The 57,671-nt window shown below is 41.6% G+C and carries 45 protein-coding genes (2 of these 45 only partly in view); 26 read left to right on the plus strand and 19 right to left on the minus strand.

Going from position 1 to position 57,671, the window contains the following annotated elements; all coding sequences use genetic code 11:
• Positions 1–209, minus strand: partial view of a fumarylacetoacetate hydrolase family protein gene (locus QWZ01_RS04340; protein ID WP_290322009.1) — the start only. The gene continues 403 nt to the left of window position 1, outside the view; 209 of the gene's 612 nt are visible here — the first part of the coding sequence; its start codon is at positions 207–209; its stop codon lies beyond the left edge, outside the window.
• A gap of 397 nt (positions 210–606) precedes the next feature.
• Positions 607–1,119 carry a T9SS type A sorting domain-containing protein gene (locus tag QWZ01_RS04345; RefSeq protein ID WP_290322010.1) on the minus strand — a complete coding sequence of 171 codons (513 nt, stop codon included), beginning with the start codon at positions 1,117–1,119 and terminating at the stop codon, positions 607–609.
• Between the two features lie 195 nt (positions 1,120–1,314).
• On the opposite strand from QWZ01_RS04345, the gene QWZ01_RS04350 reads away from it, so the two are divergent.
• Positions 1,315–3,282, plus strand: a complete 1,968-nt coding sequence (locus QWZ01_RS04350) for a KUP/HAK/KT family potassium transporter (protein ID WP_290322011.1) — start codon at positions 1,315–1,317, stop codon at positions 3,280–3,282.
• Between the two features lie 299 nt (positions 3,283–3,581).
• On the opposite strand, the gene QWZ01_RS04355 is transcribed toward QWZ01_RS04350, so the two are convergent.
• Both QWZ01_RS04355 and QWZ01_RS04360 read right to left on the minus strand, forming a co-directional pair.
• On the minus strand, positions 3,582–4,772 hold the full coding sequence (locus tag QWZ01_RS04355; protein WP_290322012.1) for an aspartate aminotransferase family protein: 1,191 nt from the start codon (positions 4,770–4,772) through the stop codon (positions 3,582–3,584).
• A 1,054-nt stretch (positions 4,773–5,826) separates the two neighbouring features.
• Positions 5,827–7,314: a glycoside hydrolase family 130 protein gene (locus QWZ01_RS04360; RefSeq protein WP_290322013.1), complete on the minus strand. Its 1,488-nt coding sequence runs from the start codon at positions 7,312–7,314 to the stop codon at positions 5,827–5,829.
• Between the two features lie 149 nt (positions 7,315–7,463).
• Between QWZ01_RS04360 and QWZ01_RS04365 the strand changes: the two genes are divergently transcribed.
• A complete protein-coding gene (locus QWZ01_RS04365) occupies positions 7,464–8,141 on the plus strand; it encodes a response regulator transcription factor (RefSeq protein ID WP_290322014.1) in 678 nt (225 codons plus the stop codon).
• 18 nt (positions 8,142–8,159) lie between these two features.
• Positions 8,160–9,479 (plus strand): ATP-binding protein, encoded by a 1,320-nt coding sequence (locus QWZ01_RS04370; RefSeq protein ID WP_290322015.1) that lies wholly within the window; start codon positions 8,160–8,162, stop codon positions 9,477–9,479.
• A 102-nt stretch (positions 9,480–9,581) separates the two neighbouring features.
• On the opposite strand, the gene QWZ01_RS04375 is transcribed toward QWZ01_RS04370, so the two are convergent.
• From QWZ01_RS04375 to QWZ01_RS04390, 4 genes are all read right to left on the minus strand, one after another.
• A complete protein-coding gene (locus tag QWZ01_RS04375) occupies positions 9,582–10,502 on the minus strand; it encodes a DUF58 domain-containing protein (protein ID WP_290322016.1) in 921 nt (306 codons plus the stop codon).
• 105 nt (positions 10,503–10,607) lie between these two features.
• Complete coding sequence (gene trxA, locus QWZ01_RS04380) at positions 10,608–10,928, minus strand: thioredoxin (RefSeq protein ID WP_290307704.1); 321 nt, start codon at positions 10,926–10,928, stop codon at positions 10,608–10,610.
• 313 nt (positions 10,929–11,241) lie between these two features.
• Positions 11,242–12,264: an LLM class flavin-dependent oxidoreductase gene (locus QWZ01_RS04385; RefSeq protein WP_290322017.1), complete on the minus strand. Its 1,023-nt coding sequence runs from the start codon at positions 12,262–12,264 to the stop codon at positions 11,242–11,244.
• Positions 12,265–12,435: 171 nt separating this feature from the next.
• Positions 12,436–13,200 (minus strand): SDR family oxidoreductase, encoded by a 765-nt coding sequence (locus QWZ01_RS04390; RefSeq protein ID WP_290322018.1) that lies wholly within the window; start codon positions 13,198–13,200, stop codon positions 12,436–12,438.
• A gap of 131 nt (positions 13,201–13,331) precedes the next feature.
• Here QWZ01_RS04390 and QWZ01_RS04395 point away from each other — a divergent pair, with 131 nt between their 5' ends.
• Positions 13,332–13,739, plus strand: coding sequence for a winged helix-turn-helix transcriptional regulator (locus QWZ01_RS04395; RefSeq protein WP_290322019.1), 408 nt, complete (start codon positions 13,332–13,334; stop codon positions 13,737–13,739).
• A gap of 51 nt (positions 13,740–13,790) precedes the next feature.
• On the opposite strand, the gene dnaE is transcribed toward QWZ01_RS04395, so the two are convergent.
• Positions 13,791–17,375, minus strand: coding sequence for a DNA polymerase III subunit alpha (gene dnaE / locus QWZ01_RS04400; protein ID WP_290322020.1), 3,585 nt, complete (start codon positions 17,373–17,375; stop codon positions 13,791–13,793).
• A gap of 237 nt (positions 17,376–17,612) precedes the next feature.
• Between dnaE and QWZ01_RS04405 the strand changes: the two genes are divergently transcribed.
• From QWZ01_RS04405 to QWZ01_RS04415, 3 genes are all read left to right on the plus strand, one after another.
• Positions 17,613–22,817 (plus strand): translocation/assembly module TamB domain-containing protein, encoded by a 5,205-nt coding sequence (locus QWZ01_RS04405; protein ID WP_290322021.1) that lies wholly within the window; start codon positions 17,613–17,615, stop codon positions 22,815–22,817.
• Positions 22,818–22,821: 4 nt separating this feature from the next.
• A complete protein-coding gene (gene tamL, locus QWZ01_RS04410) occupies positions 22,822–25,098 on the plus strand; it encodes a translocation and assembly module lipoprotein TamL (protein ID WP_290322022.1) in 2,277 nt (758 codons plus the stop codon).
• Positions 25,099–25,194: 96 nt separating this feature from the next.
• Positions 25,195–25,659 (plus strand): retropepsin-like aspartic protease, encoded by a 465-nt coding sequence (locus tag QWZ01_RS04415; protein WP_290322024.1) that lies wholly within the window; start codon positions 25,195–25,197, stop codon positions 25,657–25,659.
• A gap of 4 nt (positions 25,660–25,663) precedes the next feature.
• Here the strand turns inward: QWZ01_RS04415 and QWZ01_RS04420 are convergent, their stop codons facing one another.
• The 3 genes from QWZ01_RS04420 to gyrB all read right to left on the minus strand — a co-directional run bounded on the left by QWZ01_RS04420 (position 25,664) and on the right by gyrB (position 29,714).
• On the minus strand, positions 25,664–26,641 hold the full coding sequence (locus QWZ01_RS04420) for a hypothetical protein (protein WP_290322025.1): 978 nt from the start codon (positions 26,639–26,641) through the stop codon (positions 25,664–25,666).
• A 173-nt stretch (positions 26,642–26,814) separates the two neighbouring features.
• On the minus strand, positions 26,815–27,564 hold the full coding sequence (locus QWZ01_RS04425; protein ID WP_290322026.1) for an FkbM family methyltransferase: 750 nt from the start codon (positions 27,562–27,564) through the stop codon (positions 26,815–26,817).
• Positions 27,565–27,755: 191 nt separating this feature from the next.
• Positions 27,756–29,714 (minus strand): DNA topoisomerase (ATP-hydrolyzing) subunit B, encoded by a 1,959-nt coding sequence (gyrB, locus tag QWZ01_RS04430; protein ID WP_290322027.1) that lies wholly within the window; start codon positions 29,712–29,714, stop codon positions 27,756–27,758.
• Between the two features lie 348 nt (positions 29,715–30,062).
• Here gyrB and QWZ01_RS04435 point away from each other — a divergent pair, with 348 nt between their 5' ends.
• Both QWZ01_RS04435 and QWZ01_RS04440 read left to right on the plus strand, forming a co-directional pair.
• Complete coding sequence (locus QWZ01_RS04435; RefSeq protein WP_290322028.1) at positions 30,063–30,659, plus strand: OmpH/Skp family outer membrane protein; 597 nt, start codon at positions 30,063–30,065, stop codon at positions 30,657–30,659.
• Positions 30,660–30,741: 82 nt separating this feature from the next.
• Positions 30,742–31,221: a nucleoside deaminase gene (locus QWZ01_RS04440; protein ID WP_290322029.1), complete on the plus strand. Its 480-nt coding sequence runs from the start codon at positions 30,742–30,744 to the stop codon at positions 31,219–31,221.
• Between the two features lie 55 nt (positions 31,222–31,276).
• Here the strand turns inward: QWZ01_RS04440 and QWZ01_RS04445 are convergent, their stop codons facing one another.
• A complete protein-coding gene (locus QWZ01_RS04445) occupies positions 31,277–31,696 on the minus strand; it encodes an RNA-binding S4 domain-containing protein (protein WP_290322030.1) in 420 nt (139 codons plus the stop codon).
• A gap of 213 nt (positions 31,697–31,909) precedes the next feature.
• On the opposite strand from QWZ01_RS04445, the gene QWZ01_RS04450 reads away from it, so the two are divergent.
• A complete protein-coding gene (locus tag QWZ01_RS04450) occupies positions 31,910–33,346 on the plus strand; it encodes an N-acetylneuraminate synthase family protein (protein WP_290322031.1) in 1,437 nt (478 codons plus the stop codon).
• Between the two features lie 63 nt (positions 33,347–33,409).
• On the opposite strand, the gene QWZ01_RS04455 is transcribed toward QWZ01_RS04450, so the two are convergent.
• Complete coding sequence (locus tag QWZ01_RS04455; protein WP_290322032.1) at positions 33,410–33,811, minus strand: helix-turn-helix domain-containing protein; 402 nt, start codon at positions 33,809–33,811, stop codon at positions 33,410–33,412.
• A 69-nt stretch (positions 33,812–33,880) separates the two neighbouring features.
• Positions 33,881–34,402: a UpxY family transcription antiterminator gene (locus QWZ01_RS04460; protein WP_290322033.1), complete on the minus strand. Its 522-nt coding sequence runs from the start codon at positions 34,400–34,402 to the stop codon at positions 33,881–33,883.
• Positions 34,403–34,881: 479 nt separating this feature from the next.
• Here QWZ01_RS04460 and QWZ01_RS04465 point away from each other — a divergent pair, with 479 nt between their 5' ends.
• The 8 genes from QWZ01_RS04465 (at position 34,882) to cysN (ending at position 43,014) form a co-directional block, all read left to right on the plus strand.
• Positions 34,882–35,697 (plus strand): 2,3,4,5-tetrahydropyridine-2,6-dicarboxylate N-succinyltransferase, encoded by an 816-nt coding sequence (locus QWZ01_RS04465; RefSeq protein WP_290322034.1) that lies wholly within the window; start codon positions 34,882–34,884, stop codon positions 35,695–35,697.
• 85 nt (positions 35,698–35,782) lie between these two features.
• Entirely contained in the window at positions 35,783–36,772 is a 990-nt protein-coding gene (locus QWZ01_RS04470) for a glycosyltransferase family 9 protein (RefSeq protein WP_290322035.1), read from the plus strand.
• Positions 36,765–37,331, plus strand: a complete 567-nt coding sequence (locus QWZ01_RS04475; protein ID WP_290322036.1) for an L-threonylcarbamoyladenylate synthase — start codon at positions 36,765–36,767, stop codon at positions 37,329–37,331. The genes QWZ01_RS04470 and QWZ01_RS04475 overlap by 8 nt, the downstream gene beginning before the upstream one ends.
• Before the next feature lie 176 nt (positions 37,332–37,507).
• Positions 37,508–38,926, plus strand: coding sequence for a CCA tRNA nucleotidyltransferase (locus QWZ01_RS04480; protein ID WP_290322037.1), 1,419 nt, complete (start codon positions 37,508–37,510; stop codon positions 38,924–38,926).
• A gap of 34 nt (positions 38,927–38,960) precedes the next feature.
• Entirely contained in the window at positions 38,961–39,620 is a 660-nt protein-coding gene (locus QWZ01_RS04485; protein ID WP_290322038.1) for an IS1096 element passenger TnpR family protein, read from the plus strand.
• Between the two features lie 69 nt (positions 39,621–39,689).
• Complete coding sequence (miaA, locus tag QWZ01_RS04490; protein ID WP_290322039.1) at positions 39,690–40,613, plus strand: tRNA (adenosine(37)-N6)-dimethylallyltransferase MiaA; 924 nt, start codon at positions 39,690–39,692, stop codon at positions 40,611–40,613.
• A 129-nt stretch (positions 40,614–40,742) separates the two neighbouring features.
• Positions 40,743–41,648, plus strand: coding sequence for a sulfate adenylyltransferase subunit CysD (gene cysD, locus QWZ01_RS04495; protein WP_290322040.1), 906 nt, complete (start codon positions 40,743–40,745; stop codon positions 41,646–41,648).
• Positions 41,649–41,769: 121 nt separating this feature from the next.
• Positions 41,770–43,014, plus strand: a complete 1,245-nt coding sequence (gene cysN, locus QWZ01_RS04500; protein WP_290322041.1) for a sulfate adenylyltransferase subunit CysN — start codon at positions 41,770–41,772, stop codon at positions 43,012–43,014.
• Positions 43,015–43,151: 137 nt separating this feature from the next.
• Here the strand turns inward: cysN and QWZ01_RS04505 are convergent, their stop codons facing one another.
• Positions 43,152–44,237, minus strand: coding sequence for a mannose-1-phosphate guanylyltransferase (locus QWZ01_RS04505; RefSeq protein WP_290322042.1), 1,086 nt, complete (start codon positions 44,235–44,237; stop codon positions 43,152–43,154).
• Between the two features lie 250 nt (positions 44,238–44,487).
• On the opposite strand from QWZ01_RS04505, the gene QWZ01_RS04510 reads away from it, so the two are divergent.
• The 5 genes from QWZ01_RS04510 to QWZ01_RS04530 all read left to right on the plus strand — a co-directional run bounded on the left by QWZ01_RS04510 (position 44,488) and on the right by QWZ01_RS04530 (position 49,916).
• Entirely contained in the window at positions 44,488–45,750 is a 1,263-nt protein-coding gene (locus tag QWZ01_RS04510) for an oligosaccharide flippase family protein (protein WP_290322043.1), read from the plus strand.
• Positions 45,743–46,675, plus strand: a complete 933-nt coding sequence (locus tag QWZ01_RS04515; protein WP_290322044.1) for a glycosyltransferase family 2 protein — start codon at positions 45,743–45,745, stop codon at positions 46,673–46,675. The genes QWZ01_RS04510 and QWZ01_RS04515 overlap by 8 nt, the downstream gene beginning before the upstream one ends.
• 138 nt (positions 46,676–46,813) lie before the next feature.
• Positions 46,814–48,082, plus strand: coding sequence for an O-antigen ligase family protein (locus QWZ01_RS04520; protein ID WP_290322045.1), 1,269 nt, complete (start codon positions 46,814–46,816; stop codon positions 48,080–48,082).
• Positions 48,072–48,770, plus strand: a complete 699-nt coding sequence (locus tag QWZ01_RS04525) for an acyltransferase (protein ID WP_290322046.1) — start codon at positions 48,072–48,074, stop codon at positions 48,768–48,770. Before QWZ01_RS04520 ends, QWZ01_RS04525 begins: the two co-directional genes overlap by 11 nt.
• A gap of 3 nt (positions 48,771–48,773) precedes the next feature.
• Entirely contained in the window at positions 48,774–49,916 is a 1,143-nt protein-coding gene (locus tag QWZ01_RS04530; RefSeq protein ID WP_290322047.1) for a glycosyltransferase family 4 protein, read from the plus strand.
• Positions 49,917–49,958: 42 nt separating this feature from the next.
• Here QWZ01_RS04530 and QWZ01_RS04535 read toward each other — a convergent pair whose 3' ends face one another.
• On the minus strand, positions 49,959–51,059 hold the full coding sequence (locus QWZ01_RS04535; protein ID WP_290322048.1) for a glycosyltransferase: 1,101 nt from the start codon (positions 51,057–51,059) through the stop codon (positions 49,959–49,961).
• A gap of 13 nt (positions 51,060–51,072) precedes the next feature.
• On the minus strand, positions 51,073–52,017 hold the full coding sequence (locus QWZ01_RS04540) for an SDR family oxidoreductase (RefSeq protein ID WP_290322049.1): 945 nt from the start codon (positions 52,015–52,017) through the stop codon (positions 51,073–51,075).
• Between the two features lie 830 nt (positions 52,018–52,847).
• Here QWZ01_RS04540 and QWZ01_RS04545 point away from each other — a divergent pair.
• The 3 genes from QWZ01_RS04545 (at position 52,848) to QWZ01_RS04555 (ending at position 57,505) form a co-directional block, all read left to right on the plus strand.
• On the plus strand, positions 52,848–53,933 hold the full coding sequence (locus QWZ01_RS04545; RefSeq protein WP_290322050.1) for a glycosyltransferase family 4 protein: 1,086 nt from the start codon (positions 52,848–52,850) through the stop codon (positions 53,931–53,933).
• 222 nt (positions 53,934–54,155) lie between these two features.
• The gene (locus tag QWZ01_RS04550) at positions 54,156–56,432 is read left to right on the plus strand and encodes an SLBB domain-containing protein (protein WP_290322051.1); all 2,277 of its coding nucleotides are present in this window, start codon (positions 54,156–54,158) and stop codon (positions 56,430–56,432) included.
• A gap of 2 nt (positions 56,433–56,434) precedes the next feature.
• Entirely contained in the window at positions 56,435–57,505 is a 1,071-nt protein-coding gene (locus QWZ01_RS04555) for a hypothetical protein (RefSeq protein WP_290322052.1), read from the plus strand.
• On the opposite strand, the gene QWZ01_RS04560 is transcribed toward QWZ01_RS04555, so the two are convergent.
• Positions 57,495–57,671: the end of a capsule assembly Wzi family protein gene (locus tag QWZ01_RS04560; protein ID WP_290322053.1), read on the minus strand. It continues 1,524 nt past the right edge of the window; only the last 177 of its 1,701 coding nucleotides appear in the window; the start codon falls outside the window, past its right edge; its stop codon occupies positions 57,495–57,497. The genes QWZ01_RS04555 and QWZ01_RS04560 overlap by 11 nt on opposite strands.

Below are 57,671 nucleotides of genomic sequence, written 5' to 3' on the forward strand. Positions count from 1 at the left end.
TGGTTGATGTGCTTGCCTTCTTTACTTACTTTTAAAACGAGCTCAATTTCGTGATGCACATCTTCAGAAAAATCGGGATGATAAAAAGGTTTATTATCCTTGATGATGGCAGTATCGGGTTTCATAAAAATAACCGGAACAGTGGGTACGGGGTTATTCAATTCTTTAGCGTGCTCGGCGTAGTTGCGGCCAATGGCAATAATCTTCATAAGTAAAGCTATAAACGCCAAATCTAAAAAAATAGCGTGGTAAGTGGTAGTATGATTTGGGTTTTCTACTCACCCGACCATCGCTGCGCTTGGTCACCCTCTTCGCCTACGGCGGAAAGAGGGAATCACTTTTCTTCACCCTCTTTCCAGCAAAGCTGAAGAGAGGGCCGACGAGCGTAGCGTAGTCGGGGTGAGTAAATTGCACAATTTCATTTCCAACATAAGCAGCCGCTAAATTTTGACCTTAGCTTCATACTTGGGCCAAGGGGTGGGATTCAAAACTTGTCATTGCGAGGAGGAACGACGAAGCAATCGCGAACATTGCAAGTCCAATACAAAAGCACACGATTACCGCGCTACGCTCGCAATGACATCTTTGTAAAAAAAGATTTGTTACCTACAACACTGATATACGCTTAATAACTGATTCGGTGCCGGCTACTACACGTACGAAATAAAAACCGCTGGTGAGCTTGTTGTTAATAGGATAGTTGATGCTGTGATCGCCGGAGTCAACCCTTGACGAAAACATGGTGGTGATATCGTTACCCAACACATCCATAATTTTGATGGTTACGTTGGTATTGCGCGATATGGTGTATTTTAAATTGATTTGGTCGGTTACCGGGTTTGGGTACAGCTGCACATCGTTCAGCAATTTATCGTCTGAACGTTGTACGCTTACTTTTACGCTTGATGTTACGGCCGGTTTCAGCGGCGGCAGCACCAAATGCAGTCCGTTTTTTAAGTAAGATGCTTTTTTACCTTTTGAAACGCGCAGGTAGGTGGTATCGTTTTTAAACTTTAAAGGCTTAGTTTCGGCAGCAAAGGCACAGCACATAAAAACCGCCAAAGCAGTTAGCATGATACGTGTGTTGTAAATAAAGAGATAAGTAATGTTTCGCCTCATTTTTAAGTCTTGCCTACAAAAGTATAAATAAAGCCCTGATCAATTCAAAAAATGATGTTTTTATAAAACTTTTTAACAAAATTTAACAAAAACTGTTCAGTTTACGGTTTAGACTTCTTTTTTATTTATACGTTTAATGAATATTTAAGTTTAACCAAAAAAAATGATATTTTTGCACCTTTTAGAAATATAATAGTGTCAAACCATAAAGATCTGCAAAAACTGACGGCAGCAGGCCTGCTTATCAGTTTAGGAATAATTTACGGTGATATTGGTACCTCCCCATTATACGTATTTAAGGCTATTGTAGGAACCGAGCACTCCTCGATTTCGCAAACCATTACCGAAACTTTAGTTTTAGGAGGTGTTTCCCTAATTTTCTGGACATTAACGCTGCAAACCACACTCAAGTATGTGGTGATCACGTTGCGTGCGGATAACAAGGGTGAAGGTGGCATATTCTCACTATTTTCGCTGGTGCGCCGCAAGGCAAAGTGGCTTATAGTGCCTGCTGTAGTAGGGGGCTGCGCATTGCTTGCTGATGGTATCATTACACCGCCTATCACCATATCATCGGCCATTGAGGGGCTGCAAACCTACTACCCTACCTTGCCAACCATGCAAATTGTGATGGCCATTATTACGGCTTTATTCATTATTCAGCAGTTTGGTACTTCATTGGTGGGTAAGGCTTTTGGGCCTATCATGTTTATCTGGTTTACCATGATGGGTGTGTTGGGTATCAGCTACATTGTTCATGATCCATCAATAATAAGGGCATTAAACCCGTATTATGCTTATAAACTACTCAGCACCAGTACCGGCGGCGAAGCTTTTATAGTGCTTGGAGCAGTGTTTCTGTGTACCACCGGAGCCGAGGCCTTATACTCTGATCTGGGCCATTGCGGTAAGGATAACATCCGCATCAGCTGGATATATGTTAAAACCTGCCTTATCCTTAACTATCTTGGGCAAGCGGTATGGTTGCTTCAATTTGCCAATCACACTATCGATCTTAACTTAAATAATCCTTTCTATAAAATAATGCCACCCTGGTTCCTGATATTTGGTATCGGTATAGCAACAGTGGCGGCAGTAATTGCCAGTCAGGCGCTTATTTCAGGTTCATTTACACTTATAGCCGAGGCTGTAAGGCTTAACCTATGGCCAAAGGTAAGGATCAATTATCCGTCTGAACAAAAGGGGCAATTATATGTGCCAAGCGTTAACTGGCTGCTTTGGGCAGGTTGTTTAGGCGTGGTGCTCATATTTAAACATTCCAGCAAAATGGAATCGGCATACGGTTTAAGTATTACCGTAGCCATGCTCATGACCACCATCCTGGTATCAAAATTCTTAAAGCGCAAAAAGGTACCTACGTATATTATTGCCGTATTTTTAACGGTTTACCTGCTTATTGAAGGAACCTTCCTGGCCGGTAACCTGGTTAAATTTGTTCACGGGGGCTGGTTTACCTTATCAATCGGATTCCTGCTGTTCACCGTAATGTGGACATGGCATACCGCCCGCAAGATCAGGAACCGCTACGTGAAATTTGTTGGTATTGAGGATTACTTTGAGATTTTAAAGGAGCTTAGTGCTGATGAAACCGTGCCTAAATATGCGTCGCAGCTGGTGTATTTAACCAGTGCCAACTTTAACTCAGAAATTGAATCGAAAATAGTTTACTCCATACTGCAAAAGCAACCTAAACGGGCCGACGTATACTGGCTGGTACACGTTGACGTGGTTGATGAGCCTTACAAACGCGAATACGAGGTAGAATCGCTGGTGCCTAACAAGGTGATCAGGATCGACTTTAAACTTGGTTTTAGGGTTGAGCAGCAGATTAACCTGTTGTTCCGAAAAGTAGTGGAAGACCTTGTTAAAAAAGGTGAGGTTGATATTACCAGCAACTACAAATCATTAAATAAGCACAAGATAGTAGGTGATTTCAGGTTTGTGGTGATCGAGAAGGTATTGTCACGCTCGCACAGTCTGTCGTTCTTCGAGCGCTTTATTATGGATTATTACGTGCAGCTTAAAAAGGTGAGCTTATCTGAAGAGCGTGGCTTTGGTCTCGACCTGAGCTTTGTTACAGTAGAAAAAGTGCCACTCATGCTCTCGATTCCTGAAGCTATAGAGATACACCGGGTTAATTAAAAGACCTTTTCTAAATCCTCTCCAATGGAGAGGATTTTTCTTTTTCAGGGGATTGTTTTTCCTCGGATACTTAATTTTATTTATGATCAATTACCCCCGCTCCTTTGGAGAGTAATAGCCCATAGCAAAGAATCACCCGGTCTACGCTTCGCTGGACCACCCTCTTCGCCTTCGGCGGAAAGAGGGATTTGAAAAGGGATAAAAGACAAAGGACAAAAGAAATTATTTCTTTACCCTCTTTGCGGCGAAGCCGAAGAGAGGATCGACAAGCGTAGCCATGTCGGGGGTGAGCTTAATAGCTATGCGGTGTAAAACTCAATAGCCTCCAGTATCACGCCGCATGCATGTTCTATTTGTTCATGAGTGATGATGAGTGGCGGGGCAATGCGCATGGAGTTGCTGCAATGTAAAAACCAATCGGTGATAACACCGTTTTCGATACAGCGGTCGATTATTTTTTTGTTGAGATCGAAATTGTCCAGTTCAATAGCCAGGATCAAACCTTTGCCACGCACTTCCTTAATTGCCGGGTGAACCAGCAGCTTGCGGAAGAGCGCCTCTTTTTCTGCAACGGCGGGTGTCAGGTTTTCGTCAAGCAGCACCTCGAGTGCGGCCAGTCCGGCGGCACAGCATACGGGGTGACCGCCAAAGGTAGTGATGTGGCCTAAAATAGGATTCTCTTTGAGCGCGCCCATGATTTGGTTTGATGATATGAATGCGCCAATGGGCATACCTCCGCCCAGAGCCTTAGCCAATAGCAATATATCGGGCACAATATCATAATGCTCAAACGCGAACAGCTTACCGGTGCGACCAAAGGCTGCCTGTATCTCGTCTAATATCAACAAGGTGCCGGTTTCATTACAGCGTTTGCGCAGGGCCTGCATATAGGTGAGGTCGGGCACTCGGATACCTGCTTCGCCCTGTATGGTTTCTATGATAACGCAGGCGGTTTGTTCGGTGATCAGCTGCAGATCGGCAGGTTCATTAAAGCGGATAAAATTAATGCCGGGTAACAATGGGCGATAGGCTTGTTTAAACTCCTCATTGCCCATCACACTCAGCGCACCCTGGGTACTGCCGTGGTAAGAGTTGCGGCAAGCCACGATCTGCTGCCTGCCTGTGAAACGTTTGGCCAGCTTCAGAGCGCCCTCAACAGCCTCGGCACCTGAATTGGTAAAATATACCGATTGCAGGTTTTGCGGCAATACAGAAGCCAGTTTTTCGGCGAAGCGTACCTGCGGTGTTTGTACATATTCGCCGTAAACCATCAGGTGCATGTATTTTTCTACCTGTTGCTTTACGGCCTCAATAACTTTGGGATTGCCATGCCCTAAGCTGCTTACACCTATACCCGAAATAAGGTCGGTATAAGCCCTACCTTCTTCGTTGTACATATAAATACCTTCGGCACGTTCAAATTCAAGCAAAAGCGGAAAATCGGTAGTTTGCGCGTTATTGGCTAAAAAAAGCTGGCGAAGGGTGGGCATGGGATGTAATTGTAAGTATTGTGTTCTGAGTTGTTATTTATCGGCGCAAAGATAAGGGTAATGCCGGAGAAGGTTGGATTAAAAATTTCATGTCTGTGTGTAATTGCTTTGAGGATAAGCCCATCAGTTTGTATGGCGAAGTCCCGCTCTTGGCCGCGGGAGGGCCAGTTACTTTGTAGCCACAAAGTAACCAAAAGGCTTTCAGCAGAAAGGCTTCTTTGCCGCACAAAGCTTTTGCCCTGCAAAGCAGGCAGAACCACGGGCTGCTAAACCTTACCCCTACTTCGTTCGCGCAGTACCTCTCCTTCGGCAAGGTTCGCTAATGCCCCATCCAACACACAGGCCAATATGTTCTGCCTGCTTTTTGCCCGAAGCTGATCTGCTGAATGTCTGAATCAGAATTTACGGAATTAAAAATATATGGGACAGAACTCTTTCTAACTTGTTATCCTGAGTAACGAAGGATCTGTTAGTAAACTTTGTATGCCGTAGAATAGATCCTTCGTTCCTAAGGATGACAAGCGTGGAATGATAAGAAAGTGGGTAAATGCCCGACAAAAAAGCGGGCCGGGAGTTTTGCCTGTGGGCGGAAGCTTTTTTTTGTCTTGATTTTTTGGTTACTTTTTTATCAAGAAAAAAGTGACTGGGCCTTCCCGCGGCCAAGAGCGGGACTTCGCCATTCAATAATAATACAGAGTAACTATGTCCAAAGAGTAAACAATACAACCATTTCCATGTCACCCCAAATTTTCGTAAATTTGTATAGAACCAAATAGCCCGGCTGCTTATATAAAGTAGCCGGGCTATTTGGTTAAGGGAGTAAAAGCCCGGAAGTGATAAAATCAAAATATCACATTGAAAATCAAATTATTAACACTTATTAAAGCTCAAATAACAGACAAAAATTGAAGAACTTTGAAGTAAAACTCTATAAAATGCCCGATTTTCAATCAATTCTGATCTCTTTTGCCAATTTTTGATGGCTTTTTGAAGCAAAAAATTATTTTAAAAAGTTTCGGGCATCGATAATAATACCAGATATAGTTTTGATTTTTTAATTTTGAATTTCCGCCACCTCACTTACATCTTCTTTCAGTTTTTTGAGCAAGGCATCAAGACACACCTCCGCAAAAGCTGTTGACGAGTCAGACACGCCATAAGGGATAATGAGTTTGTCGTTATGTACAATAGCCCCGCAGGAGTATAATACATTAGGCACATAACCTTCCCGCTCATCACTATTAGGAATCAGCAGAGGCTCGCGCAGGCGACCTATCTCAACGGCAGGGTCATCTAATTTGAGCAGGCTTGCACCAAGCACATAACGCCGCATTGGGCCTACACCATGGGTGATCACTATCCAGCCATCCTTGGTTTCAATAGGAGAACCGCAGTTGCCTATCTGTATAAACTCCCAGGTAAATTTAGGCTGCTGCAACAGTATAGGCTTTTCCCATATATTAATTTTATCGGAGTACATGATGTAATTGTTGCAGCCATCAATCCGCGATATCATTACAAACTTGCCGTTCACCTTTCGCGGAAATAATGCCAGGTTCTTGTTTTGGGCACCGGCGCCATAAAGCGGCATTATTTTAAAATTATAAAAATCAGAGGTCTGCAACAACTTGGGCATAATGAGCGAACCGTCATAAGCCGTATAGGTAGCATAGTATACGTAGGTACCGTCATCATTTATAAATTTTACAAAACGGGCGTCCTCAATACCTTTGCGCTCATATTCTGAAATGGGGAATATAACCCGGTCGGAAAGGTCGGTATCAAGGGAAAAAACTATTTCATAGTAGGAATCGGCCAGCCAAAGCACTTTATCGTACTCCAGGCGCTTCATATCGCTCTCCTGCAACTTTTGCGAATCGAGAATAATGCGGCGCAGATTGGCATACTCAAAATGGTGATCAAGCTTTGATTCCAGTTCATTGATCACATCAATATTGATCTGGGTGATGGCTGCCTTTTCAAAGAACAGTTTTTTGTTGTAAACGGCATTACGAACAATTTCAGCCTCATCAATATAACTGCCTGATGGCTGTATGGTGATATTATTATCCTTATCAAACAAGGCGCGCCTGAAAGTTATGGATGAGATATGCCCCTCGCCTACCGCCCTGAAACTGATGATCATCCTTTTTTGGCCGTCCTCCAGCTCGGTTTGGTCAGGGTCCTCTATGATGGATGGATTAAAAAATGCCGCCGACTCAATAGAATACTCATGCGTAAAGTAGGAGCCTATGAGTAATTTGCGGTAAACAGTAAGTATATCAAAATCAATGTTCAGCTCATGAAACAAGGGTTTCAGCTTACTGCAATGCCTGTTTAAAACCCGGGTGATATTGCGGTGGCGTTTTGAATACTCCTGTAATAGCGGCGATACGATGCCAAAGGCCTCATCTTCGCTAATGTTCATTACACGTTCAATTACCTCTTTGGCACGGTCGTTACCATTAAAAAAAAATCTTGCAATAACACGCTTGGGGTCGGGGTTAACTCTTATAGGTTTGCGTTCGATGGAAAGTCTCATATTAAAAGTTAGCGTTTAATCATTAACAGCATTTACTGTAAATTGATTGCATTAAATTTGATAAACCTTTAGTTTAATTTACTAATGTTGCAGTTGTATATACACAATTGCTTAATTTATAAGTTATAGCTTTTGTAAATTGCCAACGTATGAATGTATTAATTGTTGAAGACGAAAAAGGTCTTGCCCTTGAAGTTGATGAGTTTTTAAGCCACGAAGGTTTTACCGTTGAACATGCACGTACCAAAAAATCGGCAGAAGAAAAGATCTTTGTGAACAACTATGACTTTATACTGCTTGATCTTGGCCTTCCTGATGGCGATGGCTTTGGCCTTTTGAAAATGCTGAAAGGCCTTGATAAACGCGAAGATGCGGTGATTATCCTCACCGCGCGCGGCGCTGTTGACGATCGTGTATTGGGCCTGGAACAAGGAGCAGATGACTATTTGGCAAAACCTTTCTCATTAAGTGAACTTTTGGCACGTATGCACGCCATTACCCGCCGCAAGCACCGGCTGGAGAGCAATGATATTAACATTAAGGGCCTGCGTGTTAATATCCAGAACCGTACGGTAATGTTCAATGATGAGCGTATTAACCTCACCAAAAAAGAATTTGAGATATTCAATTACCTGGTACTGAACAAAAACCGGGTTATATCACGCACAAACCTAACAGAACACGTTTGGGGCGATGTACTGGAAATAAACTCCGACTCGAACTTTGTTGATGTACATGTTAAAAACCTGCGCAAAAAACTATCACAATACATTCCTATTGATTGGTTTGAAACCGTTAGGAGCATTGGCTACCGCATCAATATTTAATTTTAATTATACCTATAAATGAAATTACAGGTAAAACTGGCCCTCTATAATACCTTAACCAAAGTGGCCATTATTTTATTTACCGGCCTGCTTATCCTGTTATCTATCGAAAAGATATCATACAACCATATTGAGGTTCGGTTGGAAGATAACAAGGAAGAAACCTTGAGACACCTTTCAACGGGAGAGATCAATAACTTTTTAAACCGGCAGAAAGAATATACCGATTACAATATTTTAAAAGAGGAATTTATAACCATAACCCCGGCAAAGTACAATCCTAAAACAAGCAATGCCATTAAGTTCAGTACCGAATCGCGCAGGGTTGACAACAACATACAAATTTATCGCATATTATCGCACCAGTTTAACTTTAACGGGCACAGCTACCTGCTGCAAATTGGTGAGGCCATTGAATCGGTAGAGGAATTAAAATCCATCATTAAAAAATTCACCTTACTGGTATTATTCATTGCCCTGGTGCTTACCCTCATCAGCGATCTGGTATTTACCAAATTCCTCCTGGCTCCGTTTTATAAGATAATCGACCGTAAACTGATCAAAGTTAATGACCCCATGAACTTTGATTACGAAAAAATTAAAACCACAACGCAGGATTTTGAAATGCTTGACGATAGCATCAGTTCGTTGATGAAAAAGATCTCCAATCTTTTCATACTGGAAAAACAGTTTATAGCCAATGTATCGCACGAACTGCTTACGCCTATATCCATCATCAGCTCAAGGCTCGAAAACATCCTGCTGCATGAGGAATTGAGTGAAGGCAGCGAAAATAAGATGCATGCCTCGCTAAAAACCTTAAACCGCTTAAAATCTATCATTAACAGTCTGTTGCTCATATCAAAGGTTGAAAATAACCAGTTCAATAAAGCCGATGTGGTGATGCTTGCCGGCGTTATTAAAGAAATTCATGAGGAACTGGAAGACCGGATCATTGAAAAGCAAATCAAGTTTACCAACCACCTGAAATACATTTACTCCATACAGGGTAACCGCCCGTTAATGCATACCCTGTTGTTCAATATCATTAACAACTCCATTAAGTACAATAACATTAAGGGTACTATTACTATATCCGATCAGCTTACCGATGATATTTACTCCATTACCATCACCGATACCGGTGCGGGCATGGATCAAAAACAAATAGAAAGTGCTTTTAACCGGTTTGAGAAACTTGACACCGACGAAAAGGAAAGCTACGGATTAGGGCTGGCCATAGTAAAAAGTATTACCGCCTTCCACAATATCAAGGTTAAGATTGATTCTGTTAAAGATCAGGGTACCAGTGTGAAACTAATATTTAACCGGGAGTAATAACTTCATCAAATCTTCATGCTTCAGCTATTCCTTTGTAAGGTTTTAGTAAGTGTTACCCCTATTAGGGCTATTTTTTAAAAAGGATAGCCTTTTTTCATTTTAAATCATCTTGTTCCGCTTCACCAGGTAAGCTTTCAATACCTGATTATAACCCTCATGTATGTCGGCATCAACAAGGTCAATATGATATTGGGCGCATTTAAGTTCCAGCTCGTGCCGATAGGCTGCTAATGATTCCCGGTAGGCATCCCGAACTTTACCGGGATGTACTTTAATTTCGGCACCGCTTTCGATATCAACAAAGTGATGCGGGCGGTTATCAAAGTTAAAATCAAGTTCCTTTTGCCGGTCATGAACGTTAAAAATAATAACCTCGTGCTTATTAAACTTCAGGTGCTGAATGGCAGCAAAAAGTAATTGTAATTTATCAGGGTTAACACTATTTTCCAGCATATCGCTAAAGATGATCACCATTGATCGCTGGTGAATTTCCTGAGCAATATGGTGCAATACCCCGGTTATATCGGTAACCGTATTCACCTTAGGATTGCTGTACATCCTTTTGAGCTCGGCATACAAATGAAACAAATGCGTGCTGGTTGATTTGGCCCCGCTCAGCCAGTCAATCTTATCCGAAAAAAGACACAAACCAAAGGCATCCCGCTGCTTTTTAAACAGATGCATAAGCGAGGCTACCGCATAGGTAGAAAACTGCAGCTTGCTAAGCCCCTTTTCAGGAAAATTCATTGATGATGAAGTATCCAGCAATAAATAGCAGCGCAGGTTGGTTTCTTCCTCAAATTGCTTTACAAACAATTTTTCGGTACGGGCCAGCAGCTTCCAGTCAATATTTTTTACCGATTCGCCGTTATTATACAAACGGTGCTCTGCAAACTCTACAGAAAAGCCATGAAAGGGACTTTGATGAAGGCCCGTTATAAAACCTTCAACTACCTGGCGGGCCAGTAACTCCAGATTGGCCAGTTGCCTTATCTGCTGATCGTCGTTTAACTTAGGCATAAAGCTAATATAGGGCATAAAAAAAGCGTTGCAAAATATGCAACGCTTTTAAAAGTAAAATATGGTGGATTAAGCTATTGGTAAACTTAATTTATGCCTAAGGTATTAAGCTAATTGCTTAACTAATTTATCAGTTAATACTGATTTTGGAACAGCACCAATTTGTTTATCAACAATTTCGCCATTTTTAAAGAATAATAAAGCAGGGATATTACGGATTCCGAATTTCATTGATATGCCTGGGTTGTTGTCAACATTTACTTTACCAACAACAGCTTTGCCTTCGTATTCTTTTGCAATATCTTCAACTACCGGACCTACCATTCTACACGGACCACACCATTCTGCCCAAAAGTCAATAAGTACAGGTTTGTCTGATTTTAAGACAAGTTCGTCGAAGTTCGCATCAGTTATTTCTAAAGCCATGATTTCTATTTTTTAAATTTTGTATTACAAATATATACTATTCAAATAGCTTGCCACAAACCCAACCTGACAATGTGACAATAATATTAATTTAACTTTTCCACTTAATTAAGCTGCAAAGCGCATTTAAGGTAAATTATTAACATTTCTATAACAAATTTGACCATTTGAACCTATCGGTCATAAATTATAAAAATCAAATAATTTTCTGGTCCCGTTACCATTAGTAGTTCCCAAATCTATAATATTTGCCTTATAAACAAAGCAAAAAAGAACTGGAATTAACCAACCAATTTTGAGCCCCATCAGCAATTTACCGCCATCCCAATCCAGGTGCAACATGTTTTAGGATAGAATCCAATACATGTACGTTATAATCAACGCCCAGCGTGTTAGGTATCGTCAAAAGTACGGTATCAGCTTCCTGTATCGCTTCGTCCTGTGCCAATTCTTTAATTAGTTTATCTGGTTCGGCAGCATAACTCCTGCCAAATACAGCTCTTTTATCAGGCTCAATGTAACCAAAACTATCAGCAGCTTTAGCTTGTTGCCCGAAGTAATACTTATCCTGATCATTAACCAGTGCAAAAATAGAACGGCTTACCGAAACCCTTGGCTCCCGCTCATGTCCGGCTTTTTTCCAGGCTTCTTTATATAACCTGATCTGTTCGGCCTGTTGTATATGAAAAGGCTTACCGCTTTCGTCATGTTTTAAGGTCGAGCTTTGCAGGTACATGCCATTTTCGGCCGCCCAAACGGCGGTAGCATTAGAGGCAGCCCCCCACCAAATGCGCTCACGTAACCCTTCAGAATATGGCTCTACACGTAACAAACCCGGCGGGTTTGGGAACATCGGGTATGGATTAGGTTGTGCAAATCCCACACCTTGAAGTTTATCCAAAAACTCCAGAGCCTTGGTGCGCCCCATATCTGAGTCTGTTTCTCCCTCTTTAGGTTCATAACCAAAGTAGCGCCAGCCATCTATCACCTGCTCCGGCGAACCTCTGCTTATGCCTAATTGTAAACGCCCACCCGAAATTAAGTCGGCAGCGCCCGCATCTTCTACCATATACAGCGGGTTCTCATACCGCATATCTATCACTCCGGTTCCTATCTCTATTGTGCTGGTTTTTGCACCGATAGCCGCAAGCAATGGAAATGGTGATGCCAGTTGCTGGGCAAAATGATGCACCCTGAAATAAGCGCCATCAAGGCCAATTTCTTCGGCAGCTACGGCCAAATCAATCGACTGCAGCAGCGTATCACCACCCGTGCGGGTTTGGTACGACGGATGGTTGGACCAGTGCCCAAACGATAAAAATCCTATTTTCTTCATTTAATTAGATACAATTTTCCTTAAAGGTTCTAAAATTAATCACAATAAATAAAAAGCCCCCTAAAGGGCAAAAGTGGCCGAAAGAAATTACTTTCCGACCACTTTCGGGCATCATACCGGTCTTTCGCCCGGCATAATACTCAATTACCAATTGAATAGTTTAGGATAATATTAAGCACCTTTCAAGGTAGCCATGCCGCCATCGGCAAATAATTCGGCACCTACTATGAAGGTTGAATCATCTGATGCGAAGAATGCTACTGTTTTAGCAATTTCTGATGCCTGACCAAAACGGCCCATCGGAATTTGTTTAACCAGCTCAGAACCCATTCCTTCTAATTGCTCATCTGTAAGACCTAATTTATCGGCAGTATGCAATGGAGTTACAACCGGGCCAGGGCTTACAGAATTGATCCTGATGCGGCGAGGCAACAATTCGGCAGATATGTTTTTAGCTAATGAAAGCAATGCTGCTTTACTTGCGGCGTATACACTTGCACCGGCCATGCCAATGTGCGCGTTTATTGATGTATTTAATATTACAGAACCACCATCATTTACAAGCGGCAGTAATTGCTGTAAACTAAAGTAAGCTCCTTTAAAGTTAATGTTCATGATATCATCAAACATCTCTTCGGTCATCTGATCGGCAGAGTTAAACTGACCAATACCGGCGTTAACAAAAATGATATCGATATTTGGAGTGATGGCTTTTACCTTTTCGCCAAGTTCTTTTACTTGTTTCATATCAGCGCTATCGGCAATTACACCTTTTGCGTTTTCGCCCAATAATGTAAGTGCTTCATTGATAGATTTTTCATTCCTTCCGGTAATGATCACTTTAGCACCCTGAGCTATAAATTCTTGTGCTGTGGCCAGGCCTATACCACTGTTACCGCCTGTTATTACTGCTGTTTTTCCTTCTAACTTTTTCATTATCTTTGTTTTGATACATCAAAGATACACTTGATTTTCAGCCCCGGCAAGAATGCACCATTTTGTGCGTCACTACCTTTTTGGTAGGTTATGGGCCCTTTTGATGCATTGGCAATTTGACCTTTTTCAATATGACAAAAAACAGACATCCCGACTATCCATGTGCCATGGAAGCGGCCCTGAGTGTAATAAGCGGCAAGTGGAAATTGAAAATAATAAATCAATTACTAACCGGTTCTAAACGATACAGTGAGATGAACCGTAATATTGTTGGCATGACCGAAAAGATGCTTTCGCAGCAATTGCGCGAGCTGGAAGAAGACAGGATAGTTACACGTAAGGTATACCCCGAGGTACCGCCGCGGGTTGAATATACACTCACCAGCCTGGGTAAAGAACTATCGTCGATATTTTATACGCTTGAGGTTTGGGGCAGCCACTTTATCAGCACTACCAACGCCAATGGCGAAATCGTAAAACCCGACTATACCTGTTATACGCTGATCCAGGAAGAAGAGGTAGTAGCAGAAAAAAAATGATCGGAAGCTGGTAAGCCCCGATCATTTTAGTATTTAAAATAAAAATCTTTATTAATTCAGCACCGGCTGAACGTTGGTTAAGTTAAAAATATCGGCCAGCAGGTCATCGCTTGGACTCACCTTAAAGTTTTTGGAGGCTAATTCAACCAGCATAGCTTCCTCCCTATCCTTGATCTGGAAACGCAGCTTACAGTTTTGTACCGGGTATTTTTGATTGTTGTTATTAATGGCAATCTGTATATCATCAAGCAGTTTACTGTTGAGCATGTTTACATCAATGCAAACCGTTAATGATTTGGTCATTTTATCCCGCATTTCCGATAGTAGGCTCATCACCTGTATGCGTAAATCCCAGTTATCTTTCTGGCGGAATTTCTCTTCAATGTTACCCTTAATGTGCAGGAAATACCCATCCATCATCAGGTTGCGGAATTTCACATAATCCTCGCCAAACATTGCAAACTCGTACGATTCATTGTAGTCTTCCAGCACAAAGGTGCCAAAAGGTTTACCTGTTTTGGTCATCTTATGCTGCACGTTACCAACCAGACCGCCAATCCTGATCTCTCCGCGTTTACGAAGTTCATTAAAGGCACCCATGATCTCCTCGCCACCTTCACCTGACCGTGCTTTCTGCATCAGTTTCAGATCGCTGATATTACTGTTGCAGAACCGTTCCAGTTCCACCTTATAGTTATCCAACGGGTGGCCGGTTAAGTAAATACCGATAACCGTTTTTTCGTATTTCAATTTCTCTATCAGCGGCCATTCCTCAGCCTCGGGCATAGGCGGCTCAGGCACATATGATGCCACCGAACCACCAAATAATGATGATTGCGAACTGCTTTGCACATTCTGATAATCATTGGCATATTTAATAAGGCGCTCAACACCGGTTAAAATACCTACATCTGTTTTGGCAAAAAACTGCGAACGGTTAACACCAAACTCATCAAACGCACCGCCATAAACCAGGTTTTCGTACGATTTACGGTTTACACTGCGCGTATTTGATCGCCTTGCAAAATCATATAGTGAAGTATAGGGGCCACTTTTCTCGCGTTCCTCAATAATACTTTCTACAGCTTTATCACCCACACCCTTAACGCCCGTTAATCCAAAACGTACCTGCCCGCGCCTGTTTACCGCGAATGACATGTCAGACTCGTTAATATCAGGCCCAAGTACCTCAACCCCCATCCTACGGCATTCTTCCATGAAAAAGGTGATCTTTTCCATGTTGTTCTGGTTGTTTAAAACCGCCGCCATATATTCAGACGGGTAATGCGCCTTTAAATATGCTGTTTGGTAAGCCACAAAGGCATAACAGGTGGAGTGTGATTTATTGAAGGCGTATTGGGCAAAGGCTTTCCAGTCTGTCCAAATTTTGGTAAGCTTATCTTTCGGGTGACCTTTGGCTATGGCCCCGTCCATAAACTGCGCCTCCATCTTGTTCAATACCTCAATTTGCTTTTTACCCATGGCCTTACGCAGTACGTCGGCGTCGCCTTTACTAAAGCCGGCCAGTTTCTGCGATAAAAGCATCACCTGTTCTTGGTACACGGTAATACCATAGGTTTCGCCCAGGTACTCCTCCATATCCGGAAGGTCAAATACAATAGCCTCGCGCCCGTGTTTACGGCTAATAAAGTTAGGTATATACTCTATCGGCCCCGGGCGGTACAGGGCGTTCATGGCAATTAAATCTTCAAACTTATCGGGCTTAAGCTCGCGCAGGTACATTTGCATACCGTCGCTTTCAAACTGGAAGGTACCGTTGGTATCGCCCCTTTGGTAAAGCTCATATGTTTTCTGATCATCAAGCGGTATGTAATCAATATCAATATGTATCCCATGATTTTGCCTGATCATACGTAAGGCATCCTTCAGGATGGTTAAGGTTTTAAGCCCTAAAAAGTCCATCTTGATTACCCCGGCATCCTCAATCACCCTACCGTCATACTGGGTTACCAGCAGGTCGGAGTCTTTGGCAACGGCAACCGGTACAATATCAGTTAAGTCATAAGGTGCAATGATGATACCCGCGGCGTGTACACCGGTGTTACGTACCGATCCTTCCAGCTTTTCGGCTTCACGCAGTACTTGCGCGCGGAGGTCGTTACCGGCCAGTATGGCCTTTAACTCGGGTACCTGCTCAATAGCATCTTTTAAGGTGATGCCCAAAGTATCAGGAACCAGCTTTTTAATAGCAGCCATTTCAGACAGCGGCATATCCAACACACGACCCACATCCTGGATACTGGTACGGGCAGCCATAGAACCATAGGTAATGATCTGCGCTACCTGGTTTTTACCATATTTATCAACCACATAGTCAATAACCCTCTGGCGGCCCGAGTCGTCAAAGTCGGTATCAATATCGGGCATCGATTTACGATCCGGGTTCAGGAACCTCTCAAACAGGAGGTTGTATTTCATCGGGTCGATATTGGTAATACCTGTACAATAGGCCACCACCGATCCCGCGGCCGAACCACGGCCCGGACCAATGAATACGCCTATATCGCGGCCATGCTTAATAAAGTCGGCCACAATTAAAAAGTACCCGGCAAAACCCATGGTACGTATAGTGAACAGCTCAAAGTTGATGCGTTCTTCCGTCTCGGGCGATATATCAATGTAGCGCTCTTTGGCGCCCATGAATGTTAAATGCTTTAAATATTCCCACTGGTTAAGCGTATCGGCATCGGGTGTGTTATGCACCTTAAACTCTTCGGGGATAATAAAGTTGGGCAGCAGGATGTCGCGCTTAAGCTTAAGCACCTCTACCTTGTCAACAATTTCATTGGTATTATCCAGTGATTCGGGCAGATCCGAGAACAGGCTACCCATTTCTGCCTGCGTTTTAAAATAAAACTGATCATTAGGGAAACCAAACCTATAGCCCTTGCCGCCTTCCTCATCGGTAGCTATGGGGGTACTCTGCATATCGCCGGTGTTTACACACAGCAAAATGTCATGCGCGTTAGAGTCCTGCTGATCTACGTAATGCGAATCGTTGGAGCATATTACCTTTACGTTATATTTTTTAGCATAGGTAAGCAGCACATTATTGATAGTGGTTTGCTCCGGAATTTCGTGACGCTGCAGCTCAATGTAAAAATCTTCGCCAAACAGGTCAAGCCACCATTTAAATTCCTCCTCGGCCTTTTCAGGTGTTTCCCTCAATATAGCTTGTGGTACCGATGCACCAATGCAGCAGGTAGTAGCAATTAAGCCTTTATGATATTTTAATATCAGTTCTTTATCAATACGCGGCCATTTACTGTATAGGCCCTCCATATAGCCAAGCGAACACAGCTTCACCAGGTTTTTATAACCTTCGGCATTTTTAGCCAGCATCAGCTGGTGGCGGCGCACGTCTTTTTTCTCTTTGGTAAACTGTTTTTTATGCCTGTCTTCCACTACATAAAACTCGCAGCCTACAATGGGTTTTACGTTGTGTTTGCCTGCTTCGGCCACAAACTTAAACACACCAAACATGTTACCATGGTCTGTTATGGCCAGGGCCTTCATGCCATCCTTTGCAGCCTTTTTATATAGTTTGGATATGTCGGCAGCACCATCAAGCAGGGAGAACTGGGTATGTACGTGTAAGTGAGAAAAATCTGGCATAGTGTAATCCGTTTCAACAAAATCTGGTAGAATGCAAAGTTATCAAAAAAACAAGTTTACCATATTACGTGTTAAAAACTAAATGCCACAAAAAGTCAAATATCTATCTGTAGAGGCATTGGATATTTGTGCCAATCCGGGCTTAACTTAAACCGGAATAACTACATACAGCTTTTGTAGCATGCTGTTTGATTATTATAGTACCATACATCCATCACCCTTGAAAAACATATACAATTGAAAAAATTTGGACGAATAGCCCTCAAAACCCTGCTTTGGATAGTTGCAAGTGTCATATTTTTGGTGTTGCTTGTAGTTATTTTAATACAGGTGCCTGTTGTACAAAATTTTGCTAAAAATAAAGCTGTAAGTTTTTTACAGGGTAAGATACATACCAAAGTGCAGATTGGCCACATCAGCCTTGGCCTGCCCAAGCTCATTGTTTTACAGGATGTTTATTTCGAGGATCAAAAGAAAGATACCCTCATTGCCGGTGAAAACCTGAAGGTTGATATCAGCTTGTTAAAGCTGCTGCACAGCGAGGTTGAGGTAAATGAAATTAACCTGCAGGGTATTACCGCCAACGTAAGCCGCGGCGCCGATAGCGTTTTCAATTTCGATTATATCATGAAGGCCTTTGTTGGCGAGCAGAAAAAAGAAGTGAAGCCTGAGGATACTACATCAACCATGAAATTTTCGATGGATAAGATCATTCTTGATCGTATCAACATTAAATATAAGGATGCTATTACCGGCAACGACGTGAAGTTTTTGCTGGGCCATTTTGATACCCGCATAAAGGATTTTGATATGGATAAAATGAAATTTACCATACCTAAGATCAATCTGTCTGATGTGGATGCTGTGGTGATCCAAACCCCAACCGGTCCACCGCCTGTTGATACGGCCACCACGCCACTCAATATGGATCTGAATTTAGGGGTGATTGATGTATCAAAAATAAAGGTTGATTACCGCAGTGCCGAAATGACCGCCAACGTTAACCTCAGCAAGTTTTTGGTTAACATGGATAAAATAGATCTCAAGAAGCAAAAAGTTGGGATAACCAGCATTGAACTGAACGATACCAAAGCGGCGCTGAGTTTGGCCAAACCTAAAACCGTAGAAAAGGCTATTGCCAAAACCGCTAAGAAACTGGATACGCTGGTATCATCACCCCAAACATCAAAATGGGCGGTTACGCTGGGCAAGGTGAGCTTTACCAATGACAATATTAAGTTTGACAACGAAGCACAAAAGGCCATACCTAAAGGGCTCGACTTTGGCCATATGGATATGCGCAACCTCAACGCCGAGGCTGAAAACATATCCTACAGCCCTGACACCATATCAGGTAAAATAAATTCCTTCTCCTTTAATGAAAAAAGCGGGTTAAAGATCAACAAGTTCCACACAGCATTCTTTTACGGGCCCACCAATGCCTATATGAATGATTTGCTGCTGGAAACACCGCAAACCGTGCTGCAAAAATCGGTACAGGTAAAATACCCATCTATTGATGCCATCACCAAAAATATCGGCAAGCTGGGCATCAATGCCGATCTGGACGGCAGCCGCCTGGGTTTAAAGGATGTTTTACTGTTGATGCCTACCATGGCTACTATGGAACCGTTTAAAAGTTCGCCGGGTACCATTTTCAAGATAAACGGAAAAGTAAACGGACAGGTAAACAACCTCAATATCCCTAACCTTGAAGTAACCGGACTAAGCAGCACCCACATCAAGGCATCGGCCAAAATGAAGGGTCTGCCCGATGTAAATAAGGCCACCTTTGATGTTAACATAGCCGACTTTACAACCACCCGCAGCGATATTGCCAAAGTAGCCCCGGCAGGCAGTATACCGCCAAATGTAAGCATCCCCGAAAAAATGAACCTGAAGGGTACGTTTAAAGGGAGCATGACCAACTTTAACACCAAAATGGGCCTGCGCAGCAGCTATGGCGCGGTTGATTTGGTGGCGGCCATGAAAAACGGACAAAATAAAGGCAAGGAAATGTATACCGCCAGCATTAAGGCTAATGAGCTTAACGTGGGCGCTTTAACCAAGCAGCCGCAAATGGTGGGTAAAATAACCATGAACGCCAACCTGAAAGGAGTAAGTCTTGATCCTAAAAAGGCCAGCATACAGTTTAACGGCAATTTGGCTAAGGCGTATGTTAAAGGTTATACCTATCAAAACTTGGTAATGCAGGGCAGCTCAAGCAACGGCAGCTATACCGCAATTGCCCGGATGAAAGACCCGAACATCAACTTTAGCCTGGATGCTAAGGCCTTAATGAATAAAAAATATCCATCCGTTAACGGTACATTGACTATTGATAGCATCAACCTGCAAAAACTCAACTTTGTAAAGGATGATATGCGTTTTCATGGTAAGCTGGTGGCTAATGTACCCACTGCCGACCCTGATTACCTGAATGCTAATATACTGGCTACCGATCTGCTGGTGATCAATAAGGGACAGCGTATCCAGCTGGACACCGTTAGCCTAAAATCAACCGCCAATGCTGATAGCAGTACCCTACGGTTGAAAACCCCTATCATGACAGCCCACATGGCCGGCAAATACAAGCTGACACAAATAGGTGATGCCATGCAGGATGTAATTAACAAATATTTCAATACGGCTTTGGCAGGCGGGCAACAGGCGGTTGCTAAAAGTCAAAATTCAAAAGACAAAAGTCAAAAACCTGAGCTCAAGACTCAAAACTCAAAAATTAAAACTAAATACTCACCTCAGCAATTTGTGTTTGATGCACGTTTGGTTAAAACACCACTCCTTACTCAGTTTGCTCCCGATCTGAAACAACTTGACCCTGTTCTGCTAAATGGCAGTTTCAATAGCCAAACCGGCGAGTTGATAGTAAAAGGCTCTATGCCTAAAGTGGTTTATGGTACCAATACTGTTGATAATGCCAAACTGAACATTAATACCGGTAACAATGCTTTAAACTACAGTTTTGATGTAGATAAGATCAGGGTTGGCTCTTCATTAGAATTATTATACACCAGCATATCTGGCAAAGCACAGGATAATAAGCTTAATGTAAACCTTCAGGTGCGTGACAAGGCCAAAAAAGACCGCTACCGCGTTGCGGGTATATTCAGCGTAATGCCAAATCAATACCAGTTCAGCTTTGCGCAGGATGGTTTATTGCTTGATTACCTGCCCTGGGCCGTTAATGCCGACAACTATTTACAATATGGCCCTAAAGGTATACTGGCGCATAACTTTACCATTACCAATACCAACCAGGTACTTAGCGTTAACAGTAACCCGCAGGAGTTTAACGCACCTATAACGGTTAACTTTAATAATTTCCGCATAGAGGCGCTTACCAAAATAGCCAAGCAGGATTCATTACTGGTTGGCGGTACCATTGATGGTAAGGCCGAGATCAGCAACCTGCAAAAATCGCCATTGTTTACCGCTGCCATTGATGTTAAAGACTTCAACTTTAAAGGTGATACCGTAGGTAACATAGCCCTGAAAGTGAATAACCAAACCGATAATGCCTATGCCGCCAATATGAGCATAACGGGTAAGGGTAACCAGGTTGATCTGACTGGTGTATACTATACCAGTCCCGAAAGCAGGTTTGATATGAACCTGAACATCGTAAACCTGAGCATAAAGAGCATTGAGGGATTCAGCTTTGGCAGCTTGCGTAATTCAACAGGTAATATCACCGGGCAGCTTAAAATAGCGGGTACCACCAGTGCACCAGCTGTACGGGGTGATATTAACTTTAACAAGGTTGGCTTTAACGTGGCTATGCTCAACTCCTACTTCCGCATGCCGCAAGAGAGCATCACCTTTAACGACCAGGGCATCCGCTTTAATGACTTCACCCTGGTTGATTCTACCAATAACAAGGCGGTGATCAGCGGCAGCATCTTTACCAAAACTTATACCGACTTTGCCTTTGGGCTTGATATTAATGCCAGTAATTTCCGGGCTATGAACTCTACCCAAGCCGATAATAAGCTGTATTATGGCAAGCTGTTTATTGATACCCGTGTAAAAATAAGGGGTAACATGGCCAAACCAGTGGTTGATGCCAACCTTACCGTGAACGAGAAAACCGACATGACCATTGTACTGCCCACTAATGACCCAAGTGTGGAAGACCGAAAGGGAGTGGTTGAGTTTATTGATCAGAACGCGCCAAAACTTGATTCCATTTTACTGGCCAGACAACTGGATTCGCTCAAAAAATCAGATGTTACCGGGCTTGATGTATCGGCCACCATCACCGTAAATAAAAACGCTGCCTTTACCATTGTGATAGATGAAAGCAACGGCGATGTGGTGCATTTAAAGGGCGAGGCTAACTTAAATGGAGGTATCGACCCAAGCGGCAAAACCAACCTCACCGGAACTTACGTGGTAAACTCCGGATCATATGAATTATCATACGCAACCGTAAAACGTAAGTTTGATTTTAAAAAAGGCAGCAGCATTGTTTGGACCGGCGACCCAACCAGCGCCAATATAGATCTAACTGCCATTTATGTAGCTAATGTACCTCCTATTGATTTGGTGGAAAATCAAATAACAGATGCATCAAATTCCACTATGTACAAACAGAAGTTACCATTTAATGTAAACCTGAAACTTAAAAACCAGCTGCTTACTCCTGATATTAGTTTTGATATTACACTACCCGACAGCAACTACACTGTATCAAGTACGGTTGTAAGTGATGTAAACAACCGCCTGGCCCAGGTACGCCAGGACCCTAATGAAATGAACAAACAGGTACTGGGCGTGTTGGTACTCGGCCATTTTATTGGGGATAATCCATTACAAAGTCAGGGTGCCGGAACTTCGGCAGAAGGCCTGGTTCGTAACAGTGTAAGCAGCCTGCTTTCTGATCAGCTAAACAAGCTGGCCGGCAACCTGATAGAAGGCGTTGATCTCAACTTTGGCCTAACATCGGGCGAGGATTACTCATCTGGCACTGCAACCAACCGAACGGACCTGAACGTGGGGCTATCCAAACGTTTCCTAAACGACAGGCTTACAGTAAGCGTTGGCAACAACTTTAACCTGGAGGGTAATCAGCAGGGTCAAAAGGCCGCCAACATTGCAGGTGATGTATCAGTAAATTATAAATTGAGCAAGGATGGCCGCTACGCTTTACGCGCCTACCGCCGTGATGAATTTATAGTGATACAGGGACAAATTATTGAAACAGGCATAGGCTTTACGCTTACGGTTGATTATAACCGTTTCCGTGAGATATTCCGCAAACGTTCACCGGAAGAGCGCCAGCTGCGCCGCAAATACCTGGAGCAGGAAAAGGAAAAGAAAAAAGCAGCAGACGATGCGGCTCAAAAGGCTAATGACCCTGCAAAAACAGAAGAGCAACAGCAACAGCCGGAGCAAAAGAAACAAACAACCACTTCAAACTAATTGTATGACCAAAAATTTAAAATACATATTCATATTATCTGTTTTGCTCAGCGCCTGCAGTAATACCAAGTATTTGGCTCCCGGTCAAAAATTATATACTGGTGGTGAGGTAAAGGTTCAGGATAAGGATCTGAAAAAGAGCGAAGCCGGTGCAATAAAGGAAGAGCTGCAAACACTGCTGCGCCCAAAACCTAACGGCTCCATACTGGGCCTCAGGGTTAAGCTATGGATCTACAACAAAACACGCACTAAAAAAACAAAAGGCATTGCCCATTGGCTTAACACTAAATTTGGAGAGCCGCCTGTTTTGGTAAGCTCAGTTGATCTGGATAAGAACAGCAATATTTTACAAAATCGTTTGCAAAATCAAAGCTTTTTTCAGGCACAGGTTACCGGCGATACGGTAAGTAAAAATGCTAAAAGTAAAACAGCAAAGGCGGTATATACAGCTGTAACTGGCCCGGGGTATAAGATCAGGAAAGTTATATTTCCGCCGGGTAAAGAGAGTATCGATACTGCGGTAGCAGGCACATCGGCACAAACCTTTTTAAAACCGGGCGATAAGTATAGCCTTGATGTGATCAAAAATGAACGCATACGTATTGATGCCAAATTAAAGGAAGAGGGTTTTTACTACTTTGCCCCCGAAAACTTGATCATGCGGGTTGATAGCACCATAACCGGCCACCAGGTTGATATTTTTGTAGCCGTTAAAAATGATATAGCAGGTCGTTCCAAAAACATTTACACCATCGATAATATATACGTATATCCTAACTATTCGCTGCGCGATACTTCATTAATGCTGGATAAGGCCCAACACTACCGCTGGTACAATGTGGTGGAAAGAAGAAAAACAGTAAACAACTATATTTTTGCAAACACCGTTTTAATGCACCCGGGCGAGGTTTATAATCGTACGGATCATAACAACTCTTTAAATCGTTTTGTAAATCTGGGACCTTATAAGTTTGTAAAAAACAGATTTGAGGATGTATCAACCGATTCATCAAAGCTCAATGTATATTACTTTTTAACCCCCTACAAAAAGAAGTCGTTACAACTGGAAGTACTGGGTCGTACCACATCTGCAAATTATACGGGTACACAAATAAACCTCAACTGGCTTAATCGTAATGCCTTTAAAGGCGGCGAAGCTTTAAAGGTAACGCTATTTGGTAGTACTGATGTACAGGTAGGCGGCGATAATGGCGGCTTTAACGTTTACCAGGCAGGTATTCAAACTACCCTTTCATGGCCGCGGTTTATCAGCCCTATTTATCCGAAGGCTGATAATGCTTACATCCCACATACTAACCTTACTTTAGGATATACATTGGTTAACCGTCAAAAATTGTACACCCTGAATAGCTTCAATATGTCGTTCGGTTATCAGTGGAAAGAATCGGTTCACCGCTCACATGAATTGAACCTGATCAATATTACCTTCGTTAACCCACAAAATGTTTCACAATTATATAAAAACACAATTGATTCCAACAAGAACCCAAGTTTACAGCATGTTATTGACAAGCAATTTACCTGGGGACCAAGCTATAGTTATACCTTCACGAATACTACAGAAGATTACCGCACCAACACCTTTTATTATAATGGCAAGGTTAGTCTGTCAAACAACTTGTATGGCCTAATAAGGGGTGCGGATACCACTGCCGGTAAGGTACGTACTCTTTTTGGGGCCATATTTAATCAGTACGTGAAATTTGAGAATGAAGTAAGGTATTTTCACAAAACCGGACCAGGCAGTTCGTTTGCCAGCCGTTTTATTGTAGGAGTAGGTTTGCCTTATGGCAACTCTACCATATTGCCTTACAGCCAGCAATTTTTCATTGGCGGCCCAAACAGTTTACGAGGTTTCCAGGCAAGGTCCATCGGGCCAGGATCGTTTGATCCTTCAAGTATAAATACGAGCAAAGGCGCTTTTTTACCAGATGAATCGGGCGATATTAAGGTGGAAGCCAATATAGAGTACAGACCAAAACTATTCAGCATAGTGCGCGGAGCCTTATTTGTTGATGCAGGTAATATCTGGCTGCTGAATTCAAATGTTTTACAGCCGGGCGGTGTTTTCACTAAGAGTTTTTTAAAGGACCTGGCAGTTGACGCCGGCTTTGGCTTACGTTTCGATCTTTCGGTATTGGTACTGCGTACCGATCTGGGTGTACCGCTCCGTGCTCCGTTCAGGCAGCCGGGCGAGCAGGAATGGAATCTTAACTTCCGCAGGGCGGTGTTTAACCTTGCCATCGGTTATCCATTCTAAAAAGCTTAACGAAGGGTTTGTCAGTGCTGATGAATCCTTTGTTTCTTCCTGACAAACCTTTATTAAATTATTAAATAAAATTATTATCATTATCGGATGACTACATCCATCCCACTCCAGATCATTGACCTGCATGACGACGGTTTTCATCCTCTTATTGAGGTTACCTTGTTTGGCAAAACCTTTATCATGGTGCTGGATACCGGAGCATCAAAAACAGCACTTGACCGCACCGCTCTTTTTGAAGCTAATGAAGCTACCAACATCCTGGCAAGTGATCGCCTGTCAACCGGGCTGGGTACCAACAGTATGGAGTCATTCACGGCCACTATAAGCGGTATGTTAATTGGCGATACTGAAATAGCCGATTTTGAAGTAGCCGTTTTAGATCTATCCACTATCAATATCGCCTATAGCCAAATGGGTTACCCGCATGTATTGGGCGTTTTGGGTGGTGATATCCTCATGAAATATAAGGCAATAATAGACTACGGCAAGCACCTGCTTAAATTAAAAAAGCCTCGCTTAAGAAAAGCGAGGCTAAAAAAAACACATAATTAAAAACTCAGTTCTTCTTAACCGGAACAAGACTAAATGTGCTGTTTACCGGTGTATTCCATTTATCATCTAATGAAACACTGAAACTGTTTGTATTGCCAAACAGTACGCCGGAGTAGGTGTAATGCGTATTATTTAACAACTGGGTATAAATATCAACAAGATTTTTTGGTAATGTTTTAGTAGCTATAATCTTACCACTTTCATCCAGACAATCAACTACAATACCAAAGTAGGCAGACTGCCAAACGTATTTATCAACTGTAAAACCGGCCTTGCCTATGTCTGCAGCATTGATCGGGAACGAAACCTTTGCCGTGTCACGAAACTCAAATTGACTATGGGAACGAGCCTCTCCTACACCCATATTGAGGTCGAGCCCCGTAGGATAATCACCAAAGCTTAGCCTGAGTGTTTTAGCATTAGCCGGCAGCGGATCAGTAACTTTTACAGAAATTTCTGCTACTACCCGTTTTAAAACTATCGCTTGTATTGAAGTGCCGCTTACATCAAGTTGCATGGCGTTATGAAAGGTTTCGTAAACAGACTTGTCATCATAGTAAAAAATGGGATCTGCGTAAATTGTTGAGGTTTCAAAAGTAAAATCATAGTGACCCGGAGCCTGGGTACCTACAAAATAAACAGAATAATGGCCTGCTTCGAGTGTATCTTTTATAGTTCCGAAATTGGCATCGGCAGCCTTTTGCACCCCTTTTGAAACTTCTGTGTAGGTGCCGTTCTCATCCCGTGTAAATATAAAATAGTACAGGAACTTGATTTGGTCTTTAAGTGCCGCGGTAGTTTTTGCATTTATCGCGTTTGTAGTAAGTGAGGCAGAGCTTTCTGTAAAGCCCGACACATTAAAACCTATGGCATAACTCTTTTTGGGAGTTGCAGCATTGGTTGGTGGTTTTGTTCCTGATTCTTTTTTACAGGCAAACAGGAGCATTACCATGGCAGCAAGTAATGTTATTTTGTTTTTCATAATAGATATTTTTATAAAAATACCTACTAATTACCCTCAATAATATAGATTGCATATGATTGATATATTTTTGTGCAAAACTGATTATATACTATTTTAATAGTAACTTATTATAAACAATTACTATTTAGCGGACTATCACATATATAAAATAATACGTCAGGGATAAACCTTTATTTAATAATTTCCCATCCCTGATCTATTGCAATTTGTATTTTATCGCTGCTACCCGGAATATAATAATGGTTATCGCTCCCTGGTATGTGAAAAATCCTGTAATCACTTGGTATTGATTGTGGCTGCCGCTGGGTTATTTCAACCTGAATAACCGGTTTATATTTGGCAATAACTTTTTCGGCACCCTTTAAAATATTGTCCTCCTCTCCCTCCGCATCAATTTTAATATAATCCAGCCTGTCTAATTTTTCCCATTCAAATAAATCATCCAGGCTCACAGTAAGAAAAGATAATTCTTTTGCATCCTGGTGCTGAATAGAAAAACTGAAGGAATTGGGCTTATCATCATTAAGCCAAAAAGTTCTGACCTCGGTTTTATGACTCGCGCCAAAAGTACGTACCCGCACATTTGAAAATTTATTCAATTCGCTGTTTTTCACAAGCATGGCACTCATTGCCGGGAAGGGCTCAACAGCCACAACTGTGCCTTTTTTTCCAACTAATTTTGCGGCCATCATACTGTAAACGCCGGAGTTTGCGCCTATATCAAATAACACCGAACCTTCATTTATTAAGTATTTTAAATACTTTAGTTCGGGCTCATAATCAATTCCCTTTAAAAACACCCCCCTTCCGCCAAATCCTGATTTATTATAACCCTGAATTTTAACCTCATCAACAGTTGAGGTCAATAAAACGCTGCTCGGAGCAATAGCCATAAAGGCTTTTTTGAAAAGTTGTGTCATTTAAAACGGCTTTTGATAGATGTAAAAAATAATACCATACTATACACATTCATAAATGCATGGCTGTAAATAAGGTTTTAAGTATTATAAAATTATAATTATTTATTGATTTAAAAAGATAATATAAAAAAAGAGCCGTTTTATTTTTCATAAAACGGCTCCCGGATATTAAAAATTAAAATGCTTATGACCTATGTATCAATCTTGGCGTATTTAGCATTACGCTCAATAAATTCGCGGCGCGGGGCAACTTCATCACCCATTAACATACTAAAGGTATGATCACACTCTGCAGCGTTTTCAATAGTAGCGCGTTTAAGTGTACGAGTAGCAGGATTCATGGTAGTATCCCATAACTGAATATCATTCATCTCACCTAAACCTTTGTAACGTTGAACGTGTACACTATCTTCCTTACCTGATCCTTTAAGGCGTTGTATGGCAGCATCACGCTGTACATCATTCCAGCAATATTCTGATTCTTTACCCTTTTTAACCTGATATAATGGCGGCGAAGCGATATAAACATATCCGGCTTCTACCAGCTCCTTCATATAACGGAAAAAGAAAGTAAGTATCAAAGTTGTGATGTGCGAACCATCAACGTCGGCATCCGTCATGATGATGATCTTGTGGTAACGCAATTTAGAAATATTTAAGGCTTTATCATCTTCAGGTGTACCGCGGCTAACGCCTAAACCGGTAAACATGTTCTTGATCTCCTCGTTCTCATATATCTTGTGCTCCATAGCCTTTTCCACATTCAGGATTTTACCCCTCAAAGGCAAAATGGCCTGAAACTCACGGTCGCGGCCCTGCTTGGCAGTACCACCCGCCGAGTCACCTTCCACAAGGTAAAGCTCACAAAGCGATGGATCATTATTGGCACAATCAGATAGTTTACCCGGTAAACCAGAACCTGTCATTACGCTCTTGCGCTGTACCAGTTCGCGCGCCTTACGGGCGGCGGCACGGGCCGTAGCTGCAAGTATTACCTTATTTACAATAAGTTTAGCTTCTTTAGGGTTTTCTTCCAGGAAGTTACCTAAAATTTCGCCTACCGCCATATCAACCGCACCCATTACCTCATTGTTACCCAACTTGGTTTTGGTTTGCCCTTCAAACTGCGGCTCCTGAACCTTTACAGAAACAACGGCTGTTAAGCCTTCGCGGAAGTCATCGCCGGTGATCTCGATCTTCATGTTTTTCAACAAGCCCGATTTATCGGCATAAGCTTTCAGCGTACGCGTTAAGCCCCTGCGGAAACCCGCTACGTGGGTACCGCCTTCAATGGTATTGATGTTATTTACGTAAGAGAAAACGTTCTCTGAGTAAGTATCATTATATTGAAAGGCAAGCTCAACCGGAATACCATTTTTAATACCGTCCAGGTATATAGGGTCTGGAATAATAGAGGTACGGGTACCATCTAAAAACTTCACAAACTCACGTAAACCACCTTCAGAGTAAAATTCTTCACTCGGAAAGCTTCCATCCTCATTAGGGAAACGCTCATCGGTTAAGGTAAGGCGAATACCTTTATTTAAGAACGCAAGCTCACGTAAACGGCCTGCAAGGGTTTCATATTTATACTCGGTAGTAAACTGAAATATCTCCGGATCGGGCTGAAAGGTTTGTGTAGTACCTGTACGGTCAGATACACCTATTTCCTTTACATCAAACAAAGGCTTACCACGCTCGTACTCCTGGGTAAATATTTTGCCTTCACGATATACCACAGTTTTCACATGGGTTGATAAGGCGTTAACGCAACTTACACCCACACCGTGCAAACCACCCGATACCTTGTAGGTATCTTTATCAAATTTACCACCTGCGTGTAAAACGGTCATTACTATTTCAAGTGCCGATTTACCTTCTTTAGTGTTGATACCGGTGGGTATACCACGGCCGTTATCAACAACTGTTATGGAATTTCCTTTATGTATAGTAACATTTATGGTATCGCAGTAACCGGCAAGGGCCTCATCGATAGAGTTATCGACAACTTCATATACTAAATGGTGCAAACCTTTTACGCCTGTATCACCAATGTACATGGACGGACGCTTACGTACCGCCTCTAAACCTTCTAATACCTGTATATTATCTGCTGAATAATTGGACTTGTCCTGATTTTCTTCGCTCATATTTATTTAATACAACAACCTTCAAAAGTACGAAAAATACCCGGAATTGACGAATAATTGTGGATAAAAATGAGGTTGTGGATAGATATAAACTACACAACATTACATATGATTTTAAACACCTATAGTGCTTTTTAATTTGTGAGCATACCTCATATGCACATCTCATTAGGATACTTGTAATGAAAGTTTATCTTTGTCAAAATTTTTACTTAATAACGATAATTCTGCGTGTACTGACGTTTAAAACGCTATTATTGCAGGTAAGAGCTTGATAAGAAACAAAAACAGCAGCATGATTATCATGCGCTGGCTAACATAAACAAACGAAAAAAATCAATTAATTAGATGAAAACTACGGCTTCAATTTTAACAAAATTCACATTAGGGATATTAATTGCCGGAAGCATAGCCGCCTGCAACCAAAATAAAACTGCCGACAAACCTGCTTCTGCTGCCGCTGCTCCAAGTGGTGATAAAGAAACCATTGTGTATGTAAACTCTGATAGTTTATTAAACAAATACGACTATTTTAAAGATATGTCAAAACGTTTGGAAGACAAAGGCAAAGCCTCACAAAGCGATCTGCAGGCTAAAGGCCAGGCTTTTCAGCGTGAGGTTGCTGAATATCAGAAAAACGCGGCTACTTTACCTGCCGATCAGCGCCAGACTACCGAGCAGCGCCTGCAACGTAAACAACAGGAACTGCAAGGCTATTCACAAAATGCCAATGCCGAGTTTCAAAATGCTCAGGCAAGTGAAAACACTAAGCTGTATGATAAAATTGCCGATTTTACAAAAGGTTACGCTAAAGAAAAAGGCTACAAACTGGTGTTAACCTATTCAAAAGCAAACCCAACTGTATTATATGGTGATGCATCACTGGATGTTACTGCCGATGTGGTTAAACGCCTGAACGAAGCTTACGCTAAGGACAAAAAATAAGATTACAGTCTTTAATAAAAATCATAAAATATTAACAGGTAAAACCTCAACTAATCGTTGAGGTTTTTTAATTTAGTGCAATATGGAAAACACAGCACACGAAAAATTTATGCGGATAGCTATTGAACTATCCGAATACAATGTAAAGCAGGGCACAGGCGGCCCCTTTGGTGCTGTAATAGTTAAGGATGGCATGATTGTGGCGCGCAGCGCCAACCGTGTGGTACCTACGAATGACCCAACTGCACATGCGGAAGTTTCTGTAATACGCCTGGCTTGCCAGGAACTGGAAACGTATGACCTTACAGGCTGTGAAATTTATACCAGCTGCGAACCCTGCCCTATGTGCCTGGGAGCAATTTACTGGGCCCGTATTGATAAGGTGTACTATGCTAATACTAAAGCCGATGCCGCAGCCATTGGTTTTGACGACCATTTTATTTATGACGAGATTGATAAAAAAATGGAAAGCCGTAAACTATCTTTTGTACAATTGCTCCGTACCGAAGCCCTTTCGGCATTTAAGCTATGGGAAACAACAGAAAATAAAACAGATTACTGATATAATGTAAAACTGTATTGTTATCCTTGCTGAGTCGAAGGATAACAATACATCCCTATTCGCTTTCGCCCTCTTCTTGTTTTTTATCAAAAAAATCATCCTTTAGGTCATCAATTTCCCGGCGGTCACGTTTTGTGGGGCGGCCTGTACCACGGTCGCGCTTTAAAATGGGTGCGTGAAACATTGACTTAAATGCAGGCGTTTGTTCCACAGGGGTTATATCTAAATAAAACTCTACCGCTTTTTTGGCATCCACCCTATTTTCAAGCAGGCCGGTAACCCTGATCACTCTTCTATCAGGTCCTTTCGATACCTGGTAGGTTTCGCCGATCTTCACTTCGTGCGATGCCTTGATATTTTTACTATCCAGTTTCACACGCCCGGCTTTGCAGGCATCAGATGCCAGCGTACGGGTTTTAAAAAGCCTGATGGCCCATAGGTATTTATCTATTCTGAGTTTCTCTTTTTCGGGCATGAAGGCAAAATTAAGAAATCCTTAACATTAATAAATATCCCTTTCGTAAACTAAACATATATAGCCCAACCGCTTAATAATTTGATAACCTAAACTTCGCGTTATCTAAAAGCTGCCATCCTACATTTAACTCCAGACAATGAGCCCGGTAGCCGGTGCTGTATTCATTAACCTAAATAAAAAACTTTACACAGCAATTTAATTCAATACCAAATGAATGAAATTTTAAAACAGAAAGCAGCAGGAATTAAATTATTGATAACCGATTGCGATGGTGTGTTAACAGACGCAGGTGTTTACTATGGTAATGAAGGCGAAGACCTTAAAAGATTCAATATGCGCGATGGCATGGGTGTAGAACGGTTGCGTAAATATGCAGGCGTTGATACTGCCATTATCACCGGCGAATTTTCACCTTCGATAGTAAAACGGGCCGAAAAACTGCAGATAATTGAACTGCATTTAGGAATAAAAGATAAGGTATCTGTCTTTAAAGAGATCTGCGACCGCCTGAGTTTGGAGCCGGCACAAATAGCCTATATCGGCGATGATTATAATGACCTTGAGGTAATGAAACTGGCCGGTTTAACCGCCTGCCCTGCCGATGCCCTGCCCATCATAAAAAACATAGCTGATATGGTTTGTTCGCTTAAAGGCGGCGAAGGTTGTTTCCGCGAATTTGCCGAATTGATCATTGATGCCAAAAACAATACATTTACTGCAAACGGGCAAAATGGCACCATCACCCTGAATAACGGGCGTGTAATTGGTAAAGGTCATCCAAGCTATATTATAGCTGAAATTGGCATTAACCATAACGGATCATTGGAAACCGCCAAAAAACTGATTGATGAAGCGGTGGCCGCAAAAGCCGACGCCGTAAAGTTTCAGAAAAGAACACCGGAAATTTGTGTACCCAAAGATCAGTGGGAACTAATGAGAGATACCCCATGGGGCCGAATATCATACATTGATTATAAACGTAAAACAGAATTTGGTATAGCCGAATATGCTACCATTGACCAATACTGTAAAAAACTGGGGATAGACTGGTTTGTATCGGCCTGGGACGCACCATCAGTTGATTTTATGGAACAGTTTGATACCGTGTTGTACAAACTGGCTTCAGCATCATTAACCGATTTTGAACTGATCCAGCGCATCCTGGAAACAGGCAAACCGCTGATGCTGTCAACCGGTATGTCAACCATCAAGGAGATAGAAACCACTATGGATTATATATATGCCTTTGATGCTAACTATCCGTTGTTCATAGCACACTCTACCTCTGCCTATCCGTGCATTCCGCAGGAGTTGAATTTAAAAATGATCCAAACGCTCGAAGCTAAATATCCGGGTATACCTGTTGGTTATTCGGGTCACGAAACCGGTTTGGCCACTACTGTAGCTGCCGTTACCATGGGCGCTACCTTTGTTGAGCGTCACTTTACGCTTGACAGGGCCATGTGGGGATCTGACCATGCTGCATCTGTTGAACCGCAAGGCCTGCAACGCCTGGTACGCGACATCAGGGATGTGGAAACAGCTATGGGCGATGGGCTTAAAAAAGTTTACGAATCTGAGCTGGCTCCCATGAAAAGGCTGCGCGTAAACATCAGCGATGAGTATAAAGAAAAGCCAATGGCTTAATCAGCAATATAGCTTTTTATTATTAAAAAAGCCTGCAGATCAACATCTGCAGGCTTTACTGTTTTAAGCTTTTACTATGCCTTCCAGCCCGGCAGTGTTAAAATGCTGATCCATTTTTGAGTAGGTTAACAACATTTTATTGTATTGTTCAAGCAGTGATATATACCTGTCTTTCCATACATGATGGGTTGGCAGCTCCCAAAATATGGGGTCGTTGCTTTCAGGTTCCTTATATGTACTTGTTTCTTTGAAATCTTCTTTTGTAAAAAGGTTCGGAAACTCAACAGAAAAATCGTGTTTCAGGATCATGCCAATCCTGTAAATTATTTCCGTTTTTAAATATTTCTGATTAAACCAGTTATAAACCGTTCTGCGGTTAACGTGTGTAACTCTTGCAATTTCACTGATGCTGTAACCTTTTTTTCTGATTAACATCTCCAGAATATGTCCATTATGATTTTCCATAACTATATTTTTTAGGGGAATGGATTATTAAACCGTTCTTATTAAATATCTATACTAAGTATGTTCTGCTTAAGCAAAACTCATGGTGGTTTTATCGGTATCAACTACCAATGCGCAATTAAGCTCCTTCATCATCAGTACAACTGATTTTCCGTTGATCTTAATTACTTCGCCCTGCCAGTCAAGGAGTAAGCCACCTTCTATCTTCATAGTATCCCCTACTTTAATGCGGGGAAGGCTAACCGCCTCGATATTGTCATGGCTGCTGATCAGCGTTTTAATGCGTTCTATTTCCGCATTATCAACCGATGCCGTTTTGCCGCAGTGCTGTACAAAGTTTACAACACCGGGAGTTTGCCTAACGCTAAGCTGCTGCTTCAGGTCGGCCATAACAAATAAGTAAGAACTGAATAAAGGAAGTTCAACCACTTTCATTCTGTCGGCCCATCGCCGCTTGGTTTTAATGGTTGGGCAAAAAGAGTTGATATTCTGAGTTCTCAGGTGTTCATCAACCTTTTTTTCCCAGCGAGATCTGGTGTAAACCACCATCCACTGAGATTTGTCATTTTGAGTTTGTGTGAAGTTTTTCATTATAATTAAAGTGAGAGTTATTTAATGATACTTAATCACCGGTAACACACTATAAAAAAGAGTGTTATCTATCTTGGTTATAATCCTGCACGCGGTTGAAAACAGCAAGAGGATTATTGGAGTTTTAGTAGTTGCATTTTTCCATATAGCGCCGAATAAAGGTTATCAAATAAGTGTTACAAATGTGAGAATTAGGTGTGATGTAAAGATAAATTACACATCCTTAGCATATTACTCGTTAAAGTTCAAATTTCGGCTGCTAAGGCTCATAAAACATATTAATGAATATTTCATGAACAATTCTGGATTTAATATGGGGTATGGTTACCGTTCCTTAATAATAAGGTGTAATAATACATGTGGGAGCAATTTCACAGCTAAAAGGTAATAGGGCAAGGTATAACTTGTGCACACATTCAGTATATTCAAAGTAATTCTCCTTAAAATTCCTTTAATTTGCCAAAAGTTTAATTTTACCAATGCAAGATCTTAAAAAACTGATTGAAGATGCCTGGGAAGACAGGAATCTGCTGAACTATAATGAATATACTACCGCCATTGAAACCGTTATTGACCGGTTGGATAGGGGTGAGATACGTGTAGCCGAGCCAATTGGCACTCGCTGGCATGTAAACGAGTGGATCAAAAAAGCAGTAGTACTATACTTCCCAACCCGCCAGATGGAAGAAATTAAAGTTGGCCCCTTTGTATTTCATGATAAAATGAAATTGAAAACCAACTATAAAGCAACCGGTGTACGCGTTGTACCTCACGGAATTGCCCGTTACGGCGCTCACCTTGCAAAAGGAGTAATCATGATGCCATCATACGTAAACATTGGTGCTTATGTTGATGAAGGTACTATGGTTGATACCTGGGCTACCGTTGGTTCATGCGCGCAAATTGGCAAGCATGTGCACTTAAGTGGTGGTGTTGGTATTGGCGGTGTGCTTGAGCCTCTGCAGGCTGCTCCGGTTATTATTGAAGATAACTGTTTCCTTGGTTCACGTGCAATTGTGGTTGAGGGTGTGCATGTTGAGCACGAAGCAGTATTGGGCGCTAACGTGGTTTTAACTGCATCAACTAAAATTATTGATGTAACTGGTTCAACCCCGGTTGAATATAAAGGTCGTGTACCTGCCCGTTCGGTAGTTATCCCGGGTTCATATACCAAAAAATTCCCGGCTGGTGATTTCCAGGTGCCTTGTGCTCTAATCATTGGTACCCGTAAAGAATCAACCGATAAAAAAACATCATTGAACGACGCTCTGCGCGATAACAACGTAGCTGTTTAAATAAGTTTTGAGTAGTGGGTTATGAATGGTGAGTATTTGAAAAACTTACAACTCATAACTAACTACTCATAACTCAAAACTCAAGATGAAGATACTGATAAGGCTGCCTAACTGGCTTGGCGATGTAGTGATGAGTACAGCCTTCGTCGCGGCAGTAAAGCAGCTTTACCCTGATGCTCAAATTGATGTGATCATCAAAAAAGAGCTGAGCAATATGGCTCCGCTCATACCCGGTATCAATCAGGTATACCCTTTCTCCAAACAAGAATACAACGGACTAACCGGTGTTTACCGTTTCGGCAAAAAACTGCGCCCGCAACACTATGATCTGTTTTTTAATCTGCCGCAGTCCCTTTCATCATTGGTAATGGCTAAGGCTACATCTGCCAAAAAGCGGATAGGTTTTGGTAAGGAGGGCGGTTTCTTCCTGCTCAGCAATTCTTACAAAAAACCGGCTAACCTGCACCGGGTTGATGAATACGTGTCATTATTGGAGCAATTTACCGGTAAAACAATAGCCCATAAGCAGGTAACGCTAAAAGCAGAAAGGACTACTCCAAAGCAACCAAACCGGGTCTTAATAAATTTCAACTCCGAAGCCTCGTCCCGGCGCATGCCACTTGATAAAGGACGGGCGCTGCTCAATAAACTGACCGCTACTTTCAGCAATACCACATTTTGCCTTATTGGATCAACTAAGGAGGCAGTGTTTGTAAGCCAGTTTATCATCGGCTCCGAAAACTCCGACAGGCTGGAAAATTATGCCGGCAAAACTGACCTGCCAGGCTTATGCAGTTTAATGGCCCAAAGCGCCGCTGTATTAACCACCGATTCGGGTCCGGCACATTTGGCCAATAGCGTAGGCGCACCTGTTATTGCTTTGTTTGGCGCAGGTAATGAGCACAATACAGCCCCTTATAACAAACAAAATTTAACCATACTGCGTTATGGTAAACTAACCTGCGAACCGTGTGTACGCAATACCTGCAAACTATACGGCGTTCCTAAATGCATGGAACTGCTGGATGAACTGCAAATTATAAACGCATTAAGCTTATATATTAACCATGCTTAGAGACGAAGTTGCCAAAGCATTTAAAATACTGCAAGAGGGCGGGATAATCCTGTACCCCACCGATACCATTTGGGGCATTGGCTGTGATGCCACCAATACCGAAGCTGTGCAAAAGATCTATCGCCTGAAACAGCGCGACGAGGCTAAAAGCATGATCATTTTGCTGGATACCGAAAACAAACTGGAAAGCTACGTTCGCGATGTGAACCCGCTGGCTTATGACCTCATAGAATATGCCGAAAATCCGCTGACACTGGTAATGCCAGGCGCCAAAAATGTTTCGCCAGCCTTAATAGCTGCCGATGGCAGTATAGGTATCAGGGTAACCGGTAATGACTTTTGTAAGCAACTGATACAAAGGCTGCGCAAGCCATTGGTATCAACATCCGCCAATATAAGCGGCAAACCATCGCCGCAATACTTTTCGCAAATTGATCAGGAAGTGATTGATGGAGTTGATTATGTGGTTGATATTGATCAGCACAGTAAGGAGATCAAAAACCCATCAACCATCATGAAATTATCGCCCGATGGCACATTTGAGTTTCTACGCAGATAGATGTGTGAGAACAAGGAAAAAAGACAAAGGAGCAAAGAGAAAAATCGATATAATCCCTTAATGCGGTAAATCCTGGTTCAGGCAATTTTGTTTTGGAATTTAGCATTACCTTTGCACTTTGTTTTAAAACTTGTTTTAGGATTTAGAACTTAGCGTTTAGTATTTTATCAAACTACATGAAAGCCCACCTGCAGCACCCCGTATTTTCTATTATATCAAAACTTGCGGCTCAGCATGAGGCTCAGGTTTACGCTATAGGTGGCTTTGTGCGCGATATATTCTTAAAACGCCCTTCAAAGGATATCGACATTGTTATTATAGGCAACGGCATTGCCTTTGCCGAGGCCGTGGCAGCAAAACTAAAGGTAAAACTTGCTGTATATAAAAACTTCGGCACCGCATCTTTAAAATACCAGGATCTGGAAATTGAGTTTGTTGGGGCAAGGAAAGAATCGTACCGACTCGATTCGCGCAAGCCTATTGTGGAGAACGGCACGCTGGAAGACGATCAAAAACGCCGCGATTTTACTATAAATGCCCTGGCTATATCACTTCACCCGGATACCTTCGGCGATCTGCTTGACCCCTTCGGCGGTATTGCTGATCTGGAACAAAAGCTGATCAGGACACCGCTCAATCCTGCCGAAACATTTTCTGACGATCCCTTACGTATGATGCGAGCCATTAGGTTTGCCTCACAGCTCAACTTCCGTATAGATGATATTGCTGTGCAGGCCATCAAAAATAATGTTGATCGCATCAGCATTATTTCGCAGGAACGCGTTACCGATGAGTTGAACAAGATCATCTTGTCGCCTCTGCCTTCAATTGGTTTTAATTATTTGTTTGATACCGGTTTGCTGCACAAAATATTCCCGCAAATGGCCAACCTGTACGGGGTGGATTATATTGACGGTAAAGGCCATAAAGATAACTTTTACCACACCCTGCAGGTACTTGATAACATAGCCGAAACCACCAATGACCTTTGGCTGCGTTGGGCCGCTATATTACATGATATTGCCAAACCGGCAACCAAACGCTTTGAACCCGGCCACGGTTGGACGTTTCATGGCCACGAAGACCGCGGCGCGCGCATGGTACCTAAAATATTTGCCCAGTTAAAATTGCCGCTTAACGAAAAAATGAAGCAGGTACAAAAACTGGTTCAGCTGCATTTAAGGCCCATTGTACTTTCACAATCCATCGTTACCGATTCGGCAGTGCGCCGTTTGCTTTTTGAGGCTGGAGACGACATTGAGGGACTCATGCTGTTGTGTAAAGCAGACATTACCACCAAAAACGAATATAAGGTTAAAAAATATCGTAACAATTTTGAGCTGGTTCAACAAAAATTAAAAGATGTTGAAGAGCGCGATAGTATCAGAAACTGGCAGCCACCGGTTACCGGTAATGATATTATGCAGCTTTTTGGTATAAAAGAAGGCCGTGAAGTGGGTATTATCAAGAATCAGATACGCGAAGCCATCCTGGAGGGTGATATTCCCAACAACCGCGAGGCCGCCATTAACTTTACAATTGCCAAAGGTTTGGAAATTGGCTTAAAAGTTGTGGCAAACACAAAATTGAATTAAAAGATTATTTTTGTCCCCAAAATTTACAAAAACAATGGCACTATACAGGTTCAGGATTACTTTCGAAGATTATGATGATGTGATAAGAGAGATTGATGTAAAATCAAATCAGACCTTCGAGGATCTTCACCGCGCAATACATCAATCAACAGGGTACAATCCAGAGTTTTCGTCATCATTTTACATCAGTAATGACCAATGGACCAAGGGAGAAGAAATCACCTACTTACCTAACCAAAAAAGAATTGACCGTGGTGTATCATTAATGAGCAAAGTAAAGCTACTGAGTTTTATAGATGATCCGCATCAAAAATTTTACTATACATTCAATTTTGATCGCCCGTTTGATTTTCACGTTGAACTGATGAAGATCATTTTAGATGAAACACCGGGAACAGTATATCCATCGGTTGTAAAATCAGTTGGCGAGGCACCTAAGCAATTTGGCAACGTATTTAACCCTACCATTTTACCACCAACAAGTGAAGATTTTGACTTTTTGAACGAGATGGCCTTTAATCCCGAAGATGCGGAAGATTTTTCTGAGGTAACAGATACCGGAGTAGATGAACTACCAGAAGAAAAGCACGCTGAAGAGGAGGAGGATGAAGATGAGTTTGGAAACGAATTTGCCGACGATGAAGGCTTTGAGGATGATGACAAACCTCACCGCGGTGGCAGTGATGATTACTAATTGATAATAGAATAAACACAATATTCAAACGTCATTGCTACAAAACACGCAATGACGTTTTTTTTAATCATGACCCAATCCACTGTAACCAAAACCCTCATTGTAGTTGCCGGCCCTACGGCCGTAGGTAAAACAGCGGCAGCTATTGAACTGGCAAAGCATTATAACACGGTTGTGGTTTCGGCCGATTCAAGGCAGTTTTTCCGGGAAATGACCATCGGTACAGCTAAGCCTAATGCAGCAGAATTGGCAGCCGTAAAACATTACTTCATTGATTCGCATTCCATAACCGAGCCCTTTTCGGTTGGCGATTTTGAAAAAGATGGCCTTGCCCTGCTTGATGAGCTTTTTAAAATACACGATCATGTTATTTTGGCAGGAGGATCGGGTCTGTATATCAAAGCTATTTGCGAAGGATTTGACGAGCTGCCTAAAGCTGATCCTGCCATCAGGGAAAACTTAAACCGAGAGCTGGAAGAAAAAGGGATCGCCAGCTTACAACAAAAATTAAAATTTGCGGACCCTGTATATTATGATGAAGTTGACCTGGATAACCCCCAGCGCATCATCAGAGCTCTTGAGGTTTTTGAAAGTTCTGGCAAACCTATTTCATCATACCGGCAGGCTACCGTAAACAAACGCCCGTTTAATATTGTTAAGCTTGCCCTGAACCTTCCCCGCGAAGTATTGTACAACCGCATTAATGCCCGGGTTGATGTAATGATGCAACAAGGATTACTGGCCGAGGTACAATCTCTCCTTCCCTACCGGCAGTTGAATGCCCTGCAAACGGTAGGCTACGCCGAACTGTTTGATTACATTGATGGCCAAACCAGCCTGGAAAAAGCAGTTGAAATGATTAAACAAAACACCCGCCGCTTTGCCAAAAGGCAGCTTACCTGGTTTCGTCGCGATAGCCAGTTTCATTGGTTTGACGCCGGCGACGCTGATGTGATAACGCAGATGATAAACACCATTTCATCGGCATCTTAGTGTATGTAGTTAATTTTCAGGACTAAAAATCTTCTTTACTTATCGATATAATGCGCTTAAATTGTTAATATTGCAGTTTAATCGGTAAACACTACTTCTTAGGTGGGCTTACCGGGTTTTCAGTAAAACATGCACAAATATTATCTTACTCATCTGCAGGAATTAGAATCCGAGGCCATCTATGTTATTAGGGAAGTTGTGGCCCAGTTTGATCGTCCTGCCATTTTGTTCTCGGGCGGAAAAGACTCTATCGTGGTTACCCACTTAGCTCAAAAAGCATTCTGGCCTGCCAAGATCCCTATGCCCCTGATACATATTGATACCGGGCATAACTTTCCCGAAACAATGGAATTCAGAGATAAACTGGTTGACAGGTTAGGCGTACAACTGATTGTAGGCTCTGTTCAGGAAGCCATAGATAAAGGCCGTGCGGTTGAAGAAAGTGGTATTAATGCCAGCCGAAACGAACTGCAGATAGTATCATTACTGGATACCATTGAACATCATAAAATTGATGCTGCCATTGGCGGCGCCCGCCGCGATGAGGAAAAAGCACGTTCAAAAGAACGTTTCTTTTCGCACCGCGACGAGTTTGGTCAGTGGGACCCTAAAAACCAGCGCCCTGAACTTTGGAACATTTTCAATGGCCGCAAAAGAATGGGCGAGCATTTCAGGGTATTCCCGATCAGTAACTGGACCGAGATGGATATCTGGAACTACATTCTCCAGGAAAATATAGCTATACCTTCACTTTATTTTGCCCATAACCGTGAGGCCGTTTACCGTGATGGTACGTGGTTGCCGGCATCAGAATTCCTGGTACTGCGCGATGGTGAAAAAATAGAGAATAAACTGATGCGTTTCCGTACCCTTGGTGATATTACAATCACCGGAGGTATCGAATCTGAGGCGGATACACTGGAGAAGATCGTAGAGGAAGTATCGGCTACCCGCAGCACCGAGCGTGGCAACCGGAGCGACGATAAACGCTCTGATACCTCAATGGAAGACAGAAAAAAACAAGGTTATTTTTAAATTGATTTTAAATAGTAGTAAGTAGTTAGTATCAGGTATCAAGATTTCTGAAATGATTAGTTTCTTAGTGAAGCTTCTTGATACCTGATACTAACTACTTGATACTAACAAGGCATATATTATGGAACTATTACGTTTTACAACAGCCGGTAGTGTAGATGATGGCAAAAGCACCCTCATCGGAAGATTATTATACGACTCCAAATCTATTTTTGAGGATCAGATGGCGGCCGTAAAACAATCGAGCGAGAGAAAAGGCTTGCAGCATATCGATCTTTCATTGCTTACCGATGGCTTAAGGTCTGAACGGGAGCAAGGTATTACCATTGATGTTGCTTACCGTTATTTTGCTACGCCAAAACGTAAATTTATCATTGCCGATACCCCCGGGCATATCCAGTACACCCGTAACATGGTTACCGGTGCATCTACCGCCAATCTGGCTTTAGTACTGGTTGATGCCCGTAAAGGTGTGGTTGAACAAACCTGCCGTCACTCGTACATAGCCTCGCTTTTAAAAATACCGCATATTATTGTTTGCATCAACAAGATGGACCTCGTTGATTACTCAGAAGAGGCTTTCAATAAAGTTGTAGAGCAATACAATGATTTTGCCGGTAAAATTGACGTAACCGACATTCGCTATATACCCATCAGCGCTTTGGAAGGCGATAACGTGGTAAATGATTCTGAAAATATGCCATGGTACAAAGGCACCAGCTTATTACATACGCTGGAAACCATACACATTGGCAGTGATGAGAACCATGTGGATGCCCGTTTCCCGGTACAAACTGTGATACGCCCGCACGCTGCAGAATATCATGACTACAGAGGTTATGCAGGCCGTATTGCCGGAGGTATATTTAAGCCAGGTGATAAAATTACTGTACTTCCTTCGGGTTTAACATCGGCAATAAAATCTATTAATACTTTTTCCGGACCGGTTGAGGAAGCTTTTGCGCCAATGTCGGTATCCATAACTCTGGAAGACGATATTGATATAAGCCGTGGCGACATGATCATTAAGGATGATAGCGAACCGCTGGTAAGTCAGGATATTGATGTAATGCTTTGCTGGATGGCCTCTAAGGGCCCTCGTCCCGGTGCAAAGTATCACCTGAAAAACACTACCCGCGAAGTAATGGCCATTATTAAAGAGGTTTATTACAAACTCGATATCAACACTCTTGAAAAACTGGAAGATGCCGGCGATATTAAAATGAACGAGATGGCCCGCGTGCGCCTGCGTACCACCCAACCTCTTGTTTTTGACGAATACCGAAAAAACCGGATCACCGGCTCCTTAATACTTGTTGATGAATCAACCAACGAAACTGTGGCTGCGGGAACAATACTATTGTAGCCCCCCAGCCCCCTAAAGGGGGAGCTTTTTGATTTTCAGGGTACTGAAATGAAATTAAAAAGGCCAGCTTCAAAAAGCTGGCCTTTTTAATGAATAAGGTTTTCAAAACTCCCCCTTCAGGGGGCTGGGGGGCTTGGCTAAATATACTTGGCCCCGAACTTGTTCTTCACATCGGCTACCACCTGTTTCACATTCTGTTCCTGATCGCGCGGGCAGATGAGCAGGGTATTGTTTGATTCTACCACGATAAAATCATGCAGACCCTGCAATATCACCAGCTTTTCGCCGGGTACGTTCACCATGCAGTTGGATGAATCATACATGATCACTTTTTCTGACGGAATTACCGCGTTGCCTACATAATCCTTCTCGGCCAGGTCATAGATAGAGGCCCAGGTACCCAGGTCGCTCCAGCCAAAAGCCGATGGCAGTACGTACACATTGTCCGCCTTTTCCATGATGCCATAATCTATCGATATGTTGATGCAATGCTGGTAAGCTTTATGGATATGGGTCTTCTCGTTCTCGGTATTGTATACCGGACGGGCTTCGGCAAATATTTCATGCATCTCGGGCAGGTGCTGGCCAAAAGCTTTGACAATGGCTTTGGCCGACCATACAAAGATCCCCGCGTTCCATAAAAAGTCGCCGCTTTGTATAAACGTGCGGGCTATCTCCAGCGTGGGTTTCTCGGTAAAGGTTTTTACCTTATGAAAATCATCATTGATCACATGATCAGTATACTGGATATAACCATAGCCCGTATCCGGACGTGATGGTTTGATGCCCAGGGTGATCAGGCTTTCGGAAGTTGCCGCCGTTTCCAGTGATTTTTCAATGGCGTGTACAAAGGCTTCCTCATCCAGGATCTGCTGATCAGACGGGGCCACCACGATCACGGCATCAGGGTTCAATGTTTCTATTTTAAAACAGCCGTAGGCCACGCAGGGGGCCGTATTGCGCATTACCGGTTCAGTAAGTATCTGCTGTTCGCCTATATCAGGTAACTGACTTTTTACCAGTTTGGTGTAATTCTCATTGGTTACAATGTATATGTTTTCGGGAGGACATACTTTCAGGAAACGTTCGTAGGTGTTTTGGATTAAAGTTTTTCCTGTTCCTAAGATGTCTATAAATTGTTTAGGATGCGATGAACGGCTGATGGGCCAAAATCTGCTGCCGATGCCGCCGGCCATGACGATCGCATAATTGTTTTTATTCATGTGTAAGGGGGTTAGTGGGGTATTTTTTAAATATCATAATTACAACTATTCTGATCATTTAACGTCAACATGTTTGAATGATAAATGTGTTTATCAGACTCCGGCTAATATAAAACATCTATTTAACTTTAAACATCACAAAAATCCTAAAAACCGTAGAATTGACCATTATTAGCATTTATCACAATAACAACCTGATATCTATTATCATTAAATTATACTAAATTCGCTGTTTCATCAATAGGCCACATTGAAACAAAAATTAATACACGCTTATCTTAAATTAAGGGAAACCAACATTCTTTCTAATTTTCTAAACCTAAGCAGCATCCAGCTTTCCAACATCTTGTTGCTGATGCTCATATTCCCGATAATTACCAGGAAAATAGGTATTGAAGCGTTTGGTTTTGTAACCCTGGCCAATACGTTTGCCACACTTGCAGGTGTAGTTATCAACTACGGTATTAATCAATCGGGCATCAGGGATGTGGCCTTGAACATTAAGGATAAGCAAAAACTAAGTATAGTGTTTTATAACGCGCTTTGGATAAGGGCCATCATATTTATACTCTATATTGTGTTTCTGTATACCGTTCAATGGTGGGGAATGAAATATTACGGCCTCATTATTTTGGCAACACCGCTGGTAATTGCTGAGGTCTTAAACCCTTTGTTTTTCTTTATCGGCACCGAACGGCTAAAGATCTACAACGTAGCCAATGTAGTAACCAAAGTGATCTCCATTTTATCATTAGTTATATTTGTTAAAAGCTCGGCAGATGCAGGCTGGGTTAACTTTATCCTGGGGCTTGCAGGTGTGATAACCTATGCAGGGTTGTTGATATACGCGGTGAAAGAATTTAAATTATCGTTCAGTTTGCCGGTAACATCTGATCTGCTAAAATTGGGAAAGGATAACTTTTATCTTACTGCGAATAATATATCAGTTCAGCTGCAGCAATCCATCATGATATTTGCCTTGGGGCACCTCGGTAACCCGGAATGGCTTGGGGCCTATGCCCTGTGTGATAAAGTTATCCAAACCTGCCGAATGCTTATTATTTCTGTTTCCAACGCCATATACCCAAAATCAGTCCAGATTTATCAGCAAGGTGTACGTATTTGGGAATTGTACAGAAAGAAAACCAAATGGCTGATAACATGTATTTTCTTTATGGGCTCACTAAGCATTTTTATACTTGCCGATTTTATCATCTATGTTATCTCGGGGCAAAGAGACCATACCGCAGTGGTATTTTTAAGGATCATGTGCCTGGTGCCCACAGTTGCATCGCTCAACTTTATAAATGTTATTGACCAGCTGCTGAAAAACAATACCGCTTACATATTCCGCATAGCCATTATATTGCTTGGAGTTTCCTTGCTCCTGGCCTGGCTGCTGTTCCGTTCGCATTGGTATATTTTGTTTGGTTCGTTTACGCTTATTCTTGAAATTTGCGGGTTAATGATGTATGAATACACAATAAAAAAGCCAGCCAGAAACAATGCATAAGCCCGTTGCTGTAATTTTGGTTAATTGGAATACCGCTGAGTACACAGCGAACTGTATTTTGTCATTAAAGCAATATGGTGATGAAAACCTGTTTGATATCATCGTGGCCGATAACGGATCAACAGATGGTTCACTAATGCAGCTGCAAAAACAGTTCCCGGGCTTAATATTTATTGATAATCAGGAAAACCTGGGCTTTGCCGAAGGAAATAACCGGGCTATTGAATATGGCATAAAAGCCGGGTATAAATATTCGCTCATTATCAATACCGATACGCTGATTGATGAAGACATCATCACCAACCTGTACAATCATTTACAGCAGCACCCGGAAGCGGCAGCCGTACAACCGGCTATTTACTGGATGCATGATAAAACCCGTATCTGGAATGGTGATGGTAAATTCAACGTCCTTTCCGGAACAACCTTTAACGATAACAGGCTCCCGGCTCAACAACAAAAAGGCACCCATTATAAAACGGCCGAGTGGCTTACAGGTTGTTGCATGCTGGTTAGCAATGCTGCTTTAAACAAGGCCGGACTGTTCAACAAGCAATTCTTTTTATATTTTGAAGATGTAGACCTTTCATTCAGGCTCAGAAATAAGGGATACCAGCTACATTATTTATTTTCAAGCAAAATGTATCATGAGGCGGGAGTTTCGGCCAAGAGCGGTGTTACTAAGGAAGGTAACCTGAACCCTATCATACATTATTATGTTTCCCGGAATCACCTATGGATTATCAGGGGATATGGAAAGCCTTTGTTTTATCCTGTAAACTTTATTTATAACGGCGTTTACTACCTTGCTCTGTTAAGCTATTTAAAATTGCGCGGCCGCAACGAAAAAGTAAAGCAGTTAATTAAAGGATTGAAAGATGGCTTATTCACATCAAAAGAATTAATTTGGCCAGAAAATAATTAAATCCCCCCGACAAGCATGTTCATTTTTTTGCTGATTTATATTATTTCCTTCATTGTATCATTAAGAGAAGTATTAAAGGGCAACGCCCAGGGGGTACTTGTTTTCATGATCTTTGGGTTATCGATGTATTATACAGCAATGTCCGTTGCTTTTACATTGGGGCTTAAAGATGTTATTCCTTTAATGCAATCATTTAAGGAGATACTGATTTTCAGCCTGCTGATATTAAACATAGTCACTTTAAAATATCGACCGCGATTACATTTAATTGACTATGCTATTATAGCCTATTTTGTTTATATGTTAGCCTATGCCATATTACCTATTGGCGAGCAAAGTTTTTCGGAACGGTTAGTGGCGCTTAAAAGTAACTCGTTTTACATTGTAGTTTATTTCACGGCGCGCTTAATGGATATTCATAAAATCTACGTTAGTAAATATTTCAACTTCATTATCCTGCTAACTATAGGCGTAGGTATAGTACTTGTGGGCGAATTAATAGTAGGTCGCCAGCTGCAGAACTTTACCGGGTTTGCCGATTATAGCTATTACTTTTTCAACTTTGAACCAGGTGGTAACTTCGGTCTTAACTGGACTTTCGAGTCGGATGGCGGAACTCCCCGTTTTGCCAGTATCTTTACCAGCCCGCTTGAACATGCAGCAGCTACCCTATTGGCGCTATCAGTAATTTTAAGCCTCTACACTACCGATGAAAATAAAGTAACCATTAACAGTGTTGGCCTCGCGGCAATTGGAGCAACCGTTCTATCCATCATTTTTGCCATATCACGTGCACCGCTTATCAGTTATTTTCTGATCATATACGTGTACGCGCTCATCACCAAAAGAAAATTTATAACCAATACTATTCATGTTGTGGCAGGCCTTATTGCTGTATACTTCATCTATCTTTTTGCGCAATTTGAGCAAAATCATAATGGTTTGCTTGAAGTTGCCATGAATACAATAGATTTTAGTGACCCGTCAAGCGTGGGGCACGTGGTGGAATGGGTTGAAGGTATTTTGGCTATGATTGAACATCCGCTGGGCCTGGGGCTCGGTTCATCGGGCAGGGTTGCGGGCAGCCTTGGAGAAAATGTGGGCGGTGAGAACCAGTTTATTATTATTGGTGTGCAAACAGGGATAATTGCCCTATTTTTATACCTTTCAATTTATGTGATGTTTATCAAAACAGGGCTAAAATGGGTCAACAAGCTCAAAGGAAAAGAAAGAAAGATAATTATGGCTGTTTTATTGTTGAAGATCAGTTTTTTAATTCCGCTTATGACATCTGAGGTTGAATCATCATCCTATATTTCTTATATGAACTGGTTTTTATCCGGGCTGATGATCACCGTCATTATGCAAAGCAAAACCAATCAAATTCTTCCGGCAAATGATCATTGAGAAACTCATCAGAAAGTTAAAGAACGATCCCAACTACAAATGGGAAAGCGGATATACGGCTAAGGATTTGCTAATCATTAGTATGAGTCGGGGCGTGCAAATGTTAAGAGGACTGTATTTAAAACTGTTTTTAAAAAAATCATCGGGGCTTATATTCATGGGTAAAAACGTAAGGGTACGCCATGCATACATGTTAAGTACCGGAAAAAATTTAATACTTGAGGATAATGTAAGCATAAACGCGCTATCAGCAAATGGAATAACCTTTGGCGATGATGTATCTATTGCCAAAGATTCCATATTATTTGGCACCGGTGTTATAGCTTATAAAGGAACCGGCATTTCTATAGGCGACAGGACAGGGATCAGCGCCCGGGCCTATTTTGCCGGCCAAGGCGGAATAAGCATTGGCAAGGATGTGATCATGGGACCCAACGTACAGATCTTTTCAGAAAATCATAACTTTTCTGATCTGGAGCTTACTATAAAAGAGCAGGGCGTTACCAAAATAGCGGTAACCATTGAAGATAATTGCTGGATAGGTGCCGGGGCAACTATACTGGCAGGTGTGCATATAGGAAAGGGCTGTGTAATTGCGGCAAGCAGCGTGGTATCCAAATCTGTTCCGGCTAATTCTATTGTGGCAGGGGTTCCGGCAAAGGTTATTAAAAGCCGGGAAAGTATTTAGGTTATGGCAAAACCGTTAACTATAGCTGTTGATATCCGGGATCTCCGGCTGGCCAAAACCGGTACACGAACTTATCTTGAAGAAGTATACAAAGCGTTTAAAAAGATGGAAAGCGATGAGCTTCGTTTTCATTTTTTAGATACCTTTTTACCCGTTTATACAGGCACCAATAAATGGCTTAAATTAATTGAGCATGCTCGTTACCAGCTTTGGAAGCAGCTGTTTTTACCTCTTAAAGCCTGGACAAAAAGCTGTGGTATTGTATTCTGCACAGATAATTTTGTCCCGCTGATTCACCTGGGGTATCAAACCATTCCGGTTTTTCATGATGCGTTTTTCTTTGAAAGTCCCGGTGATTATGGAAAATTATGGTTATGGCTTTACAAGAAAACTGCTGTGCCGGCAGCTCGCAGATCGCCATTTGTAATTACACCTACGGCCTATGCCAGGCAACGTATCAATCATTTTACGCATATCCCGAACGAAAGGCTAAAGGTGGTGTATGAGGGCCCCAAAACTTTACCAGAGAATCAAAACCAGACAAATGAAGTTCAGCTTTTGACATCCTTAATGGTAAAGCCGGGTAATTATGTACTGCATGTGGGTTCTATGTTTAAACGAAAAAACATACCGGCCCTGGTTGAGGCCTTCGGTAAAATTAAAAAGCAGGGACACCCAAACTTGAAACTGGTATTGGCAGGCCCAAAACCAACAGTTAAAACTGATAACGATTATCAGCTTATTTTAAATACCATTAAACAGGCCGATGTTGAGCAGGACGTGGTTTTTACCGGATACCTATCTAACGAAGCATTAGGCACTCTTTATAAAAACGCTTTAATGTATGTGTTTCCATCGATAAATGAAGGCTTCGGAATACCCATACTGGAAGCTTTTCACAATGATTTACCAGTTATTGTTGCAGATAATACCTGCTTGCCCGAAGTTGGCGGCAATGCGGTTTTAACTTTCAATCCCTTTCTGCAGGATGATCTGTTTAAGAAAATGCAACTGTTACTAAATGATAGCGAATTGCGAAAAACAATGATCAATAAAGGACAACAACGTTTGGAAAGCTTTTCATGGCAAAAAACAGCAACCGAGCTTGTTGATATATTTAGAGCTGCAAAAGAAAAGCGCTTTTAATTTAAGGCTATGTTTGATGCAGAAGCATCTCTTTTAAAAGTGTTATTTTTGGAAGACTTCTACGTGCTCATCTGTTACCTTTTCCCAGTTAAACTCACTTAATGCACGTACCTGGGCTTTTTTTGCCAAAGCAACCATTTGATCGTGATTGGCTTCGCAAAAATTAATTTCTTCAGTTAATGATTCAATATTACCTTTTTTGAACTTGCGTGCAGTATTCTGTACTGCATACTCATTTTCTTCAATATCACTTACTATAAGTGGTACATTAAGCCCCATCACGGTAAGTACAACCGGCGAAAGCCCCTCCACATCAGAGGGCTGGATATAGCAGTAAGCGTTTGACATTAATGTATTAACATCATCGCCATAAATATAGCCTGGGAATAAAACATTGGGACCAGCTATATCCTGTAACTGCTGCTCATAAGGTGATGGGTTGGGAGAACCGCCTATCAATACCAGTTTTTTATCAGAATTTGAATTATTGAATGCCGGGATCAGGTAATGTAATCCTTTATCAGGAATAAAGCGGCCCACAAATAAATAATAATTCCCTTTTTGAATATTAAGCTGGTCAAATATGCCGTCGTTCCCTGCAGTTACTTCCACTTCGCTTCCAAAGGGAATAAATTTATATGTTTTATTAAATTTATCTTCAAAAAGCTTTTTGGCAATAACGTTGTCAAATATTACCTCGTTTGGGAAGTGGGCGGTAATATAAGCGGATAGTTTTAAGTATAATTTACCATACCAGGGCCATTTATCACGTTTCCAATCCACACCATCCTGGCTTATAAAAACTTTTTTGCCAAATAATCTGAGTGGAAGTGCCCAAATACTATTACCTCCGTTTTGTATATGTACAATATCGGCAGTATTATTTATAATAATATCTAAGGTACTTCTGAAAGAGTGCCAAAGGGTATCAAACCCTTTCCTTTTGGTGGTTTTGATGGTTTTAACCTTAACTCCCTTATACTCTTTAACGTCTACAAAAACATCAGGATATCGCCTGTTATAGGCCACAACCGTGTGTCCTCTTTCTACAAGTCTTGGAAATAATTCCATAGCAAACTTGTCTGCACCGGCAGCACCTTTTGAGGGAGGAATTGATCTGAAACCAAAAGCGGCAATTCGCATCGAGTTTGAGCAACTAAGAAATAATGATCTCTTCTTTTACCGGAAGCTGTACTTCTGTGGTCAAAAAATCAGCATAATAATCGTTGATATACTCACGCAACGCAATTCTCCAGTCTTGCATAATATTCAGGTTACGCAATTCCAGTTTCTTGTTAACCAAGCGCTCTGAAGGCGGACGCGGGGCAAAATAGGTATTTTCAAAGTATGATGATGTAACCTCATGGCATCTTACCTGGTTTTCCAGGCCTAACACCTTAATCAGCTCAAGCGCAACACCCATTCGTGAGGTTTCGCCACCGCATACCATGTTATATAAGCCCCAGTATTCTTTTTCTACAAGTAGTTTTACGTTTTTAGCAAAATCAACCGTATAGGTTGGGGTACCATCTTTATCGTTAACGATATACAGATCACGCTTTCCGCTGTTGAGCTGCTTTATGATCTTGTTGATGAATTTTTTGTCCTTATCAGGACCGCCGCCCATCATCCAGCCGGCACGGCAAATGATAAATCGCTTGGCATTTTCACGCACAAAACGTTCGCCCATATATTTTGACCGGGCGTAATGACCCAGCGGATTAGGCTCATCCCAATCATCGTAAAAATCTTTCTTACCGTCAAATATTCCGGCTGTACTAATATATAGAAGGGGGATATTTAATTTATTAGCAATAAATACCGCGTTTTCAACCGATGTTGTATTGGTTAGATAGGTGTCGTCGGCATTAAGTTCACAAAATTCAAGATCGGTATAGGCCCCAAGGTGGAACAAATAATCGGGTTTAAATGCCTCTACGTCTTTTTTGTAATTTTGAAAATCACGAAAGTCTAAAAAACTAAGCCAGTTTTCATTTACATCCTTATCGGTACATCTAATTTCGTAGTCATCTTTAAATATGCGGTAAAAAGCCTGACCTAGCATTCCTCCCGCGCCAGCAATGTAAATTTTTTTCTTCATATAAAATTTGAAGCTATCCCAACAAACTTGGTAGATGTTTTAATAGCTATAAGAAAAACTGTTTTTAATAGATTTCAACCCTCAAAATTAACTTTTTTTACTACACTACCCGAATATTTTTTCTGAAAAACATTTATTATTCAATTTACCTATGAAATCCCGGGCAATGTAAGTAATCAGCATTAAAAAAAATAAATGAAAACACTTATTAATCCAGCTGCAAACTAAAAAAAATAATAACTTGATTATAATAATCTTTCACCATGTACCCTCCTTTTGTAACCGCCGTTACAATCCAGGATTTCTCTTTAGTAATCAAATATAAATTAATACAAGCATCTTTAAATTTTGTTTGTTCCCGCATTCAGCTAATCAATATGCTAATCTTATCTTATACCGTTCATTACAACGAATACCTTTATTATTAATTATATCTGATAAGTAAGGAGGGGCTATTTTACTTACATAAATAATGCATTTCAAACCTTTGAGCAAAAAATGACTATAATGAGATCCGTTTTCGATAAAGAACAACCGGACCATACGCTAAGCTTATATATTTCCATTTTCAAATATGAAAGTATCCTGGTTATCTATATAGAAAATGGCATAGTTAGGAAAAGCACCTATCGAAATATATTATTTCTTCCCTGCCGGTAAAATACCGGAATGCCTAATATTTAAAGGTAATACCTCCTAATAGGCTGCTTATTTAAATAATGATCAAATAATAAAACCTGATCAACAATTTGACTTATTATCTATAATCTTTAACTTCGACCCCTTTCTTACCCTAACTTTGGCGGGCATTGAACGTTAATGGAAATAAAATGAAAGTAGCATTTATTGTAAGGCCAAATTTATATACAATAGCTGGCGGCGATACGGTACAGATTGATCAAACGGCCAAACAGTTAAGAATTCTTGGGGTTGAAGTCGATATTTTGCTATCAAATGCTGAGATAGCTTATAACCGGTACGACCTTCTTAATTTTTTTCACATTACACGTCCGGCAGCTATTATTAATCACTGTCAATTATCCAACCTGCCATTTGTTGTATCAACAATATTTTGCGCCTACGGTGATTATTATAAATATAATCAAACGGGTATAAATTTGTTGTTCTCAAAGATGTCAGAAGACACTAAGGATTACTTCAGAAATGTATTGAGATGGCTGCGCGGGCGCGAACGTTTACCGGTGAGTTATCTTTGGAAAGGTCAGCGCAAAAGCATAATAAAAGTTTTAAAAACAACCGATATGGTATTACCCAACTCGCAATCCGAGTTAGACAGGTTGGCAAAAGATTATGCAAGTAGTGCCAGGCATGCTATTATAACAAATGGCATTAATCCGAATCGGTTTCCGTTCAATTCAGCCATAGCCAAAGACGAAAAATTGATTATCAGTGTTGGGCGGATAGAGAAAAGAAAAAATCAGTTAAACTTGATCAAAGCTGTAAATAATTCTGACTATAAGCTTGTTCTTATAGGTGCACCATCCCCCAACCAGTCTAAATATTACCAGCAATGTATTGATCATGCCGGGCCAAACGTTAGCTTTCTGAATAGGTTGCCGCACGATGAGATGGTTAAATACTATCAATTGGCTAAAATACATGTGCTGGCCAGTTGGTTTGAAACTACAGGATTAAGCTCTTTGGAGGCGGCCATAATGCGTTGTAATATTGTTATAACTGATAAAGGAGACACATCCGATTATTTCGCCAATGATGCTTTTTATTGTGACCCTGCAAGCCCTGAGAGCATAAGAGCAGCTATTGACCAGGCGAGTAAAGTATCATTTAATGAGGCTTTGATAGATCGTATTTTAACACAACATACCTGGAAAAAGGCCGCAGAACAAACCCTTCAGGCTTATAACCTATTATTGGCCTCAAAAAAACAATTATGATTTAACGTTTTATGATATGCCTTATAACATAAAACGTTAAAACACGTTACCAACTTGCAGTTCATAGCTTATGTGTGTCAACTTACAGAGGGTTATCAAAATAGTTTTACCTCATATAATATTTTATATTTGCAAACTTATTTAAACATCAATCTTTTCATGCATAACAAATACTTACCGTACATATTACTTCTTGTGTTAACCATTTTCTTTAAACCAGTAATGGCACAGGAAGTATCCATGAGCGATATTCAAAACATAAAAGTAAGCCAGCTTAGCGACGAACAAGTAACCCAGGCATGGAAAAAACTGCAGGACTCTGGTATATCTGAACAGGATGCTTATAAATTATTAGCTCAAAAAGGTATGCCTCCAACAGAAATTGAGGCCTTGAAAGACAGGGTAGCTTTACTTGGCTTAAATAAAAAAGCCGCGGTTAAGTCATCAACCCCCGAAAAGAAGAAGATTGATTTTTCACGTGAAATTGATGATTCTGTAATTACACCTAAAGTTGTTAAGCCACAAGCCCCCGCTCCGGCTCCTCCTGCTTTAACTGTTTATGGCAGCGAGTTCTTTAATCAATCAGCAATAAAGTTTGAGCCTAATTTTTCAGTTGCCACACCCAAAGGTTATGTTTTAGGTCCTGGCGATGAGGTTATTGTACTGGTTACGGGCCTTAATGAAAGTTCGGTACGGTCAAAAGTGAGCCCGGAGGGTAACTTGCAGATCCCTTATGCAGGTATTGTTTATGTAAACGGATTTACCATTGAGCAGGCAACCGGGCTCATCAAAAGTAAAATGGCTAAAGTTTACCCGGCTTTAAATTCTGGCCAAACCAGCTTATCTGTAAACCTGGGTAATACACGCAGTATTAAGATAACTATTGTGGGCGAGGTTAAAACACCTGGCTCTTACACCCTATCGTCCTTATCTACCCTGTTTAATGCTCTTTATAACTCTGGCGGCCCCAACAACAATGGATCGTTAAGAAACATTGAACTGATCAGGAACAACCGAGTTTTTAAAACGGTAGATTTTTATACTTTTTTAGAAAAGGGCCTGCTTGACGGTAACATCCGCCTGGAAGATCAGGACGTAATACGTATACCTGTTTACAAAAAAAGGGTTGGTATTCGCGGTGAGGTAAAAAGACCCGCTATTTACGAACTCAGGGAGAATGAACAACTCGAAAACCTGATCACATATGCCGGTGGTTATACAGATGTGGCCTATAAGGGCGCTGCCAAGGTTGACCAGATCAACACATTGGAGCGTGAGGTTAAGGATGTACCGGCCAACCTGTTTTCAAACTACATTCCCCGTAACGGCGATTTGGTTGAGATTGGAGCCATAACCAACCGCTACACCAACCGTATTATGCTGGAAGGGTCGGTTTATCGTCCGGGTATTTATGAGCTTACAGCAGGGTTTACATTAGGCCAGTTACTAAAAAATGCTCAGGGATTAAAACCTGAAGCTTATATGGAGCGTGGCTATATTAAAAGAACGCTCCCTAACCTTGAAAAGGACTTTATTTCTTTTAAACCATCTGATATCATCAGCGGTAAAAACGATATTCCATTATTACGCGAAGATTCGGTTGTGATTCTTGACCGCGAGGTGTTCACTTCTAACCAAAAGATCACTGTAAATGGTTATGTACGCAATCCATCTATTTTCACCTATCGCAAAGGGCTTAAATTGGCCGACGCTATTGCCATGTCGGGCGGTTTTGCTGATGAAGCTGCTGATCATCACGTTGAGATATCCAGGATCATTAAAAATGAGTCTGACAGTGTTGCCAACCAGCTGGTACATACCTATATCGTTGATCTGGATAAACTATCGGGCAATGAAGGAGAAATGGAGCTTCAGCCAATGGATTTTGTATACGTACCACGCCTGGTAAATTACAGATCATTGGGTAATGTGAAAGTGAAAGGCGAGGTCGTATTCCCTGGCGATTATGCCGTTCAAAAAAGAGATGAAACCGCACTTGATTTCCTAAAAAGAGCCGGAGGCATAACACCTTACGGTTCACTTGAAAATGCCCAAGTTTACCGCAAAGGTGTACGCGTAAACCTTGACCTGGCTTCTACCAGCAAAGAACCTGGTGTTAATAAAGATATGATCATGCTGCCCGGAGATAGTGTATATGTACCAAGGGTTATCTCTTACGTTGAGGTTAGTGGCGCCGTAAACAATCCGCAATATATCAGTTACGCTGGCCGTAGCTTTAAATATTACATTAATGCTGCAGCGGGCACAACACAAAATGCACGTTTAAAAGGAGCATATATTAAATATCCCGATGGCTTAAACCAGCCTGTAAGGCATTTCTTGTTCTTCCGTAATTATCCAACAGTAAAACCGGGAAGTAAGATTGTGGTTCCGGAAAAAACGCCTGATACCAGGTTTAAAATAGGATTTGGGGATATTGGTGGCTTAGCCGCGGTACTCACTGCACTGGTAAGTTTGGTTGCTATTATACATAAATAAACATGAACCCGCAAAGTAATACACCTTACCCATACGAGCAGGAATTTTCTTTTAAAAAGCTTTTTGACGAACGTAAAGAAGATATCAGGTATATTCTTCAATTTAAAAAAGTACTTGCCGGAGTTTTAATAGCAGGCGCACTTATAGGTGCATTAACAGCCTGGCTATGGACACCAAGCTATACAGCCCGCTTAACCTTTGTTGTTGATGATTCCAAATCAGCAGGCAGCGCGGGAGGCTTATCAGCCCTTGCAGGCCAGTTTGGGTTTAATCTGGACGGATTAGGTGGCGCAAGCGGAGTGTTGGCAGGTGATAACGTAGAAGAGCTGATCAAGAGTACTAAACTCATCAAAGCAACCCTCCTATCTGCCTATGATGATCATCAAACACTGGCCGACAGGTATGCTGATGTGAATAAGCTCAATAAAAAGTGGCTAAAATATAGTCCTGATGGCAAAATAACCCGCTTTCCGCTAAACGGAATTCACAATACCAGGCTGCAGGATAGTTTATTGCACGAAATGACCACCTTAATACTATCCGGTGATTTCGGGATATCAAAACCGGATAAAAAGCTAAGCTTTTTTGAAGTGAATACAACCATGAAGGATGAAAAGCTGGCCTTGCTTTTTTGCAACCGCATGATCAAGCAATCAACAGATTTCTTTATTAGTACTAAAACTAAAAGGCTAAGAGGTAATGTTGACCGGCTGCAACACCGTGCCGATAGTATTGGAGCGATATTAAACCGTAAAACGTATGCCCTATCATCGGCCAATCAAAGTTTGCTGGATATTAACCCTGCTTATACTACGGCTAATGCTAATGTTGAGGTTCGTGAACGTGATAAAATTGTGTTAACCACTATTTACTCTGAAACGGTTAAAAACCTGGAATCAAGCAAAACAATGCTTGCTCAGGAAACACCAACCGTTCAAATTGTGGATGAACCGGAAATACCCCTAAAAAAGAATAAGCTAAAATATTCCATAGCTATACCAACCGGCATTTTACTTTCAGGAATATTATTTAGCTTATATGTTTTGTTAACCAGAAAAAAGGCTAAAATCTAAACGTTACTCCAAGTTCCGCATGCAGGTTATAAACATTGTTATGCGGAATATAATATTGGTCTGGAACGTAATCTTTCAAAACCCAATTATAGTTTAAGGATTTTATCTCCTGAATCTTGGCATTAAACACCAGGTTTTTATAACTCCACTCGCCGTTAAGTGCAAA

It is taken from the genome of Mucilaginibacter aquaedulcis (assembly GCF_030409325.1).
GTDB lineage: Bacteria > Bacteroidota > Bacteroidia > Sphingobacteriales > Sphingobacteriaceae > Mucilaginibacter > Mucilaginibacter aquaedulcis.

Bases quoted from the DNA above. Each gene is read 5' to 3' on its own strand.
- QWZ01_RS04345 (WP_290322010.1), bottom strand. From the start codon at position 1,119: ATGAGGCGAAACATTACTTATCTCTTTATTTACAACACACGTATCATG.
- QWZ01_RS04355 (WP_290322012.1), bottom strand. From the start codon at position 4,772: ATGCCCACCCTTCGCCAGCTTTTTTTAGCCAATAACGCGCAAACTACC.
- QWZ01_RS04360 (WP_290322013.1), bottom strand. From the start codon at position 7,314: ATGAGACTTTCCATCGAACGCAAACCTATAAGAGTTAACCCCGACCCC.
- QWZ01_RS04365 (WP_290322014.1), top strand. From the start codon at position 7,464: ATGAATGTATTAATTGTTGAAGACGAAAAAGGTCTTGCCCTTGAAGTT.
- QWZ01_RS04370 (WP_290322015.1), top strand. From the start codon at position 8,160: ATGAAATTACAGGTAAAACTGGCCCTCTATAATACCTTAACCAAAGTG.
- QWZ01_RS04375 (WP_290322016.1), bottom strand. From the start codon at position 10,502: ATGCCTAAGTTAAACGACGATCAGCAGATAAGGCAACTGGCCAATCTG.
- trxA (WP_290307704.1), bottom strand. From the start codon at position 10,928: ATGGCTTTAGAAATAACTGATGCGAACTTCGACGAACTTGTCTTAAAA.
- QWZ01_RS04385 (WP_290322017.1), bottom strand. From the start codon at position 12,264: ATGAAGAAAATAGGATTTTTATCGTTTGGGCACTGGTCCAACCATCCG.
- QWZ01_RS04390 (WP_290322018.1), bottom strand. From the start codon at position 13,200: ATGAAAAAGTTAGAAGGAAAAACAGCAGTAATAACAGGCGGTAACAGT.
- QWZ01_RS04395 (WP_290322019.1), top strand. From the start codon at position 13,332: ATGACAAAAAACAGACATCCCGACTATCCATGTGCCATGGAAGCGGCC.
- dnaE (WP_290322020.1), bottom strand. From the start codon at position 17,375: ATGCCAGATTTTTCTCACTTACACGTACATACCCAGTTCTCCCTGCTT.
- tamL (WP_290322022.1), top strand. From the start codon at position 22,822: ATGACCAAAAATTTAAAATACATATTCATATTATCTGTTTTGCTCAGC.
- QWZ01_RS04415 (WP_290322024.1), top strand. From the start codon at position 25,195: ATGACTACATCCATCCCACTCCAGATCATTGACCTGCATGACGACGGT.
- QWZ01_RS04420 (WP_290322025.1), bottom strand. From the start codon at position 26,641: ATGAAAAACAAAATAACATTACTTGCTGCCATGGTAATGCTCCTGTTT.
- QWZ01_RS04425 (WP_290322026.1), bottom strand. From the start codon at position 27,564: ATGACACAACTTTTCAAAAAAGCCTTTATGGCTATTGCTCCGAGCAGC.
- gyrB (WP_290322027.1), bottom strand. From the start codon at position 29,714: ATGAGCGAAGAAAATCAGGACAAGTCCAATTATTCAGCAGATAATATA.
- QWZ01_RS04435 (WP_290322028.1), top strand. From the start codon at position 30,063: ATGAAAACTACGGCTTCAATTTTAACAAAATTCACATTAGGGATATTA.
- QWZ01_RS04440 (WP_290322029.1), top strand. From the start codon at position 30,742: ATGGAAAACACAGCACACGAAAAATTTATGCGGATAGCTATTGAACTA.
- QWZ01_RS04445 (WP_290322030.1), bottom strand. From the start codon at position 31,696: ATGCCCGAAAAAGAGAAACTCAGAATAGATAAATACCTATGGGCCATC.
- QWZ01_RS04450 (WP_290322031.1), top strand. From the start codon at position 31,910: ATGAATGAAATTTTAAAACAGAAAGCAGCAGGAATTAAATTATTGATA.
- QWZ01_RS04455 (WP_290322032.1), bottom strand. From the start codon at position 33,811: ATGGAAAATCATAATGGACATATTCTGGAGATGTTAATCAGAAAAAAA.
- QWZ01_RS04460 (WP_290322033.1), bottom strand. From the start codon at position 34,402: ATGAAAAACTTCACACAAACTCAAAATGACAAATCTCAGTGGATGGTG.
- QWZ01_RS04465 (WP_290322034.1), top strand. From the start codon at position 34,882: ATGCAAGATCTTAAAAAACTGATTGAAGATGCCTGGGAAGACAGGAAT.
- QWZ01_RS04470 (WP_290322035.1), top strand. From the start codon at position 35,783: ATGAAGATACTGATAAGGCTGCCTAACTGGCTTGGCGATGTAGTGATG.
- QWZ01_RS04475 (WP_290322036.1), top strand. From the start codon at position 36,765: ATGCTTAGAGACGAAGTTGCCAAAGCATTTAAAATACTGCAAGAGGGC.
- QWZ01_RS04480 (WP_290322037.1), top strand. From the start codon at position 37,508: ATGAAAGCCCACCTGCAGCACCCCGTATTTTCTATTATATCAAAACTT.
- QWZ01_RS04485 (WP_290322038.1), top strand. From the start codon at position 38,961: ATGGCACTATACAGGTTCAGGATTACTTTCGAAGATTATGATGATGTG.
- miaA (WP_290322039.1), top strand. From the start codon at position 39,690: ATGACCCAATCCACTGTAACCAAAACCCTCATTGTAGTTGCCGGCCCT.
- cysD (WP_290322040.1), top strand. From the start codon at position 40,743: ATGCACAAATATTATCTTACTCATCTGCAGGAATTAGAATCCGAGGCC.
- cysN (WP_290322041.1), top strand. From the start codon at position 41,770: ATGGAACTATTACGTTTTACAACAGCCGGTAGTGTAGATGATGGCAAA.
- QWZ01_RS04505 (WP_290322042.1), bottom strand. From the start codon at position 44,237: ATGAATAAAAACAATTATGCGATCGTCATGGCCGGCGGCATCGGCAGC.
- QWZ01_RS04515 (WP_290322044.1), top strand. From the start codon at position 45,743: ATGCATAAGCCCGTTGCTGTAATTTTGGTTAATTGGAATACCGCTGAG.
- QWZ01_RS04520 (WP_290322045.1), top strand. From the start codon at position 46,814: ATGTCCGTTGCTTTTACATTGGGGCTTAAAGATGTTATTCCTTTAATG.
- QWZ01_RS04525 (WP_290322046.1), top strand. From the start codon at position 48,072: ATGATCATTGAGAAACTCATCAGAAAGTTAAAGAACGATCCCAACTAC.
- QWZ01_RS04530 (WP_290322047.1), top strand. From the start codon at position 48,774: ATGGCAAAACCGTTAACTATAGCTGTTGATATCCGGGATCTCCGGCTG.
- QWZ01_RS04535 (WP_290322048.1), bottom strand. From the start codon at position 51,059: ATGCGAATTGCCGCTTTTGGTTTCAGATCAATTCCTCCCTCAAAAGGT.
- QWZ01_RS04540 (WP_290322049.1), bottom strand. From the start codon at position 52,017: ATGAAGAAAAAAATTTACATTGCTGGCGCGGGAGGAATGCTAGGTCAG.
- QWZ01_RS04545 (WP_290322050.1), top strand. From the start codon at position 52,848: ATGAAAGTAGCATTTATTGTAAGGCCAAATTTATATACAATAGCTGGC.
- QWZ01_RS04550 (WP_290322051.1), top strand. From the start codon at position 54,156: ATGGCACAGGAAGTATCCATGAGCGATATTCAAAACATAAAAGTAAGC.
- QWZ01_RS04555 (WP_290322052.1), top strand. From the start codon at position 56,435: ATGAACCCGCAAAGTAATACACCTTACCCATACGAGCAGGAATTTTCT.